Origin of the sequence: Aromatoleum anaerobium, assembly GCF_012910705.2 — a bacterium.
Taxonomy (GTDB): Bacteria; Pseudomonadota; Gammaproteobacteria; order Burkholderiales; family Rhodocyclaceae; genus Aromatoleum; species Aromatoleum anaerobium.
In genome coordinates this window covers 225241-281621 of sequence record NZ_WTVG02000038.1, presented here as the reverse complement: position 1 = coordinate 281621, position 56381 = coordinate 225241, and the positions used below count along the sequence as shown (strand labels likewise).

General features: G+C 67.3%; 53 protein-coding genes (2 of these 53 only partly in view). 38 read left to right on the top strand and 15 right to left on the bottom strand.

The window, feature by feature from the left end; translation table 11 throughout:
• Positions 1-521: the 5' portion of a YdcF family protein gene (locus GO606_RS10260; RefSeq protein ID WP_246979475.1), read on the bottom strand. 253 nt of this gene lie to the left of the window's left edge; 521 of the gene's 774 nt are visible here — the first part of the coding sequence; it begins with the start codon at positions 519-521; its stop codon lies off the left edge, out of view.
• A 132-nt stretch (positions 522-653) separates the two neighbouring features.
• Here GO606_RS10260 and GO606_RS10255 point away from each other — a divergent pair, with 132 nt between their 5' ends.
• The 12 genes from GO606_RS10255 to GO606_RS10200 all read left to right on the top strand — a co-directional run bounded on the left by GO606_RS10255 (position 654) and on the right by GO606_RS10200 (position 11149).
• Positions 654-1184 carry a DUF2802 domain-containing protein gene (locus GO606_RS10255; protein WP_169120398.1) on the top strand — a complete coding sequence of 177 codons (531 nt, stop codon included), beginning with the start codon at positions 654-656 and terminating at the stop codon, positions 1182-1184.
• Positions 1185-1281: 97 nt separating this feature from the next.
• Complete coding sequence (locus GO606_RS10250) at positions 1282-1662, top strand: RidA family protein (protein WP_169120400.1); 381 nt, start codon at positions 1282-1284, stop codon at positions 1660-1662.
• A 44-nt stretch (positions 1663-1706) separates the two neighbouring features.
• Positions 1707-3743 carry an ATP-dependent DNA helicase RecG gene (gene recG / locus GO606_RS10245; RefSeq protein ID WP_211166821.1) on the top strand — a complete coding sequence of 679 codons (2037 nt, stop codon included), beginning with the start codon at positions 1707-1709 and terminating at the stop codon, positions 3741-3743.
• Between the two features lie 122 nt (positions 3744-3865).
• Entirely contained in the window at positions 3866-4423 is a 558-nt protein-coding gene (locus GO606_RS10240) for a chorismate--pyruvate lyase family protein (RefSeq protein ID WP_169120402.1), read from the top strand.
• Positions 4420-5307 carry a 4-hydroxybenzoate octaprenyltransferase gene (gene ubiA, locus GO606_RS10235; protein ID WP_211166820.1) on the top strand — a complete coding sequence of 296 codons (888 nt, stop codon included), beginning with the start codon at positions 4420-4422 and terminating at the stop codon, positions 5305-5307. Before GO606_RS10240 ends, ubiA begins: the two co-directional genes overlap by 4 nt.
• A 73-nt stretch (positions 5308-5380) precedes the next feature.
• On the top strand, positions 5381-5632 hold the full coding sequence (locus GO606_RS10230) for a hypothetical protein (protein ID WP_169120404.1): 252 nt from the start codon (positions 5381-5383) through the stop codon (positions 5630-5632).
• Between the two features lie 139 nt (positions 5633-5771).
• The gene (gene pyrF / locus GO606_RS10225) at positions 5772-6587 is read left to right on the top strand and encodes an orotidine-5'-phosphate decarboxylase (protein ID WP_169120406.1); all 816 of its coding nucleotides are present in this window, start codon (positions 5772-5774) and stop codon (positions 6585-6587) included.
• 151 nt (positions 6588-6738) lie between these two features.
• On the top strand, positions 6739-8262 hold the full coding sequence (locus GO606_RS10220; protein ID WP_246979474.1) for an Ig domain-containing protein: 1524 nt from the start codon (positions 6739-6741) through the stop codon (positions 8260-8262).
• Between the two features lie 160 nt (positions 8263-8422).
• Complete coding sequence (locus GO606_RS10215) at positions 8423-8668, top strand: type II toxin-antitoxin system Phd/YefM family antitoxin (protein ID WP_169120667.1); 246 nt, start codon at positions 8423-8425, stop codon at positions 8666-8668.
• Positions 8665-9051, top strand: coding sequence for a type II toxin-antitoxin system VapC family toxin (locus GO606_RS10210; RefSeq protein ID WP_169120668.1), 387 nt, complete (start codon positions 8665-8667; stop codon positions 9049-9051). The genes GO606_RS10215 and GO606_RS10210 overlap by 4 nt, the downstream gene beginning before the upstream one ends.
• Before the next feature lie 101 nt (positions 9052-9152).
• Positions 9153-10643 carry a 4-hydroxy-3-polyprenylbenzoate decarboxylase gene (ubiD, locus tag GO606_RS10205; RefSeq protein WP_169120670.1) on the top strand — a complete coding sequence of 497 codons (1491 nt, stop codon included), beginning with the start codon at positions 9153-9155 and terminating at the stop codon, positions 10641-10643.
• An 83-nt stretch (positions 10644-10726) separates the two neighbouring features.
• Complete coding sequence (locus tag GO606_RS10200) at positions 10727-11149, top strand: DUF4870 family protein (RefSeq protein ID WP_169120672.1); 423 nt, start codon at positions 10727-10729, stop codon at positions 11147-11149.
• 38 nt (positions 11150-11187) lie between these two features.
• On the opposite strand, the gene dacB is transcribed toward GO606_RS10200, so the two are convergent.
• Positions 11188-12474, bottom strand: coding sequence for a D-alanyl-D-alanine carboxypeptidase/D-alanyl-D-alanine endopeptidase (dacB, locus tag GO606_RS10195; protein WP_343316194.1), 1287 nt, complete (start codon positions 12472-12474; stop codon positions 11188-11190).
• A gap of 292 nt (positions 12475-12766) precedes the next feature.
• On the opposite strand from dacB, the gene rfbB reads away from it, so the two are divergent.
• From rfbB to GO606_RS10170, 5 genes are read left to right on the top strand one after another with little or no spacing between them, the layout of a single operon-like run.
• The gene (gene rfbB / locus GO606_RS10190; RefSeq protein ID WP_169117354.1) at positions 12767-13825 is read left to right on the top strand and encodes a dTDP-glucose 4,6-dehydratase; all 1059 of its coding nucleotides are present in this window, start codon (positions 12767-12769) and stop codon (positions 13823-13825) included.
• 21 nt (positions 13826-13846) lie between these two features.
• The gene (gene rfbA, locus GO606_RS10185; protein WP_169117355.1) at positions 13847-14731 is read left to right on the top strand and encodes a glucose-1-phosphate thymidylyltransferase RfbA; all 885 of its coding nucleotides are present in this window, start codon (positions 13847-13849) and stop codon (positions 14729-14731) included.
• On the top strand, positions 14731-15273 hold the full coding sequence (gene rfbC / locus GO606_RS10180) for a dTDP-4-dehydrorhamnose 3,5-epimerase (protein ID WP_169117356.1): 543 nt from the start codon (positions 14731-14733) through the stop codon (positions 15271-15273). Before rfbA ends, rfbC begins: the two co-directional genes overlap by 1 nt.
• On the top strand, positions 15270-16220 hold the full coding sequence (gene rfbD, locus GO606_RS10175; RefSeq protein WP_169117357.1) for a dTDP-4-dehydrorhamnose reductase: 951 nt from the start codon (positions 15270-15272) through the stop codon (positions 16218-16220). Before rfbC ends, rfbD begins: the two co-directional genes overlap by 4 nt.
• Positions 16217-16555 carry a hypothetical protein gene (locus GO606_RS10170; protein ID WP_169117358.1) on the top strand — a complete coding sequence of 113 codons (339 nt, stop codon included), beginning with the start codon at positions 16217-16219 and terminating at the stop codon, positions 16553-16555. The genes rfbD and GO606_RS10170 overlap by 4 nt, the downstream gene beginning before the upstream one ends.
• Here the strand turns inward: GO606_RS10170 and lysA are convergent.
• Positions 16547-17809, bottom strand: coding sequence for a diaminopimelate decarboxylase (gene lysA / locus GO606_RS10165; RefSeq protein WP_169117359.1), 1263 nt, complete (start codon positions 17807-17809; stop codon positions 16547-16549). The two genes, GO606_RS10170 and lysA, sit on opposite strands and share 9 nt — an antisense overlap.
• Complete coding sequence (gene lptM / locus GO606_RS10160) at positions 17806-17976, bottom strand: LPS translocon maturation chaperone LptM (protein WP_169117360.1); 171 nt, start codon at positions 17974-17976, stop codon at positions 17806-17808. The genes lysA and lptM overlap by 4 nt, the downstream gene beginning before the upstream one ends.
• Positions 17977-18022: 46 nt before the next feature.
• On the opposite strand from lptM, the gene cyaY reads away from it, so the two are divergent.
• Entirely contained in the window at positions 18023-18346 is a 324-nt protein-coding gene (gene cyaY, locus GO606_RS10155; protein WP_169117361.1) for an iron donor protein CyaY, read from the top strand.
• Between the two features lie 22 nt (positions 18347-18368).
• Here the strand turns inward: cyaY and GO606_RS10150 are convergent, their stop codons facing one another.
• Positions 18369-20738 (bottom strand): penicillin-binding protein 1A, encoded by a 2370-nt coding sequence (locus GO606_RS10150; RefSeq protein ID WP_169117362.1) that lies wholly within the window; start codon positions 20736-20738, stop codon positions 18369-18371.
• Between the two features lie 181 nt (positions 20739-20919).
• Here GO606_RS10150 and GO606_RS10145 point away from each other — a divergent pair, with 181 nt between their 5' ends.
• The 10 genes from GO606_RS10145 (at position 20920) to GO606_RS10100 (ending at position 35105) form a co-directional block, all read left to right on the top strand.
• Positions 20920-21996, top strand: a complete 1077-nt coding sequence (locus GO606_RS10145) for a pilus assembly protein PilM (protein ID WP_169117363.1) — start codon at positions 20920-20922, stop codon at positions 21994-21996.
• Positions 21993-22565, top strand: coding sequence for a PilN domain-containing protein (locus GO606_RS10140; protein ID WP_169117364.1), 573 nt, complete (start codon positions 21993-21995; stop codon positions 22563-22565). The genes GO606_RS10145 and GO606_RS10140 overlap by 4 nt, the downstream gene beginning before the upstream one ends.
• Complete coding sequence (locus tag GO606_RS10135) at positions 22562-23233, top strand: type IV pilus inner membrane component PilO (RefSeq protein ID WP_169117365.1); 672 nt, start codon at positions 22562-22564, stop codon at positions 23231-23233. Before GO606_RS10140 ends, GO606_RS10135 begins: the two co-directional genes overlap by 4 nt.
• 7 nt (positions 23234-23240) lie before the next feature.
• Positions 23241-23756, top strand: coding sequence for a pilus assembly protein PilP (locus tag GO606_RS10130; RefSeq protein WP_169117366.1), 516 nt, complete (start codon positions 23241-23243; stop codon positions 23754-23756).
• Positions 23753-25927 carry a type IV pilus secretin PilQ gene (locus GO606_RS10125; protein WP_211166515.1) on the top strand — a complete coding sequence of 725 codons (2175 nt, stop codon included), beginning with the start codon at positions 23753-23755 and terminating at the stop codon, positions 25925-25927. The genes GO606_RS10130 and GO606_RS10125 overlap by 4 nt, the downstream gene beginning before the upstream one ends.
• Positions 25928-26007: 80 nt before the next feature.
• A complete protein-coding gene (locus GO606_RS10120; RefSeq protein WP_343316251.1) occupies positions 26008-26514 on the top strand; it encodes a shikimate kinase in 507 nt (168 codons plus the stop codon).
• Positions 26502-27584, top strand: a complete 1083-nt coding sequence (gene aroB / locus GO606_RS10115; protein WP_169117368.1) for a 3-dehydroquinate synthase — start codon at positions 26502-26504, stop codon at positions 27582-27584. Before GO606_RS10120 ends, aroB begins: the two co-directional genes overlap by 13 nt.
• On the top strand, positions 27581-28705 hold the full coding sequence (locus GO606_RS10110; RefSeq protein ID WP_169117369.1) for a deoxyguanosinetriphosphate triphosphohydrolase: 1125 nt from the start codon (positions 27581-27583) through the stop codon (positions 28703-28705). Before aroB ends, GO606_RS10110 begins: the two co-directional genes overlap by 4 nt.
• 247 nt (positions 28706-28952) lie before the next feature.
• The gene (locus GO606_RS10105; protein WP_169117370.1) at positions 28953-33638 is read left to right on the top strand and encodes a glutamate synthase-related protein; all 4686 of its coding nucleotides are present in this window, start codon (positions 28953-28955) and stop codon (positions 33636-33638) included.
• 3 nt (positions 33639-33641) lie between these two features.
• A complete protein-coding gene (locus GO606_RS10100) occupies positions 33642-35105 on the top strand; it encodes a glutamate synthase subunit beta (RefSeq protein ID WP_169117371.1) in 1464 nt (487 codons plus the stop codon).
• 209 nt (positions 35106-35314) lie between these two features.
• On the opposite strand, the gene GO606_RS10095 is transcribed toward GO606_RS10100, so the two are convergent.
• Both GO606_RS10095 and GO606_RS10090 read right to left on the bottom strand, forming a co-directional pair.
• Entirely contained in the window at positions 35315-36499 is a 1185-nt protein-coding gene (locus GO606_RS10095) for an acetate/propionate family kinase (RefSeq protein WP_169117372.1), read from the bottom strand.
• Complete coding sequence (locus GO606_RS10090; RefSeq protein WP_169117373.1) at positions 36496-37908, bottom strand: bifunctional enoyl-CoA hydratase/phosphate acetyltransferase; 1413 nt, start codon at positions 37906-37908, stop codon at positions 36496-36498. Before GO606_RS10090 ends, GO606_RS10095 begins: the two co-directional genes overlap by 4 nt.
• Before the next feature lie 195 nt (positions 37909-38103).
• Between GO606_RS10090 and glmU the strand changes: the two genes are divergently transcribed.
• From glmU to GO606_RS10055, 7 genes are all read left to right on the top strand, one after another.
• The gene (glmU, locus tag GO606_RS10085; RefSeq protein WP_169117374.1) at positions 38104-39471 is read left to right on the top strand and encodes a bifunctional UDP-N-acetylglucosamine diphosphorylase/glucosamine-1-phosphate N-acetyltransferase GlmU; all 1368 of its coding nucleotides are present in this window, start codon (positions 38104-38106) and stop codon (positions 39469-39471) included.
• 2 nt (positions 39472-39473) lie between these two features.
• The gene (gene glmS, locus GO606_RS10080; RefSeq protein ID WP_169117375.1) at positions 39474-41300 is read left to right on the top strand and encodes a glutamine--fructose-6-phosphate transaminase (isomerizing); all 1827 of its coding nucleotides are present in this window, start codon (positions 39474-39476) and stop codon (positions 41298-41300) included.
• Between the two features lie 186 nt (positions 41301-41486).
• Positions 41487-42128, top strand: a complete 642-nt coding sequence (locus GO606_RS10075) for a PRC-barrel domain-containing protein (protein WP_169117376.1) — start codon at positions 41487-41489, stop codon at positions 42126-42128.
• A 73-nt stretch (positions 42129-42201) separates the two neighbouring features.
• Positions 42202-42420: a hypothetical protein gene (locus tag GO606_RS10070; RefSeq protein ID WP_169117377.1), complete on the top strand. Its 219-nt coding sequence runs from the start codon at positions 42202-42204 to the stop codon at positions 42418-42420.
• A gap of 188 nt (positions 42421-42608) precedes the next feature.
• The gene (locus GO606_RS10065; protein WP_169117378.1) at positions 42609-43406 is read left to right on the top strand and encodes an MlaA family lipoprotein; all 798 of its coding nucleotides are present in this window, start codon (positions 42609-42611) and stop codon (positions 43404-43406) included.
• Between the two features lie 59 nt (positions 43407-43465).
• On the top strand, positions 43466-44092 hold the full coding sequence (locus GO606_RS10060; RefSeq protein WP_169117379.1) for an MlaC/ttg2D family ABC transporter substrate-binding protein: 627 nt from the start codon (positions 43466-43468) through the stop codon (positions 44090-44092).
• 118 nt (positions 44093-44210) lie between these two features.
• Entirely contained in the window at positions 44211-44534 is a 324-nt protein-coding gene (locus tag GO606_RS10055) for a hypothetical protein (RefSeq protein ID WP_169117380.1), read from the top strand.
• Between the two features lie 130 nt (positions 44535-44664).
• Here GO606_RS10055 and GO606_RS10050 read toward each other — a convergent pair whose 3' ends face one another.
• A complete protein-coding gene (locus GO606_RS10050) occupies positions 44665-45552 on the bottom strand; it encodes a LysR family transcriptional regulator (protein ID WP_169117381.1) in 888 nt (295 codons plus the stop codon).
• A 104-nt stretch (positions 45553-45656) separates the two neighbouring features.
• On the opposite strand from GO606_RS10050, the gene GO606_RS10045 reads away from it, so the two are divergent.
• Complete coding sequence (locus tag GO606_RS10045) at positions 45657-45962, top strand: HPF/RaiA family ribosome-associated protein (RefSeq protein ID WP_169117382.1); 306 nt, start codon at positions 45657-45659, stop codon at positions 45960-45962.
• A gap of 76 nt (positions 45963-46038) precedes the next feature.
• Positions 46039-46896: a Tim44 domain-containing protein gene (locus GO606_RS10040; RefSeq protein ID WP_169117383.1), complete on the top strand. Its 858-nt coding sequence runs from the start codon at positions 46039-46041 to the stop codon at positions 46894-46896.
• 55 nt (positions 46897-46951) lie between these two features.
• Here the strand turns inward: GO606_RS10040 and GO606_RS10035 are convergent, their stop codons facing one another.
• From GO606_RS10035 to GO606_RS10025, 3 genes are all read right to left on the bottom strand, one after another.
• Positions 46952-47506 carry a hypothetical protein gene (locus tag GO606_RS10035; RefSeq protein ID WP_246979473.1) on the bottom strand — a complete coding sequence of 185 codons (555 nt, stop codon included), beginning with the start codon at positions 47504-47506 and terminating at the stop codon, positions 46952-46954.
• Positions 47507-47672: 166 nt separating this feature from the next.
• On the bottom strand, positions 47673-49856 hold the full coding sequence (locus GO606_RS10030; RefSeq protein ID WP_169117384.1) for an acetate--CoA ligase family protein: 2184 nt from the start codon (positions 49854-49856) through the stop codon (positions 47673-47675).
• Between the two features lies 1 nt (position 49857).
• Complete coding sequence (locus tag GO606_RS10025; RefSeq protein ID WP_169117385.1) at positions 49858-50649, bottom strand: enoyl-CoA hydratase/isomerase family protein; 792 nt, start codon at positions 50647-50649, stop codon at positions 49858-49860.
• 274 nt (positions 50650-50923) lie between these two features.
• Between GO606_RS10025 and ycaO the strand changes: the two genes are divergently transcribed.
• Entirely contained in the window at positions 50924-52690 is a 1767-nt protein-coding gene (ycaO, locus tag GO606_RS10020; protein WP_169117386.1) for a 30S ribosomal protein S12 methylthiotransferase accessory factor YcaO, read from the top strand.
• Position 52691: 1 nt separating this feature from the next.
• Here the strand turns inward: ycaO and GO606_RS10015 are convergent, their stop codons facing one another.
• From GO606_RS10015 to GO606_RS10000, 4 genes are all read right to left on the bottom strand, one after another.
• Entirely contained in the window at positions 52692-53795 is a 1104-nt protein-coding gene (locus tag GO606_RS10015; protein WP_169117387.1) for a dihydrolipoamide acetyltransferase family protein, read from the bottom strand.
• Positions 53792-54772, bottom strand: a complete 981-nt coding sequence (locus GO606_RS10010) for an alpha-ketoacid dehydrogenase subunit beta (RefSeq protein WP_169117388.1) — start codon at positions 54770-54772, stop codon at positions 53792-53794. The genes GO606_RS10015 and GO606_RS10010 overlap by 4 nt, the downstream gene beginning before the upstream one ends.
• Complete coding sequence (pdhA, locus tag GO606_RS10005; protein WP_169117389.1) at positions 54765-55853, bottom strand: pyruvate dehydrogenase (acetyl-transferring) E1 component subunit alpha; 1089 nt, start codon at positions 55851-55853, stop codon at positions 54765-54767. The genes GO606_RS10010 and pdhA overlap by 8 nt, the downstream gene beginning before the upstream one ends.
• Before the next feature lie 218 nt (positions 55854-56071).
• Positions 56072-56381 carry the 3' portion of a response regulator gene (locus GO606_RS10000; RefSeq protein ID WP_169117390.1) on the bottom strand. The gene runs 374 nt beyond the window's last position, so the window shows 310 of its 684 coding nt (coding positions 375-684); its start codon lies beyond the right edge, outside the window; it ends in the stop codon at positions 56072-56074.

Genomic DNA, 56381 nt, shown 5'->3' with positions numbered 1-56381 from the left:
AATTCCGCGTTCTGCCCGGTGTCGAGCGAGCTCGCCTCGACCCAGCGCGGGGTGATGCCGAAGTCCGTTTCGAGCGAGGCCTTCATCAGCTCGCCTTCCGGGCGCTCGCCGATCGGCGCTCCGCCGCTGACGAGCACCGGCAGCCGCAGTCCGTGCGCGAGGCGCGCGCCGTAGCGCAGCCGTTCGAGCGTCAGCCGGTTCACGGTTTCGCCGCCGTATTCGGGCGCGTGGCGCCGCTTGCCGCCGCCGACGATGACGATCGCCTCGGCGCGGCGGGCGGGTGTCGCCGTCAGGGGGTCGGTCTCCAGCCCGTCGAGCATCCAGCCGACGGTGACGGGCAAGACGAGCAGCAGCGCTATGGCGAGCCCCGTCCACGCGACTGCCAGGCCGGCGCGGCGCCAGCGCTGGACGAGCAGCAGGCCGAGTGCGATGAGCAGTAGCGGGGCGAGCGGCGGCAGCATGAAGGCCGAAACGAGTTTCTTCAGCCAGAAGAGCAGCATCAGAGCGAGGTCGAAAGTCATATGAGTCAGCAGTTGCGTCGTTGCAGGGGGGGTGAGGCGGGTATTATCCGCGACAATCCACGCGTCATGTTCCCCGCCCGCGCCATGCCGGAGCGCCGTCGGCCGTCTGCACGGGCGGCGAGGTAGTCCGCGATGGGCATTAGCGAAATCCTGTGGTCCGCAGCTGCGCTGCTGGCCGTCTACGTCGCAATCCGGCTGTACCAGGCGCTGCAAAGGCGCTTGCGCCGTCCACGTGGCGCCCGGCGCCCTCCGGCTTCAGGCGCCGGCGCGTCGGGCGATGAGGAGGTATTCGTCTTCGAGCGGCCGCCGCCGTCGCCGCGACGCGACGGTTTCCAGGTCGAGCTGGAGGTGCAGCAGCTGCGCCGGGACGTCGCCCAGTTGCGCGCCGAACTCGCCGAGCAGCGCCGGGAGCTCGCCAGCCTGACTGCCCGGCTGCAGGTGCAGCAGGAGCAGGAGCAGGAGCAGTTCGACGGCGGCGTCGCCAAAGCAGGCGCATCGCCTGAATACGACGAGGCGCTGGTGTTTGCGCGACGCGGACTCGACGTCGAGGCGATCGCCGAACGCTGCGGCATCACGGTTGCCGAAGCGGCGCTGGTGCGCGCTCTCGCGCAGGGCGAAAAAGGTGAAAAGGGCGAAAAAGGCAACGAACGGAAGCGTCCGTGAACACCGCAAAGCTGCTCAGGATATGGCCTCCGGCCGGTCTGGCTTACAATCGCCTCATTGTGAGTCGCCCGGCACCCACTACTCAAGGATTCCGCCCATGAGCCGCAGCATCGTTTCGACCCCCAACGCCCCCGCCGCGATCGGCACCTATTCGCAGGCCGTCAGGACCGGCAGCACCGTCTACTGCTCCGGCCAGATCGGCCTCGACCCGGCGACGATGCAGATGGTCGAGGGCTTCGAGGCGCAGACCGTGCGCGTGTTCGAGAACCTCAAGGCGGTCGCCGAAGCGGCCGGCGGCTCGCTCGCCGACGCGACGCGGCTGACGATCTACCTCACCGACCTCGCGAACTTCGCCAAGGTGAACGAAGTGATGGCGCGCTACTTCGCCGAACCGTACCCGGCCCGGGCCGCGGTCGGGGTGAAGGAATTGCCGAAAGGCGCGCTCGTCGAGGCCGACGCGATACTGGTGCTTGGCTGATCCGCGAAGGTCCGTCCCCTCCTGACGCTGCAACGCGACCGGCGCTGGCCGGATGGGCCGGCGTCGGTCCGCAACTGGCGGGCCGGCTCGCCAAACTCGATCTGCGCCGGCCGCAGGACCTGGTGCTGCATCTGCCGCTGCGCTACGAGGACGAGACCCGGGTGACGCCGATCGCCGCGGCGCGAGGCGGCACCGCGGTGCAGATCGAAGGCGAGGTCGTATCGAGCGAGATCGTGCTGCGCCCGCGCCGCCAGCTCGTCGCCCGCGTTCGCGATGCGTCCGGGATGCTCGTCGCGCGCTGGCTCAATTTCTACCCGTCGCAGCAGAAGCAGCTCGCCGCCGGCCGCCGCGTGCGCCTGTTCGGTGAAGTGCGCGGCGGTTTCTTCGGCGACGAGATGGTGCACCCGCGGCTGCATGCCGTCGATGACGGCGAGCCGCTGCCGCAGGCGCTGACGCCGATTTATCCGACCACCGCCGGGCTCGCGCAGTCGGCGCTGCGCAAGCTCGCCGCCCGCGCGCTGCACGCCGTCCCGCTCGACGAATACCTGCCCGACGCGGTGCTCGCCGGGCTCGGGCTGCCGAATTTCGCCGACGCAGTGCGCACGCTGCACCACCCGCCGCCGGACATCGACGCGGCCGCGCTCGAAGATCGCGACCACCCGGCGTGGCGGCGCATCAAGTTCGAGGAGCTGCTGGTCCAGCAGCTGTCGCTGCGCCGCGCGTACAACGCCCGCCGCACGCATCGCGCGCCGGCCCTGCAGGCCACCGGGCGCCTCTGCGAGGCGCTGCTCGCCCGGCTGCCGTTCCGTCTCACCGGCGCGCAGGCTCGCGCGGTCGCCGCGATCGCGCACGATCTGGCCATGCCGCACCCGATGCAGCGCCTGCTGCAGGGCGACGTCGGCAGCGGCAAGACGATCGTCGCCGCGCTGGCGATGCTGCAGGCGGCCGAGAACGGGTTCCAGGCGGTGCTGATGGCGCCGACCGAGATCCTCGCCGAACAGCACTGGAAAAAGCTCGCCGCGTGGCTCGAGCCGCTCGGCGTCGACATCGCGTGGCTGTCGGGCGGCCGCCGCAGACGCGAACGCGACGCCGAGCTCGCGCGCCTCGCAAGCGGCGAAGTGCTGCTCGCGGTCGGCACCCACGCGCTGATCGAGGACCCGGTGCTGCTGCCGCGGCTGGGCCTCGCGATCGTCGACGAGCAGCACCGCTTCGGCGTGCGCCAGCGACTCGCGCTGCGCGACAAGGGCGCCGGCGGCAGCCATCCGCACATGCTGATGATGTCGGCGACGCCGATTCCGCGCACGCTGGCGATGAGCTACTACGCCGATCTCGACGTCACCGTGCTCGACGAGCTGCCGCCGGGGCGCACGCCGATCCTCACCAAGCTCGTGTCCGACCTGCGCCGCGACCAGGTCGTCGCCCGCGTGCGCGACGCGTGTCTGGCCGGGCGCCAGGCGTACTGGGTGTGCCCGCTGATCGAGGAATCGGAGGCGCTGCAGCTGAAGACCGCGCTCGAGACGTTCGACACCCTCACCACCGCGCTGCCGGAGCTGCGGATCGGCCTCGTCCATGGGCGCCTCAAGAGCGAAGAAAAATCCGCGACGATGGCCGCGTTCGCTGCGGGCGAGCTGCACCTGCTGGTCGCGACGACGGTCATCGAAGTCGGCGTCGATGTGCCGAACGCGAGCCTGATGGTCATCGAGCACGCCGAGCGCTTCGGCCTCGCGCAGCTGCACCAGCTGCGCGGCCGCGTCGGGCGCGGCACCGCCGAGTCCGTGTGCATCCTGCTGTTCGCGCAGCCGCTGTCGGAAAACGGCCGCGCGCGCCTGAAGGTGATCTATGAACACAGCGACGGCTTCGCGATCGCACGCGAGGATCTGCACATCCGTGGCCCCGGCGAATTCGTCGGTGCCCGCCAGAGCGGCACGCCGCTGCTGCGCTACGCCGACCTCGAACGCGACGCGGAGCTGCTCGGGCCGGCACGCTCGCTCGCCGAACATCTGCTCGACGAAGCGCCGCAGACAGCCGCGCGCGTGATGGAGCGCTGGCTCGGCGGCCGCGAGGGGCTGCTGCGGGCCTGAGGTGCCAGCCGGCCGCCCTGTCCCGCCGCCGCCGCCAAGTCCCGCGACGTCCCGCGATTGGGCCGGCCTGCCGTTCCCGGTATCATGCGTAGCCCCGCGGCGTCCTGCCGGCGTCCTTTTCCATGCGCATCCGACCTCACTCCGAAACCTGGCTCGAACGCCCGCCGCGCGCCCGGATGCTCCCGCAGCTGCGCCCCTGGCTCACCGATCCAGGTTCGCTGACCGCGCGCATCCGCAGTCGCTGCAGCCTGTTTTCGGTCGAGGTGCTCGCCCAGCGCCTCGCCGTCCCGCACCCGGACGAGGCCGCGCTGCTCGGGCTGCGCCGCGGCGAACTCGCGTGGCTGCGCGAAGTGCTGCTTGTCGCCGACGGCGTCCCGGTGGTGTTCGCGCGCAGCATCCTGCCGCGGCACAACCTGCGCGGAGCATGGATCCTGTTCCAGGGGCTCGGCTCCCGTCCGCTCGGCGCCGCGCTGTTCGCCGACCCGCGCATCCGCCGCCAGCCGTTGGCCTGCACCTGTCTCGACCGCCGGGACGCGCGCTATCATCGCGCTTCGGCCGCCGTCGCGCCGCGCCGCCTGCCGCCCGCGCTGTGGGCGCGCCGGTCGCTGTTCGGCCTGCGCGGCCGCACGCTGCTGGTCAGCGAAGTGTTCCTGCCCACGATTCTGGAGTTGCCGACATGATGATTGCCCCCGCCACGCTGTCCGGCCGGCTGCCGCTGTACCTGCGCCTGATGCGCCTCGACAAGCCGATCGGCATCCTGCTGCTGATGTGGCCGACGCTGTGGGCGTTGTGGCTCGCCGCCGATGGGGTTCCGCCGCTGCACGTGGTCGCGATCTTCGTCCTCGGCACGGCGCTGATGCGCTCGGCCGGCTGCGTCATCAACGACTACGCCGATCGCGACTTCGACGGCCACGTCGAGCGCACGCGGACGCGGCCACTGGCGACCGGCGCGGTGACGATCCGCGAGGCGCTGCTGCTCGCCGCCGGGCTGTCGCTGGTGTCGTTCATACTGATCCTGCCGCTCGATCCGCTGGTGCGGTGGCTGTCGCTGCCGGCGCTGTTCCTCGCCGCGAGCTACCCCTACACGAAGCGTTTCCTCGCGATCCCGCAAGCCTACCTGGGCATCGCGTTCGGTTTCGGCATCCCGATGGGGTTCGCCGCAGTGCAGGGTGAAGTGCCGGCGCTCGCCTGGCTCCTGCTGCTCGCGAACATCTTCTGGGCGGTCGCGTACGACACCGAATACGCGATGGTCGACCGTCCCGATGACCTGAAGATCGGCATCAAGACTTCCGCAATCACGTTCGGCCGCTTCGACGTCGCCGCAGTGATGCTGTGCTACACGGTCGCGTTCGGCCTGATCGCCGCGGTCGGCGTCGCCGCGGGACGCGGCGCGTGGTTCTTCGGCGGGATCGCGGTCGCAGCGGGGATCGCGATCTACCACTACACGCTGATCCGCCACCGCGACCGGGCGCGCTGTTTCAGGGCTTTCCTGCACAACAACTGGGTCGGTGCGGCGCTGTTCGTCGCCCTCGTCATCGACTACGTTGCGTTTCCCGCGGCCTGATCTAGGGTGAACCGACCGCGATCACACGGTCGAATGACGGCGCGGCCTGCCGCGCGGATCCCCAAGGAGACCCATGATGAAAAAGAGCCTGGTTGCAGGCCTGTTGGCGATGGCGCTGTCCGGCGGCGCGTTCGCGTTCCACTGTCCCGCCGAGATGAAAAAAATCGACGAGGCGCTGGCGAAAAATCCGATGCTCGCTGCCGAACAGATGACCGAAGTGAAGCAGCTGCGCGCCGAAGGCGAAACCCTGCACAAGGCCGGCAAGCATCAGGAAGCACTCGACTCGCTCGAAAAAGCGAAGAAAATCCTGAAGATCGAAACCTGATCGGGCCGGCTCGCGTGCCGAACGGGGCCGCGTTGCGCGGTCCCGAGCGTCTCGATGGTGGCCCGATACGATGCGTCGGCCGTGCGCGCGGTGTGCCGGAGCGGCTTATCATTCGGCCCGGACCATTCTGGACGCATCCATGCATTTCATGACCGCCCTCCGGGCCGCCTGGCGCACGCGCAACAGCCTGCTGTGCGTCGGCCTCGACCCCGACCCGACGCGCTTCCCCGCGCACCTGCACGGGCAGCCGGACGCCATCTTCCGCTTCTGCAGCGCGATCGTCGATGCGACCGCCGATCTCGTCTGCTGCTTCAAGCCGCAGATCGCGTACTTCGCCGCGCAGCGCGCCGAGGACCAGCTCGAAGCGCTGATCGCGCACATCCACGCGCGCCATCCCGGCACCCCGGTGATCCTCGACGCGAAGCGCGGCGACATCGGCAGCACCGCCGGGCAATACGCCGTCGAAGCGTTCGAGCGCTTCGGCGCCGACGCGATCACAGTCAATCCGTACATGGGTCGCGACTCGGTCGAGCCCTGGCTCGACTACGCCGACAAGGGCGTGATCCTGCTGTGCCGCACGTCGAACCCCGGCGGCAGCGATCTGCAGTTCCTCGACGTCGGCGGCGGCGAGCGCCTTTTCGAGCGCGTCGCCCGCCTCGTAGCCCGCGAGTGGAATGCCAGTGGCAACTGCAGCCTGGTCGTCGGCGCGACCTTCCCGGACGAGATCGCGCGCGTGCGCGAACTCGTCGGCGACATGCCGCTGCTGGTGCCCGGCATCGGCGCGCAGGGCGGCGACATCGCCGCGACGGTGCAGGCCGGGCGCAGCGCGGACGGCACGGGGCTGATGATCAACTCGTCGCGCGCGATCCTGTACGCCGGCACGGATGACGACTTCGCCGCCGCCGCCCGCCGCGCCGCCCTCGACACGCGAAACGCCATCAACCGCCATCGCTGACCCCCGCCCCCGGTCCGCATCACCGCGCATGCCTTGATGCAGCTGCCATCGCGGTTGCAAATGTGGGTAATATGCGGTCCAATTTCGGCCGATTCACGGTTTGTTACAGGTCGGCCGCGCGCAATTTCTCGAAGGGGGCTCAGTGCGTTCAATGGCAAGGGATATTCAGGGGTCTGGCGCTCGGCGTCACGGCGTCGCTGCTGGTTGCGTGTGGTGGCGGCGGAGGTGGGGAGGCGGCGGCGGTGGTGCGGGCAACGTCACCCCGACTAACGAATATCAGATCTCGCTGCGCGCCGACCATACTTCGCTGCCGCTGAACATCGCCGGCGTCGGACCGGGCATCGGTGTGGACGCGCCTTATACAACGACCCTGTACGTGTCGGCACGCCGGGCTGGCACGAACGACCCGATTCCAGGTGGCGAAAACATCTTCTCCTGCAACGTCGTGCCGCAGGGCCTCGAGCAGGGTGCTCTGTACTACCTCGATGGGGATCCCGATCACGAGACCGAAGTCGATATCGATGGCACGACGATCAAGGTTCCGAAGGCGTTCCGCTCGGTGACGCTCGGCTCGAACGCCGGCGCAGCGAGCTTCCATTTCCACGCCGGCAACACCGCGGGCACGGCGACGATCACTTGCGCAGTCACCGACCCGCAAAGCAACAAGGACGTGACGACGCAGCTGCAGATCAACGTCGGCCAGGCGACCGGCAAGGCCTCGCAGATCCGCGTCAACCGGAGCGCGCCCGGATTCCTGTTCGCGCAGAACACGAACGGCACGACGCAACTGATTGTGCAGGCGCAGGTGCTCGACGAGGCCGGACAGCGCGTGCCCAACCCGACCGCCGGCACGCACAACCTGTACGCGAGCATCGTCGAGACCCCGGGGCTCGCCGACAACGACGCGCTGCTGCGTGCGGGCGGCGCGAGCGGCAAGTGGGTGTTGTCGAGTTCGACGAACGGCCAGGCGCAATTCACACTCGTCAGCGGCGTTGCCACCGGCAGTCTGCTGGTCGAGATCATGACCGACCGCTTCGACAACAACGTCGATAACGGCATTACCGAGCCGGTCCGGAATCTCTTCACGGTTCCTGTGGTTCTTTCGGTCGGACAGGAGGCGCTGGCTGTTTCCACCGCAACCGACTTGCCGAGTGCAGAAGAAGAAAAATCTTACGCGACCATCCTGACGGCGACCGGAGGCGTGCCGCCGTACAAGTGGGAGCGCGTCAGCGGCAGCACGCTACCGGGCGGGCTGACGCTGTCATCCGATGGGGTGATCACTGGAACACCGTTCGTCGATGGCACTTTCCGCTTCGCACTGAAAGTGACCGATTCGGCCACGCTTCCACAGACGGCAATGAAGGAGTTCTCGATCACGATCACGCCGGCGCCAGTGCCAGAACCGGTCGTTACGGCGCCACAGGTTGTAACATCTGCGCTGCCGGCTGGTACCGCGAATCAGTCGTACCTGGCGCTGCTGGCTGCGTCGGGCGGCAAGACGCCCTACACCTGGAGCGCGATGTCGACCCCCTTTGCCGGTGGCCTGACCGTGACCGCGGACGGCGTGATCAGTGGCACCACCGGTACGGCGGAGACCTATCCGGTTGCTTTCACGGTCAAGGACGCCGACGGACTGGTCGCCAGCCGCATGATCAGCATCACGATCAGCAACTGATCGATCCGATACGGCATGCGCTCCCGACGCATGCCGCTTCAACGAAACCCCGCTCTTCGAAAGAAGGTGGGGTTTCAGTTCTTGGGAGCGATGCCGTCTGAAGTTGCGGGGCGTCGGTACGGCAGGTAGACTAACTGACGTTGGTTTAGCGGAGATCCCCATGCGCACCGTCAACATTCACGAAGCAAAAACCCATCTGTCGCGCCTCGTCGAGCAGGCCGCGAACGGTGAGCCGTTCGTTATCGCGCGGGCCGGCAAGCCGCTGGTGCGGGTGGTCGCGATCGATGCGCCGGAGGCTTCGGCGATGCGGCGGCGCGGTTTCCTCGCGGGCGAGATCGACGTGCCCGCGGATTTCGACACGATGGGTAGCGCCGAGATCGAAGCTCTTTTCGGCGGCAGCGCGTGAATCTGCTGCTGGACACCCCCGTCCTGCTGTGGGCTGCCGGCGCACCGGAGCGGCTTTCGCGCGAGGCATGCGAGTTGATCGACGATCCGCGCAATGCGCTGTGGTTCAGCGCTGCGAGCTTGTGGGAAATCGCGATCAAGTGCGGCCTCGGGCGCGAGGATTTTCGCGTCGACCCGTTCCGGCTGCGCAAAGGCTTGCTCGACAACGGCTATCGCGAGCTGGTCATTTCCGGCGAGCACGCGCTCGGCATCGGGCGCCTGCCGCCGATCCACAAGGATCCTTTCGACCGCCTGCTGGTGGCCCAAGCCATTGTCGAGGGTTTCACGTTGCTGACGGCGGACGAGAAAGTCGCGCAATACCCGGAACGGGTGAAGCGGATTTGACCGCCTGTTACCGCATGGCCGAAACGCATCCCGCAGATTCCGCGATCGAGGGGCATTCGATGCAAGCTACGCAGGCCGGACAGCAGGCAGGGAGTTTTCCATTGAAATACCAAGACCTCCGCGACTTCATCGCCCAACTCGAAGAGCGCGGCGAGCTGAAACGCATCACCGTTCCCGTCGACACGCATCTCGAAATGACCGAGATCGCCGACCGCGTGTTGCGTGCCGGCGGGCCGGCGCTGCTGTTCGAGCAGCCGGTGACGCGCGGCGTGGCGCAGGCGATGCCGGTGCTCGCGAATCTCTTCGGCACGCCGCAGCGCGTCGCGCTCGGCATGGGCGAGGAGCTCGCGGACGGCGACTGGCAGACGCCGCTGCGCGAAGTCGGCAGGCTGCTCGCGTTCCTCAAGGAGCCCGAGCCGCCGAAAGGGTTCCGCGACGCGTGGGAGAAGCTGCCGGTGTTCCGCCAGGTGCTGAACATGGCGCCGAAGGAGGTGCGTTCGGCGCCCTGCCAGGAAGTGGTGTGGGAAGGTGCGGACGTCGATCTGGCGCGGCTGCCGATCCAGCATTGCTGGCCGGGCGACGTCGCGCCGCTGATCACGTGGGGCCTTGTCGTGACGCGCGGGCCGGGCAAGAAGCGCCAGAACCTCGGCATCTACCGCCAGCAGGTGCTCGGGCGCGATCGGGTGATCATGCGCTGGCTCGCGCATCGCGGCGGCGCGCTGGATTTTCGCGACCATCAACAGGCGCATCCGGGCGAAGCGTTCCCGGTCGCGGTCGTGCTCGGCTGCGACCCGGCGACGATCCTCGGCGCGGTGACGCCGGTGCCGGATTCGCTGTCGGAATACCAGTTCGCCGGGCTGTTGCGCGGCGCGAAGACCGAACTGGTCAAGTGCATAGGCTCCGACCTGCAGGTGCCGGCGTCGGCCGAGATCGTGCTCGAAGGCGTGATCCACCCGGACGACACCGCGGCGGAAGGGCCGTACGGCGACCATACCGGCTATTACAACGAGGTCTCCGAGTTCCCGGTGTTCACGATCGAACGCATCACGATGCGCCGCAACCCGATCTACCATTCGACCTACACCGGCAAGCCGCCCGACGAGCCGGCGATGCTCGGCCTCGCACTGAACGAAGTGTTCGTGCCGCTGTTGCAGAAACAGTATCCGGAGATCGTCGATTTCTACCTGCCGCCCGAAGGCTGCTCGTACCGGCTCGCGGTGGTCAGCATCAGGAAGCAATACCCCGGCCACGCGAAGCGCGTGATGTTCGGCATCTGGAGCTTCCTGCGCCAGTTCATGTATACGAAGTTCATCATCGTTGTCGATGACGACGTCGCGATCCGCGACTGGAAGGAAGTGATCTGGGCGCTGACGACGCGCGTCGACGCGACGCGCGACACCGTGCTCGTCGACAACACGCCGATCGACTATCTCGATTTCGCGAGCCCGGTCGCGAGCCTCGGCAGCAAGATGGGGCTCGACGCGACGAACAAGTGGCCGGGCGAGACGACACGCGAATGGGGTCGGCCGATCGTCATGGACGACGCGGTGAAGGCGCGCGTCGATGCGATGTGGGACGAGCTCGGCCTGTAGCGGACAAATCCGGCGCCTGCGCGAACGGACCGCGCCGTCCGCAGTCGCATCCTCGATGCGCTTCCACAGCAAAGGAGTTCCGCATGACCCAGTATTCGCCCGACGGTGGCCCGCTCCGCAGCGCCGATCTCGGCAACCTCGTTACGCTGACGCACCTGATCTACGCGCTGCACGCGTTCGCGGTGGTCACCGGAGTTGTCGGCAGCGCGACGATCATCGGCAGCTTCGTTGCCAGCGTGCCGTCGATCGTCGCCGTGGTGCTGAACTATCTCAAGCGCGGCGCCGTCCGCGGCACCTGGCTGGAAAGCCATTTCCGCTGGCAGATCCGCACGTTCTGGTTCGCGGCGCTGTGGATCGTCGCGGGCCTGCTGCTGGCGTTCACGATCATCGGCATCCCGCTCGCGCTGGCGCTCGTCGCCCTCGCCGGGCTGTGGGTCATCTACCGCGTCGCGCGCGGGTGGTGGAGCCTTCTGCATCGCGGCATGATGCCGATGCCGCCGGGGTGACAGCATGAGGCCATGAAGCGGCGGCCCGGAGGCGAGGCTCAGCGCGCGTCCCACATCCATTCGAGCAGCGCGTCCTGCGCCGCCTGGCTGCTGCCTGCTGCGGCATCGTTAACGAGCATCGCGACGACATGGCGACGGCCGTTCCGGTCCAGCACGTAGCCGGCCATTGCGCGCACGCCGTTGATCGAGCCGGTCTTGACATGCGCGTGGCCGCGCGCCGGGCTGTCGTGGAGCCGGCCGCGCGCGGTGCCGTCGAGGCCGGCGACCGGCAGCGCGGCGATGAATTCCGGCATGTACGGCCGGCGCCACGCGGCGAGCAGCATTTCACCGAGGGTTCGGGCGCTGACGCTTTCGCTGCGCGACAGGCCGGAGCCGTTCTCGACGAGCAGCCCGGCCGTGCTGATGCCCGCCGCGTCGAGCAGCGCCCGCGTGAGCGCGGCACCCGTGGCGACCATGTCGGGCGATGCCGCGTCGGTGGCGCCGAGGGTCGCGAGCAGCTCGCGCGCGATCACGTTGCTCGACCATTTGTTCATCTCGCGCACGACGTTCGCGAGCGGCGGCGAGCTGCCGGTCAGCAGCAATGTGGCCTCGACGGGCATTGTGCCCGGCCGCGCGACGCCTTCGACTTTGCCGCCGAGTTCCGCCCACAGCGCGGCGACGGCGGCGATGCCGAAGCGTTCCGGCGGCAGCGGCGCCGTCGCCCAGTCGCGCTGGCCGCAGCTCGCCGGCAGGCGGCCGAGCAGCACCAGCCGTGGACCGCCCGGCGCGGCTTCGAGCGCCGCGTCGAGGTCGCGGTGCCACACCCCGCACTCGCCCGCTGCGATGACGATGCGGTTGTCGATGTCGAGCCCTTTCAGCGGCGGACTGGCCGCGACCGTGACGCGCTCGCCCGGCGTGCCTGCGGGCAGCAGCGTCAAGTTCAGCGTGTTGAAATTCACCAGCAGGCCGTGCGCGCCGCTGTTGTACGGGCGCAGCGCGCGATCGTCGAACGCCGCCGGGTCGTGCTGCGGCAGCCGCAGCGCCGAGCCGTCGAGCACGAGATCGCCGCGGATCGTCTCGATGCCGAGCGCGCGGATCTTGCGCAGCAGCGTCCACAGCCGCTCGGCGCTCAGCAGCGGGTCCGCGCCGCCGATCAGGTAAAGGTCCCCTTCGAGCACGCCGGCGCGGACCGGCCCGGTCGCCGCGACGCGAGTCGTCCACACGTGCGCCGGGCCGAAGCGCTCGAACGCGGCGAACGCGGTGACGAGCTTCATCACGGACGCCGGATTCATCGGCCGCTCGGCGTTCACGCGCAGTTGCGGTTCGCCGTCGTCGACGGCCTGCACCCACAGCGCGACGGCCGATTGCGGAATGCGCGGCCGCGAGGGCCTGTGCGACCGGCTCCGGCAGCGTGGAAGCAGGGAGGGGTGGGCAGGGCGATCCAGCCGGCGAGGAACAGCGCGCAAAGCGTGCGCAACAATGCGACTGTCATCGATAAAACGTCCGATCGCAGTGCTTTGACGCCCGGCCCGGCGCGTGCCGCTTGTCGGCAGGATACAATTCGGCCTCCTGATCGTTCGCGGGCCGGACATTCTACGCTGGCCGCGCGGACGACGATTCCGTCCATAGGGGAGTTCCATGATCCTGGTAACGGGCGGCGCCGGCTTCATCGGTGCCAACTTCGTGCTCGACTGGCTGGGCCAGAGCGGCGAACCGGTCGTCAATCTCGATGCGCTGACCTACGCCGGCAACCGCGAGAACCTCGCTTCGCTGGCGGGCGATGCACGCCACGTGTTCGTCCACGGCGACATCTGCGACCGCGCGCTGCTCGACCGCCTGCTGGCCGAACATCGCCCGCGCGCGATCGTGCATTTCGCCGCCGAGAGCCACGTCGACCGCTCGATCCACGGGCCGGCCGCGTTCGTGCGCACCAACGTCGAAGGCACGTTCACGCTGCTCGAAGCGGCGCGCGCGTACTGGTTGGGGCTCGACAGCGACGCGAAAGCGGCGTTCCGCTTCCTGCACGTGTCGACCGATGAAGTGTACGGCTCGCTCGGCCCCGCCGACCCGGCGTTCACCGAGACGAAAGGCTTCGAGCCGAACAGCCCGTATTCCGCGAGCAAGGCCGCCTCCGACCACCTCGTGCGCGCCTGGCACCACACCTACGGCCTGCCGGTGGTGACGACGAACTGCTCGAACAACTACGGTCCGTACCAGTTCCCCGAGAAGCTGATCCCGCTGATGATCGCCAATGCGCTCGCCGGCAAGCCGTTGCCGGTCTATGGCGACGGGCAGAACGTGCGCGACTGGCTGTACGTCGGCGACCATTGCGCGGCGATCCGCGAAGTGCTCGCGCGCGGGCGCGCAGGCGAGACTTACAACGTCGGCGGCTGGAACGAGAAGCCCAATCTCGACATCGTGCATACGGTGTGCACGCTGCTCGACGAGCTGCGCCCCGACCCGGCCGGCCCGCATGCGCGTCTGATCACCTATGTCGCGGATCGGCCCGGACACGACCGGCGCTACGCGATCGACGCGCGCAAGATCGAGCGCGAACTCGGCTGGCGGCCCGTCGAGACGTTCGAGTCGGGCATCCGCAAGACCATCGCGTGGTACCTCGATCACCAGGACTGGGTCGCGCACGTGCAGAGCGGCGCCTACCGCGAGTGGGTCGACCGCAACTATGGCCAACGATAGAAATAGGAAGGATTTGACGCGATGAGCGCACGCAAAGGCATCATCCTCGCCGGCGGTTCCGGCACCCGGCTGCATCCGGCCACCCTCGCGGTATCCAAGCAGCTGCTCCCGGTCTATGACAAGCCGATGATCTATTACCCGCTCAGCACACTGATGCTGGCCGGCATCCGCGACATCCTGATCATCTCGACGCCGCAGGACACGCCGCGTTTCGAGCAGCTGCTCGGCGACGGCAAGCGCTGGGGGCTGAGCCTGCGGTACGCGGTGCAGCCGAGTCCGGACGGGCTCGCGCAGGCCTTCCTGATCGGCGAGGAATTCCTCGCCGGCGGCCGCTCGGCGCTGGTGCTCGGCGACAACCTGTTCTATGGCCATGAGTTCTCCGACTCGCTGCGGCAAGCCGGCCAGCGGGCGCAGGGTGCGACGGTGTTCGCGTATCCGGTGCATGATCCGGAGCGCTACGGCGTCGTCGAATTCGACGCCGACGGCCGGGCCGTGAGCCTCGAGGAGAAGCCGGCGCGGCCGAAGAGCCGTTACGCGGTGACGGGCCTGTACTTCTACGACGAGCGCGTCGTCGACATCGCCCGCTCGCTCAGGCCCAGCGCGCGCGGCGAACTCGAGATCACCGACGTCAATCGCGAGTATCTCGAGGCCGGCGCGCTCGACGTCGAGGTCATGGGGCGGGGTCATGCGTGGCTCGACACCGGCACCCACGAGAGCCTGCTCGAGGCGAGCCTGTTCATCCAGACGATCGAGAAGCGCCAGGGGCTGAAGATCGCGTGTCCGGAGGAAATCGCGTGGCGCGCGGGCTGGATCGATGCCGACCAGCTTCAGGCGCTCGCCCGGCCGCTGGCGAAGAACGGCTACGGCCAGTATCTGCAGCGGCTCCTCGACGAGCGGGTGTTCTGATGAAGGCAACGCCCACTTCGATTCCCGACGTGCTGATGATCGAGCCGAAAGTGTTCGGCGATGCGCGCGGCTTCTTCTTCGAGAGTTTCAACGCGCGGGCTTTTCGCGACGCGACCGGGCTCGACGAGACCTTCGTGCAGGACAACCATTCGCGCTCGGCGCGCGGCGTGTTGCGCGGCCTGCACTACCAGATCCGCCAGCCGCAGGGCAAGCTCGTGCGGGTCGTGCGCGGCGCGGTGTTCGACGTCGCGGTCGACCTGCGCCGGGCGTCGCCGAGCTTCGGGCGCTGGGCAGGCGTCGAGCTGTCCGAGGACAACCACCGCCAGCTGTGGATTCCGCCCGGTTTCGCGCACGGCTTCGTCGTGCTGTCGGAATCGGCCGATTTTCTCTACAAGACCACCGACTATTACGCGCCGGAGCACGAGCGCTGCTTGCTGTGGAACGACCCGGCGGTCGGCATCGACTGGCCGCTCGACGCCCCGCTGCTGTCGGGGAAGGACCGCGAAGGCAAGCCGCTCGCCGCGTGCGAGGTGTTCGAATGAAGCTGCTGGTGACCGGCGCGAACGGCCAGGTCGGCTGGGAACTTGCGCGCAGCCTGATGCCGCTCGGCGATGTGATCGCGCTCGACCGCAGCCGCTGCGATCTGTCCCGGCCGGCTGCGCTCGCAGCGCTGATTGGGGAGCTCGCGCCGGACGTCATCGTCAACGCCGCGGCCTACACCGCCGTCGACCGCGCCGAAAGCGACGAGACGGCGGCGACGCTGATCAACGGCGCCGCGCCGGGCGAACTGGCCCGCGTCGCGAAGCGTAGCGGTGCACTGCTGGTGCATTACTCGACCGACTACGTGTTCGACGGCACAAAGCCCGCGCCGTACGGCGAGGACGACCCGGTCGCGCCGATCAACGCCTACGGCCGCAGCAAACTCGCGGGCGAGCTCGCAATTCGCGAAAGCGGTTGTGACCACCTGATCTTCCGTACGACCTGGGTGTTCGCGGCGCGCGGCGGCAATTTCGTGCGCACGATGCTGCGCCTGGGGGCCGAGCGCGACAGCCTGCAGGTCGTCGCGGATCAAATCGGCGCACCGACCTGGGCGCGCAACATTGCCGATGCGACGGCGCTTGCGGTCGCCCGGGCGCAGGCGGAGCGGCAGCAGCACAGTTTCTCGTCGGGAGTGTTCAATCTCGCGTCCCGCGGAGAGACCAGCTGGCACGGTTTTGCCGAGACAATCTTCGCCGCCGCGCGAGCGCAACTGCCCGGCATCGGCCTGAAAGTCGCCGCGGTGACGCCGATTCCCTCGTCCGCCTATCCGACGCCGGCCGCGCGGCCGGCCAATTCACGCCTCTCCCCGGGCAAGCTGCAGGCGCGCTTCGGCATCGTCATGCCGCGATGGGACGATGCGCTCGCGCGCTGCCTCGATGATCTCGCGGGCGGTGAGCGGCGGGGAGGCGCGCGCGGTGACGGAAGCGTCACCGGGAGGACGGCGCGATGAGCGGCTTCGAGCACTTTGCGCGCGATGCGATCGAGCTCGAGCGCGAGATCCTGAAGCGCGGCATCCTGCTCGGGCTCGACTGGGCGGACGCGGCGGCGATGCGGCAGCTCGCGCGCGAGGCGCTCGACGGCGGCGCCGAGCATACCACCGCGCTGTTGCACGATCCGGACCCGCAGCACAAGGCGAGGGGAGAGCTGTTCGCGTTCGCGGTCCTGATGCTGCGCACGATGACGGAGAGCGCCGAAACGGGCCTGCACACGCACGGCGGGCCGGCCTGGAAAGCGTTCGGCCGGGCGCTGATCGAAGAGTCCCGGCGCGGCCCCCTTTCAGGGTAGCGGCGACTCCAGCGCGTAGAGCGACTCCACCGTTTCGCGCTGGCGCACGAGGTGCATGCGGGCGCCATCGACGATGACTTCGGCGGCGCGCGGGCGCGTGTTGTAGTTAGAACTCATCGCCATGCCGTATGCGCCGGCCGACAGCAGCGCGACCAGGTCGCCGGCCGCGACGGCCAACGGGCGGTCGTGCGCGAGGAAATCGCCGCTCTCGCAGATCGGCCCGACGATCTCGTAATTGCATTCCGGCACGTCGCGCGGCGCCACCGCGACCGCTTCGTGATAGGCGTCGTAGAGGGCGGGGCGCGCGAGGTCGTTCATCGCCGCGTCGACGATCGCGAAATTCCGCTCGGCGCCCGGCTTCAGGTATTCGACGCGGGTCAGCAGCAGGCCGGCGTTGCCGATCAGCGAGCGGCCCGGTTCGAAACAGAGCTCCTCGCTGCGGCCGTCGAGCAGGCGCAGCAGCGGGGCGAGATAGGCGGCCACCGACGGCGGCGCCTCGTCGCGGTAACGAATGCCGAGGCCTCCGCCGAGATCGATGTGGTCGAGGTGGATCCCTTCCGCTGCGAGCTCATCGACGAGTCCCAGCACTTTTTCGGCCGCTTCGGCGATCGGCCCGGAGTCCAGGAGTTGCGACCCGATGTGGCAGGCGATGCCGCTGATCCGGACATTCGCCATCCCCGCGGCACGGCGGTACAGCGCGAGCGCGGTGTCGAACGCGACACCGAACTTGTTGTTCTTCAGTCCGGTGGAAATGTAGGGGTGAGTCTTGGGGTCGACGTCCGGGTTCACGCGCAGCGCGATCGGCGCCCGCGTGCCGAGCTCGCCCGCGAGCATGTCGAGCCGCTCCAGCTCGGCCTCGGATTCGACGTTGAAGCAGCGGATGCCGGCCGCGAGCGCCTCGCGCATCTCGCCTGCGCTCTTGCCGACGCCGGAAAACACCACTTTGCCCGGGTCGCCGCCCGCCGCCAGCACGCGCGACAACTCGCCGCCCGAAACGATGTCGAACCCGGCGCCGAGTTTTGCGAACATTGCGAGCACGCCGAGGTTGGAGTTCGCCTTGACGGCGTAGCACACCAGCGCGCGGCGTCCGGCGAGCGCGTGACGGTACGCGTCGAAAGCCTGCTCGAGCGCCTGGCGCGAATAGACGTAGGTCGGCGTGCCGAAGCGCTCGGCGATCGCCGCGAGCGGAACGTCTTCGATCTGCAGCCCGTCGGGGCCGGGGCGCAGCGTGGGGATCGGAAAGTCGGAATTCATTTCGAGTCGCTCGGGGCGGAAGAGGCTTTGCTATGATCGGCGTCGATCGCGGGCGCCGCCTGCGGCGGGGCGACCGGAATCTCGGGCAGGTACAGCGGCCCCTTGATGCCGCATCCGGACAGGAACAGCGTGCTGCCCAGCACGGCCGCAATGAGAGTCGCTCGCATGGTGTCGCCGATCGGAAAAACGGGAATCCTAACAGAAGGAGAGATCATGGAAGAGTCCGCATTCAACGCCCTTGCCGATGCGGAACTCGCGCGCATCGAAGCCGCCCTCGAAAGCTGCGGCGCCGACATCGACATCGAACCGAAGCCTGGTGGCGTGCTGGAGATCGAATTCGAGAACGGCACGAAGATGATCATCAACCGCCACACGGCGGCGCGCGAGATCTGGGTCGCGGCGAAGTCGGGTGGCTTCCACTTCCGCCCCGACGGCGGTCGCTGGCTGGCGACACGCGACGGGGCGGAACTGTACGCGATGCTGTCCGAGCTGGTCCGGCAGCAGTCCGGAGCCGCCGTCAGCCTTTCGGCCGGCTGAGGCTGAACAAGGCCTGGGCCGATCAGCGCTTCACCGGCGTCGGCGTGCGTTCGACGACCGGCGCGGGGGCGGTGTAGGTAGCCTGGGCCGGCGGCGCCAGCGGCACGGCCTCGTCGGGCGCTTCGGCCGGCGGGAAGAGCCCGACGGGCAGCGTCGGAACCTCCAGCGGCTGCGACGGCAGGTTCTCGCGGTAGATGTACTCTTCGCGGCCGCTGCCGGCCAAGTGGATCGCGAGCAGTCCGTCGGGCTGCGCGAGGGCCTTTTCCGGGACTCCCTTGAGCGCCGTCCGCATGTAGTTCACCCATATCGGCAGGGCGGCGGAACCGCCGGTTTCGCCTCGGCCGAGATTGCGCGGCTGGTCGTAGCCCATCCAGCTTACGGCGACGAGGTCGGGGTTGTAGCCGGTGAACCACGCATCGACGTAATCGTTCGTGGTGCCGGTCTTGCCGGCGAGATCGCCGCGCTTGAGCGCCAGGGCGCGGGTGCCGGTGCCGCGCCGGATCACGTCCTGCAGCATCGAATTCATCAGCCACGCATTGCGCGGGTCGATGACGCGCGGGGCGCTTTCGCCGGCGACCGGAGGATCGACTTTCGCCACCACGCGGCCGTCGCCGTCGATGATCTCCTTCACGATGTACGGATCGATGCGGTAACCGCCATTGGCGAACACCGCATAGGCTCCCGCCATTTCCCAGGGCGTCACGCTGCCTGCGCCCAGGGCCATGGTGAGGTACGGCGGATGGTGTTCCGCGTCGAAGCCGAAGCGCGTGACGTAGTCCTGCGCATAGCGCGGCGTGATCGACTGCAGCAGGCGGATCGAGACCATGTTCTTCGAGCGCGCCAGGCCGTCGCGCAGCGTCATCGGTCCGTCATACTTGCCGTCGTAGTTCCGCGGTTCCCAGTCCTTGCTGCCGGTGACGCCGGCGGGGAAGAAGAGCGGCGCGTCGTCTTCGACGCTGCTCGGCGAAAAACCCCGCTCCAGCGCGGCCGAATAGATGAACGGCTTGAAGCTCGAGCCCGGCTGGCGCAATGCCTGCGTCACGTGATTGAACTTGCTGTGGCCGAAGTCGAAGCCGCCGATCAGCGCCCGAACCGCGCCGGTGTTCGCGTCGAGCGACACCAGCGCCGCCTGGACTTCGGGCACCTGCAGGATTTCCCAGCCTTTCTCGCCGTTGTCGCGGATGCGAACGACGGCGCCCGGGCGGATCCGCCTGCTCTGGGGCGCGCGCTGGTTGAGCATCGGCGCCGCGAAACTCAGTCCGCTGCCGCTGATCGTGATCGTTTCGCTGTGGTGATAGACGCGGACGCGCTTCGGCGAAGCCTCGAGAACCAGCGCCGGGAGCAGGTCGTCGTACTCCTCGAACTCCGACAGCAACTCGTCGAGGCGCTCCTCGTCGCCGGCTGCGACCCCGGTGAGATCGACGAAGCCTTCAGGGCCGCGGTAGCCGCGGCGGCGGTCGTAATCGAGCACGCCCTGGCGCACCGCGCGATGCGCCGCGACCTGGTCCTCGTGCATCACCGTCGTGATGATGCGGATGCCGGCGTGGTAGGCCTCATCGCCGAACTGCTCGACGGCGATCTGCCGGGCCATCTCCGCCACGTAATCGCCGCGCATCGGGTTCGTTGCGGAGCGCGCAGTCGTGATCTGCAGCGGAGTGTCGCGGGCTTTTTCGTAGGTTTCGTTGTCGATGTAGCCGGCTTCGACCATGCGGCGCAGCACATACTGCTGGCGCAGCGTCGCGCGGCGCAGGTTCGCGATCGGGTTGTACGCGGAAGGGGCCTTCGGCAGCCCGGCGAGCATCGCCGACTCGGGAAGCGTGAGCTCCTGCAGCGACTTGCCGAAGTACGTCCTGGACGCGGTCGAGAAGCCGTAGGCCCGCTGCCCGAGGTAGATCTGGTTGATGTACAACTCGAGAATCTGGTCCTTGGCCAGGCTGCGTTCGATCTTCAGCGCGAGCAGGATTTCGTACAGCTTGCGGTTGTAGGTCTTTTCGCGCGAAAGGAAGAAGTTGCGCGCGACCTGCATCGTGATCGTCGAAGCGCCCTGTCCGCGCCCGCCCGATACCACGTTCGCCAGCGCTGCCCGGCCGATGCCGATCACGTCAATCCCCGGATGCTCGTAGAAGCGCTCGTCCTCCGCCGCGAGGATCGCCTGCTTGAGTCGCATCGGGACGGCCTCGATCCGCACGACCGCGCGCCGTTCCTCGCCGAATTCGCCGAGGAGGTGGCCGTCCGCCGTGTATACTCTGAGCGGAATTTTGGGGCGGTAATCGGTCAGCGCCCGCAGCGACGGGAGGTTTGGCCAGACCAGTGCAGACATCGCTCCCAGGGTTGCAACGCCGAGGATGACCAAAACGATCAGCGCGGCAACGGGGTAGAAAACCCAACGCATCGAAAGTCCAGATTAGGGTGTGGGGAAACGATTATACGATCGCCCGCCTACGCGCCGGTTCCGGCTGCCCTTGCGCCACCTTCCGGGTTACACTTCTTTACACCTTTCACCCTTGTTGCTAGCATCCTGGAATCTGTTCGACGATCGTACGTAACGTGAAGAAATTCAAGGCTTTTTCCTTGTGATCGACCTATCCCTGTTTCGTCCTAAGGTACGCCAGTTGGCTGGGCTCGATATCTCATCTTCATCAGTGAAGATGGTCGAGCTGTCGGGGGGCGAGAAGGAAGGCTACCGGATCGAGCGCTACGCGATCGAATCGCTGCCCCGCGACGCGGTCGTCGACGGCAACATCAACAGCATCGATGGCGTCAGCGAGTCGATCCGCCGCGCGCTGCGCCGCATGGGCTCGGGCGTCAGGCTGGTCGCGGTCGCGCTGCCCGCGTCCGCGGTGATCACGAAGAAAATGATTCTGCCGGCCGGGCTGCGGGACCAGGAAATGGAGATCCATGTCGAGTCCGAGGCGAACCAGTACATCCCCTTCGCGCTCGACGAAGTCAATCTCGATTTCCAGACGGTCGGCCCCTCGCCGGCCAGTCCGGACGAAGTCGAGGTGTTGATCGCCGCGTCGCGCAAGGAAAAAGTCGAGGATCGCGTCGCGGTCGTCGAGGCGTCGGGCCTCAAGGCGGTGGTCGTGGACGTCGAATCCTTTGCCGCCGAAGCGGCTTTCGAGCTCGTCGCCCGGCAGTTGCCCGGAGGCGCGGCGAATCTGATCGTCGCAGTCGTCGACATCGGCGCCAACGTCATGAATGTCACGGTGCTGCGCAACGGCCAGCAGATCTATTTCCGCGAGCAGGCGTTCGGCGGCAATCAGCTCACGCAGGAGATTGCCAGGCAGTACGGCATGAGCCCGGATGACGCCGAAGCCGCGAAACGCGCCGGCGGGCTGCCGGAAGATTACGAGCGCGACCTGCTGCGCCCGTTCATGGACAGCCTCGCGCTCGAAGTCTCGCGCGCGCTGCAATTCTTCTTCACATCGACCCAGTACAATCAGGTCGACCAGATCGTGCTGGCGGGCGGCTGTGCCGTCATTCCGGGGCTGCCGGAGGTCGTGAGCGGCAGAACACAGGTCGATACCAGCGTCGCCAATCCCTTCGCCGCCATGTCGTTGTCGCCGCACGTGAGGCCCAGGAATCTGCTTGCCGATGCCCCGTCGCTGATGGTCGCATGCGGTCTGGCGCTTCGGAGATTCGATCCATGATTCGAATCAATCTGCTGCCGCACCGCGAGTTGAAGCGCCGCGAGCGGCGCCAGCAGTTCTACGTCTTCTCGGCCCTGATGGTGGCCGCCGGCCTGGCAATCGGTCTGCTGGTGCATGTCGTGATGGTCGACCGTGTCGAGCGCCAGGAACAAAGGAACGCCTTCTTCAGCGCGGAAATCAAGAAGCTCGATGCCGAAATCGCCGAGATCAAGCGCCTGCGCGAGCAGATCGACGCGCTCGTGGCGCGCAAGCAGGTAATCGAGTCGCTCCAGGGCACGCGCGCCCAGTCCGTGCACCTGCTGAACGAACTCGCCGTGCAAATGCCGGAGGGCGTGTATCTGAAGTCGATCAAGCAGAACGGGCCGAAGATCGCGCTGCTGGGGTATGCACAGTCGAACTCGCGTGTCTCGCACCTGATGCGCAATCTCGACGGGTCGCCGTTTCTCGAGCAGCCGGGGCTGGTCGAAGTGAAATCGGCCACGCTGAACAACCGTCGCGTCAGCGAGTTCGCGCTCAACATCGGCATCGAAAGCCCGTCGACCGAAGAAGACAAGGGGGCGAAGCGGTGAAACTCGACAGCCTGCGTCAGATCGACTTCGAACGCCTGGCCCAGGATTTCAAGGGGCTCGACCCGAACGATCCCGGCGCCTGGCCGCTCGCGCCGTGTGTCGCGGTCTTCGTCGCGCTGCTGGTCGCGACGGTCGCGGCGGCATGGTGGTTCGACTGGCGCGACCAGGCCGCGCTGCTCGAGACGCGTGAAGCCGAGGAGGCCGAGCTGCGGCAGAGCTGGATCTCGAAGAAGAAGCTGGCCGTCAATCTCGACGCCTACAAGCTTCAGCTCGAGGAAACCGATCGCCAGTTCGGCGCGCTCCTCAAGCAGCTGCCGAACCGCGCGGAAATGGACTCGCTGCTGTCCGACATCAACCAGGCAGGGCTCGGGCGCGGGCTGCAGTTCGAACTGTTCAAGCCCGGCGCCGAGGTGGTCAAGGACTTCTACGCCGAGATGCCGATCGAAGTCCGCATCGTCGGCGCCTATCACGACCTGGGCGCGTTCGCGGAGGACGTGGCGAGCATGCCCCGCATCGTGACGCTGAACAATATCGCCATCGAGGGGCAGAAGGACGGAACGCTCAAGCTCGACGCCAGGGCCACGACCTACCGCTACCTGGACGAGGAGGAACTCGCCCGGCAGCGGCAGCAGGCCAAGGCCGCCGAGAGCGCCAAGGGACGCAAGTGAGAAGCCTATGAAGCGCCTTCTGATTCTCGCCAGCGCGGCGGCACTCGCGGCCTGTTCGAGCGGCCAGGAAGACATCCGGAGCTGGATGACGGAGCAGGAAAAAGGGATGCGCGGCTCGGTCAAGCCGCTTCCCGAAGTCAGGCCCTTTTCCGTCGTCGAATATGCCGTAGCCGACAAGACGTCGCCGTTTGCCCCGGAACGGCTCGAGCCCGAAACGAAAAGCGGGCTGAGCGGCGGGCCGGACCTGAACCGGCGCCGTGAACCGCTGGAGGCGTTTCCGCTTGAATCGCTCGAACTCGTGGGCGTGATGAGGCAGGGCGAGAGGGTGCACGCGCTGGTCCGGGTCGACAAGAGCCTCTACCAGGTCAGGGTCGGCAACTACATGGGACAGAACTTCGGTGTGGTGAGCGGCATTTCCGATGCCGAACTCACCCTGAAAGAACTCGTTGAAGACTTGGATGGCGACTGGGTGGAACGCACCAGCAAGTTGCTGTTGCAGGAGCGCCCGGAGGCGAAACAATGAAAAGCAAGAGCATGATGGCGCTGTTTTACGCAGTGATGGCGCTGGTGGGGGTTGTCCCGATGGCGCTCGCCCAGGCGCCGGCAGCCGTGGCCGAGATGTCGAACCGGATCGAGGACATGGAGGTTTCCCAACAGGGCGGCAGCGTCTATGTCCGGCTCACGCTCAAGGAACCGCCGGCAAGCCCGCCGCCGAGTTTCAGCGTCGCCACCCCGCCGCGCATCGCATTCGACTTCCGCGGCACCGCGAACGGACTCGGACGCACGCAGCAGGACATCGGCCAGGGGGAACTGCGCAGCGCGAACATCGTCCAGGCGGGCGATCGCACGCGGCTCGTGCTCAACCTGACCCGTGCGACGCCGTACGAGGCGCGCGTCGAGGGGCGCAACGTCATCATCACGCTTTCGCCGATCGCGCCCGATGCGGTGGCCTCGACGCCGGTGTCGCAGGCGCTCGCGAACTTCGCGGCGCCGAAAGCGCAGGATGCCGCAGCTGAAACCAAGAGCATCAGGGATATCACTTTCCGCCGCGGCAAGGACGGCGAGGCACGCATCGTCGTGCAGCTGTCGAGTCCGGACACGGGCATCGACATCCGCCGGCAAGGCGAAAACCTCGTCGTCGAGTTCCTCAGGACGTCGCTGCCCGAACATCTGCGGCGGCGCTCGGACGTCATCGACTTCGCGACTCCGGTCACATCGATGACGGCCCAGCCGCAAGGCGACAACGTCAGGCTGCTGGTTGCGCCCACCGGGTCGTGGGAACACAACGCGTACCAGAGCGACACCCAGTTCGTCCTCGAAGTGCGGCGCGTCGTCGAAGACCCGAACAAGCTGGTCCAGGGCAGCCGTGGCCAGTACAGCGGCGAGAAGCTGTCGCTGAATTTCCAGAACATCGACGTCCGGTCGGTGCTGCAGGTCATCGCGGACTTCACGAACTTCAACATCATCACCAGCGACTCCGTCCAGGGCAACCTCACGCTGCGCCTGAAGGACGTGCCGTGGGACCAGGCGCTCGACATCATCCTGCAGGCGAAGGGCCTGGACATGCGCAAGACGGGCAACGTGATCTGGATCGCGCCCAGCGAAGAGCTCGCGATGCGCGAGAAGCTGCAGCTCGAGGCGCAGGCCCAGATCGGCGACCTCGAGCCGGTCCAGACCGAGAGCTTCCAGATCAATTACCACAAGGCGAAGGAGATCTTCGATTTCCTGAAGAGCAAGGACCAGACGATGCTGTCCAAGCGCGGCAGTGTCGTGATGGACGAGCGCAGCAACAAGCTGTTCGTCACCGACGTCGTGTCGCGCCTCGACGCCATCCGGCGGCTGGTCGGAGAAATCGACCTGCTGCCGCGCCAGGTCATGATCGAGGCGCGGATCGTCGAGGCGAACAAGGACTTCGCGCGCGACCTCGGCGTGCGCCTCGGGGTCGGCGGCGTCGGCGGCAGGACCGTCGGCTTCGACGCGAACGGCAGGCCGATCCGGCGGGCGACAGTCGGCGGTGGCCTCGAAGGCACGGCCGCGAACGCCGGGCAGGTCGTCGGCACCGGGACGTTCGAAGCGGCGAGTCCGGTGACGGCAGTGCCGGGCGGCCTGAACGTGAACCTCGCCGCGCCCGACGGATCGGGCGTCCTGTCGGCAGTGTTGTGGAACAACGCCGCGACCCGTTTCCTCAATCTCGAACTGTCGGCCCTCGAGTCGGACGGGCGCGGCAGGGTCATTTCGAGCCCGCGCGTGCTGACCGCGAACCAGGTCGAAGCGGCGATCGAGCAGGGCACTGAAATTCCGTATCAGGAGGCCACCAGTTCGGGGGCCACCAGCGTCAAGTTCAAGAAGGCGGTGCTTTCCCTGAAGGTCAAACCCCAGATCACGCCGGACGGGCGGGTTCAGCTTTTCGTTCTGGTCCACAAGGACCGGCCGGTTTTCGATTCGCGCTTTCCCGTCCCCTCGGTCGACACGAAGAACATTCAAACCGAAGTGCTCGTCGAGAATGGCGGAACTGTCGTCATCGGCGGCATCTATGAGGAAGAGGAAGGCGATTCGGTGGCGCGCATCCCGCTGCTCGGCGAAGTCCCGGTCGTCGGTGCGCTGTTCCGCAACACGAAGAAGATCTCGAATCGCTCCGAGTTGCTGATCTTCATCACGCCGCGGATAGTTGCGGACTCACTGACGCTGCGTTAGGCTCGCGTGCTCGTCACTGGGCGCGGGCCCGATCCCGCAACGTACCGGATGCTGGTTTGGTGTTAGTCGTTCTCGTGGGCATGATGGGTGCCGGAAAGACCACCGTGGGACGCGAGTATGCGAGGCGGCATCAGATGCGCTTTGTGGACTGCGACCACGAAATCGAGGCTCGCACCGGCGTGAAGGTCCCGACCATCTTCGAAATCGAGGGAGAAGCGGGTTTCCGGCGCCGCGAGAGCCAGCTCCTCGACGAGCTCACCCATGAGACGGGGCTGGTCCTGGCGACCGGCGGCGGAGTCGTGCTCGACCCTGCGAACCGTGCCGTCCTGACGGCGCGCGGCATCGTCGTATACCTGAACGTGCCGACGCAGGTGCTGTGGGAACGCACGCGCAACGACCGCAACCGGCCGCTGCTGCAGGTGTCGAACCCGCGCGAGCGCATCGAGAGCCTGTTTCGCGAACGGGATCCGCTGTATCGTGCGGTCGCCGACATCATCGTCGACGGCGGTCGCGGCAATCCCGGCGGTATGGTCAGGCAGATCGAGAAGGCAATCCAGAATTTCCACAAGAAAACATGCGAACACTGAACGTCGCCCTCGGTGAGCGTGCCTACCCGATCCATATCGGACGGGGTGTGCTCGACGACGCCGGCCTGATCCGCCCCTTCCTCAGGACTGCGCGGGTCGCGATCGTCACGAACGACGTCGTCGGCCCCCTTTACCTCGCGCGGTTGCAGCGCGCGCTCGAGGCGGACGGCGTCAGGGTCGACACCGTCATCCTTCCCGATGGCGAGTCGCACAAGAACTGGCAGACGCTCAATCTCGTCTTCGACATGCTGCTGGCGACGCGCTGCGAGCGCTCGACGACCCTGATCGCGCTGGGCGGGGGCGTGGTCGGCGACATGGCCGGATTCGCCGCCGCGACCTATCAGCGCGGCATGCCGTTCATCCAGGTGCCGACGACGCTGCTGTCGCAGGTCGATTCGTCGGTCGGCGGCAAGACCGCGATCAACCACCCGCTCGGCAAGAACATGATCGGGGCTTTCTACCAGCCCCGCGTCGTGCTCGCCGACACCGCGACGCTCGACACGCTGCCGGACCGCGAGCTGAAGGCCGGCCTCGCCGAAGTGATCAAGTACGGGCTGATCCGCGACCCGTCGCTGTTCGACTGGCTCGAAGCGCACATCGAGCGCGTGCTCGCGCGCGAACCCGAAGCGCTCGCGTTCGCGATCGAGCGTTCGTGCGCGAACAAGGCCGAAGTCGTCGCGGCGGACGAAACCGAACAGGGCGAGCGCGCGCTGCTCAATCTCGGTCACACGTTCGGCCATGCGATCGAGACCGGCATGGGGTACGGCAACTGGCTGCACGGTGAAGCCGTCGCCGCCGGCACGATGATGGCCGCGGAGCTGTCGCGCAGGCTGGGCTGGCTGACGGCTGCCGAGGTCGTGCGTATCGAAGCGCTGCACGTGCGCGCCGGGCTGCCGGTGGCTGGGCCGCGGCTGCCGGTCGCAACCTACCTCGAGCTGATGGCGAACGACAAGAAAGTCGAGGAGGGGCGCCTGCGCCTGATCCTGTTGCGCTCGATCGGCAAGGCCGTGATCCATGCAGGCGCGGCGCCGGACGTGATCGGCGCGTCGATCGAGGCGCGCTGCGCGTGATCGCCCTCGCGCCCTACGCCGTCAGCGAGGGCAATTCGCGCGGGCGCGCCCACGCCGAGCCGTCGCCGGGCATACGCAGCGAGTTCCAGCGCGACCGCGACCGGATCGTCCATTGCACGGCTTTTCGCCGGCTGGAATACAAGACGCAGGTGTTCGTCAATCACGAGGGCGACCTGTTCCGCACGCGGCTCACGCACAGCATCGAAGTCGCGCAGATCACGCGCAGCATCGCGCGCGTGCTGGCGCTCAACGAGGACCTCGCCGAAGCCATCGCCCTCGCGCACGACCTCGGACATACCCCGTTCGGCCATGCCGGCCAGGACGCGCTCAACGCGTGCATGAAGGCACACGGCGGGTTTGAACACAATCTCCAGTCGCTGCGCACCGTCGATCTGCTCGAGGAACACTACGCGGCGTTCGACGGGCTCAACCTCACCTACGAAACGCGCGAAGGCATCCTCAAGCACTGTTCACAGGCCAACGCCGCGCAGCTCGGCGAGCTCGGGCGGCGCTTCATCGAAGGCACCCAGCCCTCGCTCGAAGCGCAGCTGGCGAACCTCGCCGACGAGATCGCGTACAACAACCACGACGTCGATGACGGCCTGCGTTCGGGCCTGATCTCGCTCGCCGACCTCGACTCGGTCGGGATCTTCGCGACCCGCAGGCGGGAAGTCGAAGCGCAGTGGCCGGGGCTCGCCGGGCGCAAGCTGATCCACGAGACCATCCGCCGCATGATCAACGCGATGGCGCTCGACCTGATCGACAAGACCCGCTCGAACATCGCCGCCGCCGGCATCGTCACCCTTGCCGACGTGCACCGGGCGCCGCGCCTCGTCGCGTACTCCGACGCGCTGTTGCCGCAGCTTCGGGAACTGAAGGCCTTTCTCCGCGACAAGCTCTATCTGCACTACCAGGTGCTGCGGATGACCGACAAGGCGCGGCGCATCGTGCGCGACCTGTTCGACGCATTCATGAGCGACGTCCGGCTGCTGCCACCGCAGTACCAGCTCCGCGCCCGGGCCGACCAGCCGCGCGCGATCGCCGACTACATCGCCGGCATGACGGACCGCTACGCGATCAAGGAGCATCGCCGGCTCTTCGCTGTAGGCGAAATTCATTGAATCATCATAGTCTTACCGCAGCGCAAAAAACTCTTGAATCACGAGTTTCACGCAGGTATATTCTTCAGTCCGCCTGAATGGTACGTAGCGGCCGTGTGCGTGCGCACTGGCTGAACAGAGCCGGTGTGCGCGTGCACCCGGCTTTTTTTGACGTCTGCACAGTTTTGGTGCGTTTTTTGCGTGCGGCACCCGTCGCCGATGAACGCCGGTTTTGTCCGGCAAACGTGTCGTGTCGAGGAACAACGAGATGGATCTCCCCCAAAAGCAGGGTCTGTACGACCCGGCCAATGAACATGACGCCTGCGGCGTGGGTTTCATTGCCCACATCAAGGGCAACAAGAGCCATGAAATCATCACCCAGGGGCTCGAGATCCTCAAGAATCTCGATCACCGGGGCGCGGTAGGCGCCGACGAGCTGCAGGGCGACGGCGCGGGCATCCTCATCCAGATCCCCGATGCGCTGTACCGCGAGGACATGGCGCAGCAGGGCGTGACGCTGCCGCCCGCCGGCGAGTACGGCATCGGCATGGTGTTCCTGCCGAAAGAACAGGCTTCGCGCCTCGCGTGCGAGGAAGAGATCCGCCGCGCGGTACGCGCCGAAGGCCAGGTCGTCCTCGGCTGGCGCGACGTGCCGGTCAATCGCGATATGCCGATGTCGCCGACCGTGAAGGCCAAGGAGCCGGTGATGCGGCAGGTCTTCATCGGCCGAGGTCCGGACATCACCGTCACCGACGCCCTCGAACGCAAGCTCTACGTCATCCGCCGCCGCGCCGCGAACGCGGTCAATGCGCTGCACCTCAAGCACGGCAAGGAGTTCTACGTCGTCTCGATGTCGGCGCGGACGATCAACTACAAGGGGCTGCTGCTCGCGACCCAGGTCGGCGAATACTACGACGACCTGGCCGATCCGCGCGCCGTCTCCGCGCTGGCGCTGGTGCACCAGCGCTTCTCGACGAACACGTTCCCGAAGTGGAACCTCGCACACCCGTTCCGCTACATCGCGCACAACGGCGAAATCAACACCCTGCGCGGCAACTACAACTGGATGCGCGCGCGCGAGAAAGGCGTGTCCTCGCCGCTGCTCGGCGCCGATCTCGAGAAGATCTGGCCGCTGATCTACCCCGGCCAGTCCGACTCGGCGTCGTTCGACAACGCGCTCGAACTGCTCGTGATGGGCGGCTACTCGCTCGCCCACGCGATGATGATGATGATCCCGGAAGCGTGGGAGTCGCATACGCTGATGGACGAGCGGCGTCGCGCGTTCTATGAATACCACGCGGCGATGATGGAGCCGTGGGACGGCCCCGCCGCGGTCGCCTTCACCGACGGCCGCCAGATCGGCGCCACGCTCGACCGCAACGGCCTGCGTCCGGCGCGCTACCTCGTCACCGACGACGATTTCGTCGTCATGGCGTCCGAATCCGGCGTGCTGCCGATCCCGGACAGCAAGATCGTCAAGAAATGGCGCCTGCAGCCGGGCAAGATGTTCATGATCGACCTGGAGCAGGGCCGCATCATCGACGACCGCGAGCTCAAGGAGTCGCTGGCGACGGCGAAGCCCTACCGCGAGTGGATCCAGCGCATCAACATCAAGTTCGACGACTTGCAGGCGCCCGCCGACGCCGGCGCGCCGCAGTGCCCCGCATCGGTGCTCGACCGCCAGCAGGCGTTCGGCTACACGCAGGAGGACATCAAGTTCATCCTCGAGCCGATGGGCAAGACCGGCGAAGAGGCGACGGGCTCGATGGGCAACGATTCGCCGCTCGCGGTGCTGTCGGCGAAGGAAAAGACGCTCTACAGCTACTTCCGCCAGCTCTTCGCGCAGGTCACGAACCCGCCGATCGATCCGATCCGCGAGCAGCTCGTGATGTCGCTCGTGTCCTTCATCGGGCCGCGGCCGAATCTGCTCGAGATCAACGAGATCAACCCGCCGTACCGCCTCGAAGTCACGCAGCCGGTGCTCGACTTCGCCGACATGGCGAAGATCCGCAACATCGCCGCGTACGCCGACAGCCGCTTCCGCTCGACCGAGCTCGACGTGTGCTACCCGGTCGCGTGGGGCAAGGACGGCGTCGAGGCGCGGCTCGCCACGCTGTGCGCCGAAGCTGAAGACGCGGTGCTGCAAGGCTTCAACATCCTGATCGTGTCCGACCGCAAGATCGACGCGCAGACCGCGGCGATCCCGGCGCTGCTCGCGACGTCCGCGATCCACCAGCATCTGGTGACGAAAGGCCTGCGCACGCGTGCCGGCCTCGTCGTCGAGACCGGCACAGCGCGCGAAGTCCATCACTTCGCGGTGCTCGCCGGTTACGGTGCCGAGGCGGTGCATCCGTACCTCGCGTTGGAGACGCTGCAGCAGCTCGCCGCTCAGCAGCCGAACCCGGCCGAGGCGGGCGAAAAGGCGATCAAGCATTTCGTCAAGGCGATCGGCAAGGGCCTGATGAAAGTGATGTCGAAGATGGGCATCTCGACCTACATGTCCTACACCGGCGCGCAGATCTTCGAGGCGGTCGGCCTGCAGCAGGCGCTGTGCGACAAGTACTTCACCGGCACGAAGAGCCAGGTCGAAGGCATCGGCGTGTTCGAGGTCATGGAAGAGGCGCTGCGCCTGCACAAGCGGGCTTTCGGCGATGACCCGGTGCTCGTTGGCATGCTCGACGCCGGCGGCGATTACGCCTACCGCGTGCGCGGCGACGACCATATGTGGACGCCCGACGCGATCGCGAAGCTGCAGCATGCGACGCGTTCCGGCAAGACCGACACCTACAAGGAATACGCAAAGCTGATCAACGACCAGACCCGGCGCCACATGACGCTGCGCGGCCTGTTCGAGATCAAGCCCGCGGCGGCCCCGGTCCCGCTCGACGAGGTCGAGCCGGCGAAGGAGATCGTCAAGCGCTTCGCCACCGGCGCGATGTCGCTCGGTTCGATCTCGACCGAGGCGCACACGACGCTGGCGGTGGCAATGAACCGCATCGGCGGCAAGTCGAACACCGGCGAAGGCGGCGAGGACCCGATGCGCTTCAAGCCGGTCGCGCAGGCGATGCGCATGTCGCAGCTCATCGGCGAAAGCCGCGTCGCGCGCGACCTCGACCTGCACGCCGGGGACAGCCTGCGCTCGGCGATCAAGCAGGTCGCCTCCGGGCGTTTCGGCGTCACCGCGGAATACCTCGTCAACGCCGACCAGATCCAGATCAAGATGGCGCAGGGCGCCAAGCCCGGCGAGGGCGGCCAGCTGCCCGGCCACAAGGTCAGCGAGTACATCGGCTTCCTGCGCCATTCGGTGCCGGGGGTCGGGCTGATCTCGCCGCCGCCGCACCATGACATCTACTCGATCGAGGACCTGGCGCAGCTGATCCACGACCTGAAGAACGCCAATCCGGCCGCGTCGATCTCGGTCAAGCTGGTGTCCGAAATCGGCGTCGGCACCGTCGCCGCCGGTGTCGCGAAAGCGAAAGCCGACCACGTCGTGATCGCCGGCCACGACGGCGGCACGGGCGCCTCTCCGTGGAGTTCGATCAAGCACGCCGGCTCGCCGTGGGAACTCGGCCTTGCCGAGACGCAGCAGACGCTGGTGCTCAACCGCCTGCGCGGGCGCATCCGCGTGCAGGTCGACGGCCAGATGAAGACCGGGCGCGACGTCGTCGTAGGCGCCTTGCTCGGCGCCGACGAGTTCGGCTTCGCGACCGCGCCGCTGGTCGTCGAAGGCTGCATCATGATGCGCAAGTGTCACCTGAACACCTGTCCGGTCGGCGTCGCGACGCAGGATCCGGAACTGCGGAAGCGCTTCACCGGCCAGCCCGAACACGTCGTCAATTACTTCTTCTTCGTCGCCGAGGAAGTGCGCGAGCTGATGGCCGAACTCGGGATCCGCAGGTTCGACGAGCTGATCGGCCGCGTCGACCTGCTCGACATGAAGAAAGGCATCGAGCACTGGAAGGCGCGCGGCCTCGACTACAGCCGCATCTTCCATCGCCCGGACGTGCCGGCGAGCGTGTCGCGCCGCCAAGTCGAGACGCAGGACCACGGTCTCGAAAAGGCGCTCGACAACCACCTCGTCGAGCTTGCCCGGCCGGCGCTGGAGCGCGGCGAGAAGGTGCGCATCGAGCTGCCGGTGCGCAACATCAACCGCACCGTCGGCGCGATGCTGTCGGGCCGCGTCGCGGCGAAGTACGGCCACGCCGGCCTGCCGGACGACACCGTGCATGTCACGCTGACCGGCACGGCGGGCCAGAGCTTCGCCGCTTTCCTTGCGCGCGGCGTGACGCTCGAACTCGTCGGCGAAGGCAACGACTACGTCGGCAAGGGGCTGTCGGGCGGGCGCGTCATCGTGCGTCCGCAGGCGTCGTTCCGCGGCGCCTCGACCGAGAACATCATCATCGGCAACACCGTGCTGTACGGCGCGATCGAAGGCGAGGCGTATTTCTCCGGCGTCGGCGGCGAACGTTTCGCGGTGCGCAACTCGGGCGCGACCGCGGTCGTCGAGGGCGTCGGCGACCACGGCTGCGAATACATGACCGGCGGCACGGTCGTCGTGCTCGGGCCCACCGGGCGCAACTTCGCTGCCGGCATGTCGGGCGGCGTCGCGTATGTGCTCGACGAGGACGGGACCTTCGAGCAGCGCTGCAACATGGCGCAGGTCGCGCTGGAGCCGCTGCCGGAGGATTTCGAAGCGCGCAAGGGCTCGGAGTCCGGTGACGACCTCGAAACGCACGGCCGCGTCGACATCGACCATCTCGAGATGGGCGACGAACTGATCCTGAAGGGCCTGATCGAGCGTCATGTGCGCTACACCGGCAGCGCGCATGCGCGCGAGATCATCGAAAACTGGACCGCCTGGCGCTGCAAGTTCGTCAAGGTGATGCCGCATGAATATCGTCGGGCGCTGGCCGAGATGGCCGCGCAGAAGCAGAAGCAACTGGAGGCCGCATAAAAAATGGGGAAGCCCACCGGATTTCTGGAGTACCAGCGTCTTTCCGAGGCCTACGAGCCGGTTGCGGAGCGGGTGAAGAAGTACAAAGAGTTCGTCATGCGCCTGAGCGACGAACAGGCGGCGGTGCAGGGCGCACGCTGCATGGATTGCGGCATCCCGTTCTGCAACACCGGCTGTCCGGTGAACAACATCATTCCGGACTGGAATGATCTCGTTTATCGCAACCAGTGGCGTCAGGCGATCGAAGTGCTGCACTCGACGAACAACTTCCCGGAATTCACCGGGCGCATCTGCCCGGCGCCGTGCGAAGCCGCCTGCACGCTGAACATCAACGCCGACCCGGTCGGTATCAAGTCGATCGAGCACGCGATCATCGACAAGGCGTGGGAAGAGGGCTGGGTGCAGCCGCGTCCGCCGAAGTCGAAGACCGGCAAGAAGATCGCGGTCGTCGGCTCCGGCCCGGCCGGCCTCGCCGCTGCGCAGCAGCTCGCGCGCGTCGGGCATGATGTCATGGTGTTCGAGAAGAACGACCGCATCGGCGGCCTGCTGCGCTACGGCATTCCCGACTTCAAGATGGAGAAGTCGCTGATCGACCGGCGCGTCGAGCAGATGCAGGCCGAGGGCGTGGCTTTCCGTACCGGCGTCGTCATCGGCTCGGCGGACCTGCCCGCCGGCATCGCCAGTGACGCGAAGGAAGTCGTCAGTGCCGAGGCGATGAAAAAGGAATTCGACGCGGTGATTCTCGCCGCCGGATCCGAAGTGCCGCGCGACCTGCCGGTCCCCGGGCGCGAACTCGACGGCGTGCATTTCGCGCTGGAATTCCTGATCCCGCAGAACAAGGCGGTCGCCGGCGGCGCGCCGAACCCGATCTCGGCAACCGGCAAGCACGTCGTCGTCATCGGTGGCGGCGATACCGGCTCCGACTGCGTCGGCACGTCGAACCGCCACGGGGCGGCGAGCGTGACGCAGTTCGAATTGATGCCGATGCCGCCGGAGCAGGAAAACAAGGCGCTGACGTGGCCGTACTGGCCGATCAAGTTCCGCACCTCGTCGTCGCACGAGGAAGGCTGCGAGCGCGACTTCGCGGTCGCGACGAAAGCTTTCTTCGGCAAGAATGGCAAGGTCGAAGGCCTCAAGGCGGTCCGCCTCGAATGGAAGGACGGCCGGATGGTGGAAGTGCCGGGCTCGGAATTCGACGTCAGGGCGGACCTGGTGTTCTTCGCGATGGGTTTCACGAACCCGGTGGGCAGCCTGCTCGAAGCGTTCGGCGTCGACCGGGACGGCCGCGGCAACGCGAAGGCGACGACCGACGGCGAAGGCTGCTATGCGACGACGTCGCCGAAAGTGTTCGCCGCGGGCGATGTGCGCCGCGGGCAGTCGCTGGTGGTGTGGGCGATCCGCGAGGGTCGTCAATGCGCCCGCGAAGTCGACCAGTTCCTCATGGGGCAGAGCGTCCTTCCACGCTGAACGACGCGGACCGCCCACGGGCGGGGAGTGGACGAATGCGGGCCGACCGGCCCGCAGGGCGCGAGGGCCGTCAATGCGCGCGCGAAGTCGACCAGTTCCTGATGGGCGAGAGCGTGCTGCCGCGCTGAGGCGAGCGGCGCACGTGCGGTGATGAAAGGGGCGATCTGCGGGTCGCCCCTGTCGTTTGTGTAGCTGGCGGCCGGCGGCGCCTACAGTTTCAGCACTTCGGCCGTGTAGCGCGCGATCATCCGTTCCTCGTTCGTCGGTATGACTGCGACCGCGACGCGGCTGTCCGCGGCGTCGATGCGGGTGGCGTGGGCGGCGTTCGCCTGCGCATCGATTTTCACGCCGAGCCACGCCGATAGTTCCGCGACCTGCGTGCGCACCGGTGCGGCGTGTTCGCCGATGCCGCCGGTGAATACCAGCGCGTCGAGCCCGCCCGCCGCGGCTGCGAGCGAGCCGATCTCGCGCGCGATGCGATAGCAGAACAGGTCGACCGCTTCTTTCGCTTCGCGCGCCGGCGACGCCAGCAGCGTGCGCATGTCCTGGCTGATGCCGGACACGCCGAGCAGCCCGGATTCCTTGTACAGCAGGTTCGTCAGCGCCTTCGCGTCCATGTGCTGCTGTTCCATCAGGTACAGCAGCACGCCCGGATCGATACTGCCGGTGCGCGTGCCCATCATCAGGCCGTCGACGGCGGTGAAACCCATCGTCGAGGCGATGCTCCTGCCGTCGCGCAGCGCGCACATCGACGCACCGTTGCCCAGATGCGCAATCAACACCGCGCCGCTCGCGCGGGCGCCGATGACGTCGGGCAGCTGCCGAGCGACGTAGTCGTACGACAGGCCGTGGAAGCCGTAGCGCTTGACGCCGCGAGCGGTGATCGCTCGCGGCAGCGCGAACGCCTGCGCGAGCGCGGGTTGCGTGCGATGGAAAGCGGTGTCGAAGCAGCCGACCTGCGGAATGCCGGGCAACAGCACGGCCACTGCGCGCACGGCGCGCAGGTTGTGCGGCTGGTGCAACGGCGCGAGCGGCACGAAGCTGTCGAGGTCGCGCAGCACGAACTCGTTCAGCCGCACCGGCGCGCTGTGGAGTTCGCCGCCATGCACGATGCGGTGCCCCGCTGCGACGATGTCGAGCGTCGGGTTGTGCGCAGCGAGCCAGGAAAACAAGTGGTTGAGGGCGTCGCGATGTTGCTCGGCCTGTCCCCCGGCGGTATGCACCGGTTCGCGGTAGTGAAGGCCCGCGGCGTCCTGCGCGGACAGCATCGGCGTCGCGCCGATTCCCTCGATCTGCCCCGACAGCGCAGGCTTGGCGGCCAGTTCCGGTTCGGTCGCGTACAACGCGAACTTGACGCTGCTCGAGCCCGCGTTGATGACCAGGATCGCTTTCATGCGAGTCTCGCCTCGCGCTTCTTGTGCGCCATCAGTTGCACGATCGCGCACGACGCGGTGCGCGTCTCGGCGGTGTCGGCGCGGCTGGTCAGCACGATCGGCACGCGCGCGCCGAGCACGACGCCCGCCATCAGCGCGTTGGCGAGATATTCGAGCTGTTTCGCGACCATGTTGCCGGATTCGAGGTCGGGCACGACGAGGATGTCGGCGTTGCCGGCGACCAGCGAGTGGATGCCCTTGGTCTTGGCCGCGACGAGCGAGATCGCGTTGTCGAAGGCGAGCGGCCCGTCGAGCAGGCCGCCCCGGATCTGGCCGCGGTCGGCCATCTTGCACAGCGCCGCGGCGTCGATCGTCGAGCGCAGCTTCGAGGTCACCGTCTCGACCGCCGACAGGATCGCGACCTTCGGCTCGGCGAGCCCGAGAACGTGCGCGAGGTCGATCGCGTTCTGGACGATGTCGGCCTTGTCTTCGAGGGTCGGCTCGATGTTGATCGCCGCATCGGTGATCAGGAGCGGGTGCGGGTAAGTCGGCACGTCGGCGATGAAGACGTGGCTGACGCGGCGCGCAGTGCGCAATCCATCGACTTTCGACAGCACCGCGCTCATCAACTCGTCGGTGTGCAGCGAGCCTTTCATCAGCGCTTCGACGACGCCGTCGCGCGCAAGCCGGACGGCCGCTTCGGCGGCGGCGTGGCTGTGCGGGACATTGACGATGCGAAAACCTTTCAGATCCAGCCCTTCCTGTTCCGCGACGGCGCGGATCTTCGCCTCGGGGCCGACCAGCACCGGCACCACGAGTCCTGCCGCGGCGGCCTGCAGCGGGCCGCGCAGCGACTCCGCGTCGCACGGATGAGCCACCGCGATCGGGATCGGCGCGCGGCCGGCGGTGATCGACAACAGGTGGCCATAGCGCAGTTCGCGGTCGGAAATCGTCACTTCCGGCAGCATGATCCGCGGCCGCCTGACCTTTTCGGTTGGCGCCTGGACTTCGGCGACGCCGTCGATGACTTTCAGTCCGTCCTGGTTGAGCGCGAGGCAGTCGAAGACGATGTGGTGGTTGTGCTCGAACTTCTCGCGGCAGGTCACGGTGATCGTCAGCGTGTCGCCGATCGTGATCGGGCGCGAGAAATTCAGCCCCTGCGAAACATAGACGGTGCCGGGACCGGGGAACTCGGTGCCGAGGATGGTCGAGATCAGCGTGCTGCCCCACATGCTGTGGCCGACGATTTCGCGGAACTGGCTGGAGCGCGCGTATTCGGTATCGACGTGGGTCGGATTGACGTCGCCGGACATGATCGCGAACAGATGGATGTCATCCGGGCGCAGCGTGCGCACCAGCTCCGCGCGATCGCCTACCTGGATCTCGTCGAAGACGCGGTTCTGGATGAACTGGGGGGCGGCTTGCGTCATGATCGGTGCTGTCCTCTTGGCGGTGCAAAAGCGGAATTCTAGCGGGCGCGTTCAGGCGTCATGCGACATTCGCGATTATTGTTGGTGCGGTGCGGCAAAAATGCCGCATGCGGTATCCGCAACGCAGATGGTAGCCGGGCCGGGCGGGGCTGCGTGATAGAATCCGCGCGGTTTTTGACGCTTACCGGAGTGTTCATGGAAGTCGTGATTCTCGCCGCGGGGCAGGGCAAGCGAATGCGATCGGCATTGCCCAAGGTGCTGCAGCCGATTGCCGGCCGGCCGATGCTGGAGCATGTGATTGCCGCAGCGCAAACGCTGGAGGCCCGCCGCATCTGCGTCGTCCATGGCCACGGCGGCGAAGCGGTGCGGACGCGGCTGCAGCACGCCGGCGTGCAGTGGGCGCTGCAGGAGCCGCAGCTGGGCACCGGCCACGCGGTGCTGCAGGCCTTGCCGCATCTGACCGACGGCGACATGGCGCTGGTGCTGTATGGCGACGTGCCGCTGATCGGCGTGCCGACGCTGCGCCGGCTCGAAGCCACCGCGGGCGGCGAGCGCCTCGCGCTGCTGACGGTCGAACTCCCCGATCCGGCCGGCTACGGCCGCATCCTGCGCGATGCCGCGGGGCGCGTCGTGCGCATCGTTGAGGAAAAGGACGCGAGCGCCGACGAGCGCCGCGTGCGCGAGGTCAACACCGGCATCCTCGTCGCTCCGGTCGCGCGTCTGCGCGGCTGGCTCGAGCGGCTCGGCAACGACAATGCGCAGCGCGAGTACTACCTCACCGACATCATCGGCATGGCGGTCGCCGAAGGCGTCGAGGTCACCACCGTGCAGCCGGATGCGGTGTGGGAGACGCTCGGCGTCAACAGCAAGCCGCAGCTCGCCGAACTCGAACGCATCCACCAGCGCAACATCGCGACGCGGCTGATGGAGGACGGCGTCACGCTGTTCGACCCGGCGCGCATCGACGTGCGCGGCGAGATCAAATGCGGCCGCGACGTCGAGATCGACGTCAATTGCGTGTTCGAAGGCCGCGTCGAGCTCGCCGACGACGTGAAGATCGGCGCGAACTGCGTGATCCGCAACGCCCGCATCGGCGCAGGCTCCCGTCTCGCGCCGTTCTCGCACGTCGAGGACACCGTGACCGGGCGCGACTGCGCCATCGGGCCGTATGCGCGCACGCGCCCGGGCACGACGCTCGGCGACGGCGTTCATCTGGGCAACTTCGTCGAGGTCAAGAACAGCGCGATCGCGGACGACTCCAAGGCCAACCACCTTGCCTACATCGGCGACGCCGACATCGGCCGGCGCGTCAATGTCGGCGCGGGCACGATCACCTGCAACTACGATGGTGCGAACAAGTACCGCACGACGATCGAGGACGACGTCTTCATCGGCTCCGACACCCAGCTCGTCGCACCGGTGCGGGTCGGCCGCGGCGCGACGCTCGGGGCCGGGACGACCCTGACGAAGGATGCGCCCGAAGACCAGCTCACGGTGTCGCGCGCGAAACAGATCAGCATTCCCGGCTGGAAGCGGCCGGTCAAAAAACGGGCGGAAAAATAACCATGTGCGGCATCGTCACGGCAATCGCGACCGGCAACGTCGTCCCGGTCCTCCTCGAAGGCCTGCGCAAGCTCGAATACCGCGGCTACGACTCGGCCGGCCTCGCGGTGCTCGGCGACGGGCTGAAGCGCCTGCGTTCGACCGGCCGCGTCGCCGAACTGGCCGCGCTCGCCGGGTCGAACGAACTCCGGGCCACCGTCGGCATCGCCCACACGCGCTGGGCGACGCACGGCGTGCCGTCGGAGCGCAACGCGCATCCGCACATTTCCGGCGGGCTCGCGGTCGTGCATAACGGCATCATCGAGAACTTCGAGGCGATCAAGGAGATGCTCGAGGCGCGCGGCTACCATTTCGAATCCGAGACCGACACCGAAGCGATTGCCCATCTGGTCCACGCCAAGCTCGAATCGGGCGCGGACCTCTTCGAAGCGGTGCGTCTGGCGACGAACGAGCTCGTCGGCGCCTACGCGATCGGCGTCATCGCCGAAGCCGAGCCCGAGCGCGTCATCGTCGCCCGACGCGGCTCGCCGCTGCTGCTCGGCGTCGGTGAGAGCGGCATGTACGCCGCATCCGACACCGCGGCGCTGCTGCAAGTGACGCGCAACGTGATCTATCTCGAGGACGGCGACCTCGCCGAGCTGCGCGTCGGTGCTTATCGCATCGTCCGGCCCGACGGCACGCCGGTCGAGCGCGACGTGCACGTGTCGAGCCTGTCGGCCGACGCGGTCGAGCTCGGCCCGTACCGCCACTACATGCAGAAGGAAATCTTCGAGCAGCCGCAGGCGCTCGCGAACACGCTCGAGATCATCGCCGGCGGCGGTTCGATCAGCCCGCAGTTGTTCGGCAGCCAGGCCGCGGAGGTGTTTGGCGGCGTGCGCCGTGTGCTGGTGCTCGCGTGCGGCACGAGCTACCACGCCGGCCTCGTCGCGCGCTACTGGCTGGAGTCGGTCGCGAAGGTGCCGTGCACCGTCGAGATCGCGAGCGAATACCGCTACCGCGAATCGGTGCCGGACCCCGACACGCTGGTCGTCGTCATCTCGCAGTCCGGCGAGACCGCCGATACGCTGGCCGCGCTGAAGCACGCGAGGAGCCTCGGCATGACGCGCACGCTGGCGATCTGCAACGTGCCGGAGTCGGCGATCGTGCGCGAAGCCTGCTTGCGCTTCATCACCCGCGCCGGACCGGAGATCGGCGTCGCGTCGACGAAAGCGTTCACGACCCAGCTCGCTGCGCTCGCGCTGTTGACGCTCGCGCTCGCGAAGCTCGCCGGCCGCCTGCCCGAAGCCGAGGAGGCGCGCTACCTCATCGCGCTGCGCCACCTGCCGGTCGCAGTGCAGAAAGTGCTCGAACTCGAACCGCAGATCGAAGCCTGGGCGCAGCGCTTCGCGGCCAAGCATCACGCGCTGTTCCTCGGCCGCGGCCGCCACTGGCCGATCGCGATGGAAGGCGCGCTGAAGCTCAAGGAAATCTCGTACATCCACGCCGAAGCCTACGCCGCCGGCGAGCTCAAGCACGGCCCGCTCGCGCTCGTCGACCGCGACATGCCGGTCATCGCGATCGCGCCGGCCGACGAGCTGCTCGAAAAGCTGAAATCAAACCTGCAGGAAGTGCGCGCCCGCGGCGGCGAACTCTACGTCTTCGCCGACGCCGGCAGCGAGATCGCCGAATCCGCAGGCGTGCACATCCTGCCGATGCCCGAACACTACGGCATGCTGTCGCCGGTGCTGCACGTCGTGTCGCTGCAGCTGCTGTCGTACCACGCGGCGCTCGTCAAGGGCACGGACGTGGATAAACCGCGAAACCTCGCGAAGTCGGTGACGGTGGAGTGAGGGCTTCGAACGGGCGCTGTTCTGACCAGTTGAAGTCGAAAACCCGGCATTGAAGCTGAAACCGCTCCGCCGCGTTGCGGAGGCGGGAGCGGTTTTTGCAACGCTCGCCTCGGACCGGCGCCGAGCCCTGCGTAACCTGCGCAGGGTGGACCGGTCGGATCAAGAACCTTGACAGAGGAGAGTGACATGAACCCGATCTATCGCAAGTCGCTGATAGCCAGTGCGATTGCCGTATTCGTCGCCTCGCCCGTATGGGCGGAAGGCGATAAAACTTACAAGTCCTCCGAATCAGGGACGTCGCAGCAGATGCACCAGTCGGACAAGACCGGCGCGGCAGCCGGAACCGGAAGTACCGCCGCGGCCACCCAGCTGCAGAACATGACGCCGCGTGAGCTGGAAGGCAAGGATGTCGTCAGCCAGGCCGGCAAAGAGATCGGCTCCGTGAAGGAAGTGGTGCGCAGCCGTGACGAACGGAACATCCAGGTAGTAATTTCTGCCGGTGGCGTGATGGGGATGGGCGACAAGGAGGTCGCGGTGCCGCTCGATCAACTCAGTTACCGGGACGGCAAGCTGCACATCAGCGCCACCGAGGAGGAGCTGAAGGCGAAGCCCGAGTACCAATCGGAGCAGTATGTCGAGCTCGAACCGACAGACCGTCCGATCAGCGAATTTTCGGCGTTCGAAACGGACGAGTCGAAGTCACGCAGCGTGACACCGTCCTCGCCGGCCACCACCACGCCGGGCGCCGGCGACACCATGCGCAGCCCGTCGACTCCGGATGCGACGCGGGAGGACACCTCTCCGACCGATCGCGGGACGACCCGTTAAGCACAGGCATCGAGATCCGGATTCAGCGCACGCCGGTGCAGAGCCACGCCCGGCTTGCTCTTGAACCCGAGTCGTGACTTTCAGCAACGCAACGGCGGCCGGGCTTCTGTCCGGCCGCCGTTTTTGCGTCGGCGTTGCCGAGGACGGGCGGCGCCGTCGAACCACAAGGCAGGTGTTGGACTTCAGTTGGGTGTTTCCCGAGGCGGTCGACGGGCCGGCCGGGCGGCTTGCGGCCGGCCGCGACGACCGATGCCCGGTTCAGCTCACCAAACTCCCGCTGGCGCCGGGCTGAACGTTCAGCACTGAACGCTTAACGTTCAGAATTGAACGTCCGCATCATCCGTGCACTATCGTGCATCTCCTGGCTTTCCTACGCAATATATTGCTAATCAACGGCTTGCACGTTCTGGCATGTATCTGGCTGTGAGAAACCCGGCACCTTCCCCTTTGAAGTGATGAACGGAACAAGAAGAGATCAGCATGAGAGCATTCCACTCGCGGTCCCGGGCGTTTGCGCTGCTCATCGCCTGTGCGGTCCTGATCGCGGGCGGATGTGCGAGCGTGCCGCGCAACCCGGAGGATCCGCTCGAGCGCTACAACCAGGCGGTGTTCAGCTTCAACGAGCGGGTCGACAAGGCGGTGGCCCGGCCGCTCGCGACCGTCTACGACACGTTCGCGCCCACCCCCGTGCAGACCGGCGTGGGCAATTTCTTCGGCAATCTCGCGGATATCTGGATCGGCTTCAACAACATTCTCCAGGGCAAGGTCGGCGCCGGCTTGTCCGACTGGGCGCGTTTCCTCGTGAACTCGACGTTCGGAATTTTCGGACTGCTGGATGTCGCGTCCGAGCTGGAGCTGCAGAAGAACGACGAGGATTTCGGCCAGACGCTCGCCGTGTGGGGAGTGGGCGAAGGGCCGTATTTCATCGTGCCGTTTTTCGGCCCGAGCACATTGCGCGACGCGGCGGCGCTTCCGCTCGATGGCGCAGGCGATCCGGTGTGGCGGATGGCCCACGTCCCGACGCGCAACACGCTGGCCGGCCTGCGCATTGCCGACAAACGCGCGCGCCTGCTCGGGTTCGAGAAGACGCTCGACGAAGGCACGCTGGACAAATACACCTTTACCCGCAATTTCCATCTGCAGCAGCGCCGCGCCAAGGTGCACGACGGCAAGCCGCCGATGGAATACGAGGATTTCGAACCCGACGAGGAGGCATCGCTCGTGCCTGCCGCGACGCAACCCGCAAGTGACGAGCGCTCGGCTGCCGGGCGGCTCTGATTGACCCGCATGTCCGGAACGATTCCGCTCCCGGCCCTGCTCACGATGAGGTAATAAACATGAAATCGACTTTCTTGGCGCTGTACATCTCGGTTCTCTCGTTCCTGCCGAGCGGCGTTTCGGCCGGCGGGCCGGCTCCCGACCAGTTGATCGACAAGCTCTCCGGCGATGTGCTGGAAATCCTCCAGACCAACGAGTCGCTTCGCGCGGGCGAAACGACGCAGGTCGTCGGGCTCGTCGAACAGGTGGTGCTGCCGCACTTCAACTTCCGGCGAATGACGATGCTGGCAGTCGGGCGCGACTGGCGCGATGCGTCGCCCGAGCAGCAGAAGCGGCTGATGGACGCGTTCTACAACATGCTGGTGCGGACCTATTCGAATGCGCTGACGCAGTATCGCGACCAGACCGTCGAGGTTCGCCCGCTGCGCGCGAGTCCGTCGGACAAGATCGTCAAGGTCCAGACCGAGATCCGCCAGCCGGGAGGGCAGCCGGTGACCGTCGACTACGTCCTCGAGCAGCGCGCCGACGGCTGGAAGATCTTCGACATCGTCGTCACCGGCGTCAGTCTCGTGACGAATTATCGCGGGACGTTCTCGCAGCAGATACGCCTCGGCGGGATCGACGGCCTGATCCGCTCGCTCGAGGCCAAGGGGCAGGAGTTCACGCCACGGCCCGGGCAGTCCTGACCGCAGGTCGAGCGGGGGCCGCGGCATGCAGTGAGGAAACCTCCGCGTTCCCGGGCCCGTGCATTGCTACCAGTTCAACAGGCGACGTTTCCCGTCGCCCCTGTGCATGGAGAAAATCATGGAACAGAAGAACCAGCGTGGTCAGAACCAGGGCGAGCAGCAACAGCAGGACATCCAGAAGCAGCAGCCCGGCCAGGGCCAGGGCGGCCAGGGCGGTCAAAAGCAGCAGGAGCAAAGCCAGGGGACCCAGAAGCAGCCCGGCCAGGGCCAAGGCGGTCAGGGCGGTCAGCAACAGCACGAGCAGGGCCTGGGTACTCAGCGGCAACCCGGCCAAGGACAAGGCGGGCAGGGTGGCCACAGGCAGGAAGAGCAAAGCCAGGGCACCCAAAGGCAGCCCGGTCAAGGTCAAGGGCAGGGTGGTTCGAGCCGCGGCAACACCTGAACCCGGATGCAGTAGTCGCTGCGAGGCCGCGGTTGCGGCCTCGCTGTTGCGTCGCTGCCGCCGAACCGCCGGTGACGATTCCGATTCCGGGGGAAGCGGAATTGGAAGCGAACGTCTCAGGAATCGGATGTCAGACCCGCTCGGCGGGAAGCAGCAGTTTGCGCACCACCGGGTGTTCGACCTTGCGGTGCGCGAGGATTGCATAGAAATGTTCGACGACGTCCGGGCAGCGCCCGAGCAGCGTGAGTCCGCGTGCCCGCGGCAGTTCGTCGAACGACCATTCGGGTGCCGGGAAAGCGCCCAGCCCGCTTTCGCCGAAGGTGGCGAGGAGCGCGCTGTCCTCGAATTCTCCGACGATCTTCGGACGGATTGCATGCCGCGCGAGCCAGTCGTCGAGTCGCGCGCGGACCGCGGAGTGGGTCGTCGGCAGCAGCAGCGGCAAATGCGCGAGGCAGGCCGGGAAGTCGCCTTCGCGACCGTCGAGCAGCGTCGCCGGCGCATACCACGCGAGCGAAGCTTTTCCGAGGCGATGGCTGAACACCCTGAGGTTCGGATTCGTCGGTGCCGGGCGGTCGGCGAGCACGACGTCGAGCCGGTGACGGGCGAGGTCGGCGAGCAGATCGTCGAAGCTGCTTTCGTGACACAGCAGCCGCAGGCCGGGAGTCTGCACCGCCGGCTGCAGCAGGTGCCGTACCGCGAGCTTCGGCAGGCTGTCGGCGATGCCGACGCTGAGCCGGATGCCGGGCTCCGCGGCCGCTTCCCGCACCGCCTCCGGCAGCGCTTCGGCGAGCTGGAAAATCTGCTCGGCGTAGCGCACGGCGGTCGTGCCGGCTTCGGTGAGCTCGACGCCGCGGCCCGCGGAGCGGAAAAGAGCGTGTCCGAGCGAATGCTCGAGCTCCCGCACCTGCGTGCTGACGGTCTGAATCGCCATGTCGAGGCGCTCCGCGGCGCGCGCGATCCCGCCTTCCTTCGATGCGACCCAGAAATAGTAGAGATGGCGAAAGTTGATGGGATGCATCGTTGACTTCCTTTTTTACGAAGTGAAGCTACGCCAAATTAAGCTTCAAAGGAAGTTGGATGTGAACTATCGTCGTCCGGTCATCACCCAACTGGAGGATTGCGATGGAGGTGCAAATCGAATCCGGCCGCGCTGCCGGCATGCGGTTGAGGAACGCGATCGAGGCCCGGCTGCGCTTTGCGTTGCGCCGCCTGTCCTGGCTAGTTCCTCATGCGACCGTGCGCCTGTCCGACCTGGAGCGGGAGGCCGGAAGCCCGGACAAGCGCTGCGAGGTCAGGCTGAAGGTGGTCGGCACGCGGGATGTCGTGGTCAGCGCGATCGCGCGCGACTGGCTGCAGTCGATCGATGACGCATTGAAAGGCGCGGCGCGACGGCTCGAGCGGCAATACCGGCGCACGTACGCCGCATGACGGGCGATCGATCCGCCGCGAACGCGGATCGCGCCCTGCAGTTTTCCCGAATTCCACCCACAGGAGTGCCTGCTACATGAAACGCTTTTTCTTCACCCTTTTCGCCCTTGTGCTGAGCGTGGGCGTGACGCTGCCCGACGCCGAGGCAAAACGTCTCGGCAGCGGGAAATCCTTCGGCACCCAGCGTGATGCGACGACGCAGGCTCCGGCCGCGCCGATGGCCCGTAGCGCCGACACGGCCCCGAATGCCGCCGCGGCGGCGGGGCAGGCCGCGAAGAAGAACAGCTGGATGGGTCCGCTGGCCGGCCTTGCCGCAGGCCTCGGTCTCGCGGCGCTCGCTTCGCATCTGGGCATGGGCGAAGGACTTGCGAACATCCTGATGATCGCGCTGCTGGCGATGGCCGCCTTCGCCGTCTTCCGTCTCGTGATGCGCAAACGCTCGACAGCGCCGGCGATGCAGTACGCCGGAGCGGGGGCGGGCGGCGGCACGGTCGCGATGCCCGCCCAGGCTTCAGGGGCACCGGCTGTGGCGGCGGCTGCGCATTCCGGCGCCGGCATGCTTCCGGCGGGTTTCGATGCGGAGGCCTTCGTGCGTCAGGCGAAGCTCAACTTCGTGCGGCTGCAGGCGGCGAACGACGCGCGCAACCTCGACGACCTGCGCGAGTTCGTCACGCCCGAGATGTTTGCGGAACTGCAAATGCAGATCCAGGAGCGCGGCGACGCCGTCCAGCGCACCGAAGTGGTCGACCTGCATGCCGACGTCATCGGCTACGCCGAGGAGGCGCAGCGTCACCTCGTCAGCGTGCGTTTCCACGGCCTGATCCGCGAAGAAGCGGGGGCGGCGCCGGCCGAGTTCGACGAACGGTGGCATCTCGCGAAAGCCCTCGACGGCAGCCGCGGCTGGGTCGTCGCCGGCATCCAGCAGTCGCATTGACAGGACTCGGGCGCGCGAGCGAGTTCCCTCTGCAGGCCGTGCAGGACGAAACTCTTCAAGCCTTGCGTTTGCGCGACGCGAAAGGACGGCGCCATTGACCGGGGCGCTTGTCCGGACGCTTGTCGTCGTCCACGGTCTTGGGTTTCGGCACCAGCATGTTCTTGCCCGCGCCTTGTCCGGCGCTGCGGTGCGCGAGGATCGCTTGCGCCAGTTGCTCCCCGGTGAGCACGATCGGGGCGTGTTTCCCCGCGGGCTCGTACGCCGAGAGCTTTTCCCGCACGCTGAAGATGCGTTCTGCCGTTTCGGCTTTTCTCGGCTGGCCGGCCATGATCTTCTGCGCGTCCGGCGTCAGCGTGAAGCGGCCGTCCACCTCATTGATCAGGCCGTGTGTCGAGAGGCGGTGAAAAGCGTCGCCCAGTTTCGTTTCGGAAGGAATGGAGCCCTGGATCAGATCGGCCGCGGCCATGATTTCGGCGAGTTCGGCCGGCCGTCGTTTCGAAGACAGGGCCAGGGCGAGCAAGAGGAGCGCATCAACATCGTGGACGGGGTGCATCGAATAACCTTTGAAAACCTGCGGAAGAAAAACTGTCCGGCGCAGGGCGCCGAACATGTACGGGGGGCGAACAGGCCGGCAGTGCGATGGGCCCCCTCCGGAGGGTGGGAGTGTAAGGGCTTGCGCCGCAATACCAAGCTCCGGCTCGCGATTTGGCGTCGGTCCTCGTCACGCCCGGGGTTTGCGGCGCAGCGCCGCGCCTCGGTGAAGGCCGCCCGCGTCGTCAGGCATCGTCCTTCGGGTTCAGCACGGCCTGGTTGACGATCACGCGTGCGTCGACGATCGCGTAGCCGTCCTCGTAGAGGATCACCGGGTTGAGATCGAGCTCGGCGAGTTGCGGATACGCGGCGACGATGCTCGACACTTTCAGCAGCAGGTCGACGAGCGCTTCCTTGTCGACGGCCGCTTCGCCGCGCGCGCCCTCGAGGATCCGGCGCGCCCGGATCTGATCGACCATCGAGCGGGCGGCATAACGCGACAGCGGAATCGCGCGGAAAGCGACGTCTTCGAGGATCTCGACGAAGATGCCGCCGAGGCCGAACATCAGCACCGGGCCGAAGATCGGGTCGCGGCTGACGCCGATGATGACTTCGATACCCTTGCGCGCCATCGGCGTGACGAGCACGCCCTTGATGTCGGCGGCGGGTTTGTACGCATGGCAGGAGCCGATGATCTGGTCGAAGGCTTCGCGCAAGGCCGCCTTGCCGCGCAGGTTCAGCCTGACGCCGCCGGCGTCAGACTTGTGCAGGATGTCCTTCGACACGACTTTCATCACGAGCGGCCGGTCGCCGAAGCGGGCGGCGACGTCGTCGAGCTCGTCGACAGCGTGGACCAGCGCTTCGGCCGGCACGGCGACGCCGTGCGCCCGCAACAGCGTCTTGGCTTCGAACTCGAACAGGTCGCGGGCCTCCGCCTGGGCGGCGGCGAAGATCGCCAGTGTCGCGTCGTTCGGCATCATTGCCGGCAGCGGCGCCTGGTTTGCGGCATCCCTGAGATACACGCCGCGTTCGCCGAGCGCCGCGAGGACGCGCACCGCGTATTCGATCGACGTGTACACCGGCAGGCCGGCTTCGTGCAGGCGGCGCAGCGCTGGCGGTTTGACCGGCGTGTACAGGCTATACACGACGACCGGCTTGTCGATCCGGCGCGCGAGCTCGATCATCGACTCGGCGCCGCGCATTTCGCCGCCGAGCAGGTCCTCCGCGAAACGGATGTGGTAGCCGCCGAACATGCCGACGAGGAACACCGCGTCGACGTTGTCGTCGTCGGCGACGATCGCCATGCACTCCGCGAGCAGCGCAGGGTTGGCGTCGCTGCTGCCGGCCACGTCCACCGGGTTCACCAGCGAAGCCTGCGGCAGCAGGATCGCGCCGAGGCGCTTTTTCGTCGCCTCGCCCAGTTCCGCGAGCTCCAGCCCTGCTTCGACGAGGCGGTCGGAGGCGATCGTCGCCTGGCCGCCGCCGTCCGAGACCACCGCCACGCGCTTGCCCGGCGCCTGCTGCAACAGGCCCAGCCCTTCGGCGACCGGCAGGATCTCGTTCGAATGCTGCACGACGCTGACGCCGACCTGGCGCAGCAGGTCGACGGTCATCGCGTAGCTGCCGGCGAGCGCGCCGGTATGGGAACTCGCCGCCTTCTTGCCCTGCTCGGTCGCGCCCGATTTGTACACGACGACGGGCTTGACGGCAGTGATCTCGCGCGCGTTGTGCAGGAAGCGCTGGCCGTCGCGGAAGCCTTCGACATAGAAGGTCGCGACCCGCGTGTCGGGATCCTCGCCGAGGTAGCGCAGATAGTCGTTGAAGCCGATATCGGTCTGGTTGCCCGGGCCGACATAGGTGCTGAAACCGACATGACCGTTGTGCTCGGCTTCGAGCACCAGCGACAGCAGCATGTTGCCGGACTGCGAGATGAAGCCGATGTTGCCCGGCTTGACGTTCGCCAGTGCGAGCAGATTGACCTTCTTGTGCAGGTTGAACATGCCCGAGGTGTTGGGCCCGATGATGCGCACGCCGCCTTCGCGTGCCGCGGCCAGCACCTGCTGTTCGAGCCGCGCGCCGGCCGGGCCGGTCTCGCGGAAACCGCTCGCGAGGATGGCCGCGCCCTTAACGCCTTTCCGGCCGCAATCGGCGACGAGGCCCGGCACTGTCGCCGCCGGCGTGCAGATCAGCGCGAGGTCGACCGGGCCGGGGATGTCGTCGAGCGTCGCGTAGGTCCTGACGCCGAGCACATTGTCCACTTTCGGGTTGATCGGGTAGATCGCGCCCGGGTAGCCATCCTTGATCAGCCCGACCATCGCCTTGTAGCCGCGCTTGGTGGGGTCGGTCGAGGCGCCGATGATCGCGATCGAGCCGGGGGCGAGGAAATCGTGCAGCGGGCTGGTTCTGGGCAACGGCGGGGCGAGCTCCATGTCATTCTCCCCGGAAAACCGGCGCGCGCTTTTCGGCGAAGGCGTCCACGCCCTCCTGCCAGTCGCGCGTCGTGCCGACGAACATCATCCCTTCGAGTTCGGCGGTCAAGGCGGCGTCCAGCGTGCGCTCGGCCGCCATGTTCAGCTGCTCCTTCGCGAGCTGCATCGAGAACGGCGCTTTGCCCGCGAGCCGGTGCGCGAAGTCGCGCGCGGCGTCGAGGAAGCCTTCGTCGGGCAGCGCGCGGTTCGCGAGCCCGATGCGCACGGCTTCCGCACCGCCGATGCGCTCGCCGAGGAATACCAGCTCGCGCGCTTTCGCCAGCCCGACCAGGCGCGGCAGCAGGTAGGTGACGCCGCCGCCGAGGAAGTTGCCGATCGAGATTTCCGGCAGGCCGATCTGCGCGCTTTCGGCCATCAGCACGAAGTCCGAAGCGATCGCCATCTCGGCTCCGGCGCCGAGCGCGAAGCCGTTGACCGCGGCGATCACCGGCTTGCCGAGCTGCAGCAGCCGCCTGCACACTTTCTGCTCGCCCTGCAGGTACTGGCGGCGCTCGAACGGCGTGCGGCCCGCCTGGTGTTCCTTGAGGTCGGCGCCGACGCAGAACGCGCGGCCTTCGCCGGTGAGCAGCACGACGCGCGCCTCCCGGTCGGCTTCGGCGCGGCTCAGCGCCGCGTTGAGTTCGTCATACAGCTGCCGGGTCACGGCGTTGAGCCGCTGCGGGCGGTTCAGCCGGATTTCGGCGATGCCGTCCTTCATGTCGTAGAGGATCGTCTCGTTCGTCTCGTAATTCATGCTTGTCCCTCATGCAGGTTGGGGGCTCGAAGCGCCGGTTGGGCGCAGCGCGTCCCGCTCGGTCGCCGCGGCGATTATCGGCCCTTGCCGGCAGGCGCCAAAAACGGACGGCGGGCGGCCCGGATCGGCTTTTCATTGTAGAGCGTCGCCAGGCACGCCAGAATGCGGGGCCTTCGCCCTCCGCGACGCCGGGCCCGCTCCCGCCGCAATCTCTTCCGGGCGGCGCACGCGGCTTTTCTTCTCCTTGTCACGCAGCCCTCAGCAGGACGTACCCATGCAATCAGAAAGCTTCATCGCGGGCAAGGATGCCTCGCTCGAATCCTCGATCGGCACGATGCAGGCCCGGCTCGAAGCCGCCGGTTTCCACATCGAGGAGCGCTCGTGGCTCAACCCGGTCGATGGCGTCTGGTCGGTGCATGTGCGCGACCGCGACTGCCCGCTGATGTTCACGAACGGCAAGGGCGCCTCGAAACTCGCGGCGCTCGCCAGTGCGCTCGGCGAGTATTTCGAGCGCCTGTCGTGCAACTACTTCTGGAACCACTACTACCTCGGCGAACAGTATGCCGAACGCGCCCTGGCCGAAGGAGGGCGCGGTTTCGTGCATTACCCGCAGGAGCGGTGGTTCGAGCACGGCGCCGACGGCCAATGGCCGGCAGCGCTGCTGACGCCGGCGCTGCAGAAGTTCTACAACCCGAACGGCAGCATCCACGCGGCTGCGCTCGTCGACTTCAATTCCGGCAACGCCGAGCGCGGCATCTGCGCGATTCCGTACGTGCGCCTGCGCGACGATGCGGTCGTCCATTTCCCGGTCAACATCATCGGCAACCTCTACGTCAGCAACGGCATGTCCGCGGGCAACACGCCGGCCGAGGCGCGCACGCAGGCGCTGTCGGAAATCTTCGAGCGCCACATCAAGTTCCGCATCATCAGCGAAGGGCTGTGCCTGCCCGACGTGCCGGAGGAAGTCATCGCGCGCTATCCGCGCATCGCCGCCGGCATTGCCGGGCTGCGCGCGGCCGGCTTCGGCATTCTCGTCAAGGACGCCTCGCTCGGCGGGCAATACCCGGTGATGAACGTCACGCTGCTGCATCCGCACGACCAGGGCTGCTTCTCGAGCTTCGGCGCCCACCCGCGCTTCGAGATCGCGCTCGAGCGGGCGCTCACCGAACTGCTGCAGGGGCGCGCGCTCGACGCGCTCGGCGGCTTCCCCGAGCCCGGCTTCGACCTCGACGAAATCGCCAGCGCGCCGAACATCGAGATCCACTTCGTCGATTCGAGCGGCATCATCAGCTGGAACTTCCTCGGCACGCAGCCGGATTTCGCGTTCCACGACTGGAACTTCGGCACCACGACCGCCGAGGACTACGCGTGGCTCGTCGACCGTCTGCACGCCGACGGGCGCGACATCTACGTCGCCGATTTCACGCATCTCGGCGTTTACGCCTGCCGGATTCTCGTCCCCGGCATGTCGGAGATCTACCCGATCGACGAGCTGGAGTTCGAGAACAACAGCGTCGCCAACGACATCCGCGAAGCGATCCTGCACCTGCCCGAGCTCGACGACGATGAATGCGGCGACCTCCTCGACACGCTCAACGACAGCGGTCTCGCCGACGAGCGCCTGGTCGCGGCGCTGATCGGGCTGGCGCCGGGCGACGACGCGTTCTGGCAGGATCTGCGCGTCGGCGAGCTGAAGACGCTGCTGGCGCTCGCGGTCGGCGACGAGGACGCGATCGCCGAAGGCTGTGAGTGGATCCGCCATTTCGGCCAGATCGACGCCACGCGGCGCCGCGTCTACCGTTGCGTCGAGTGCCTGCTCAAGCTCGACGAGGACAGCAGCGACAGCGACGGCGGGCGTTACGCGTCCGCGCTGCACAGCCTCTATGGCGCCGACACGCTGCGCCAGGCCAACGCGCTGCTCGACGGCGAACTGCGCTTTTTCGGCCAGCCCGCGCTCGGGCTGAACCTCGACGGCAGCGACATGCACCAGCGCCTGCTTGCCGCTTACGGCAAGCTGCACGGCAACGCGCCGGCGTCCTGATTCACTCCGGCAGCGCGAGGTCCGCGATCACCGCGGCGAGGAACCGCGCCGCTTCGCCGCCGGTCACGACACGGTGGTCGAACGTGAGGCTCAGCGGCAGCACGCGGCGCACGGCCGGTGCGCCGTCGATCGCGAGCACCTGCTGGTGCACGCGGCCGGCGCCGAGGATTGCGACGGTCGGCGGCATGACGATCGGCGCCGCGTATTTGCCGGCGATCATGCCGAAGTTCGACAGCGTGATGGTGTTGCCGCGCAGCTCGTCGGCCGGGATCTTGCGCGCGATGACGTCGGCGCGCATCCGGTCCAGGCCGCGGCGCAGGTCGTTGGCGTCGCGGTTCGCGACGTCGCGCAACACCGGCACGAACAGCCCTTCCGCGAGGTCGATCGCGATGCCGACGTCGATCTTCGCGAGCACGCGGCGTCCCATGGTGTGGCTCTCGTACCACGCGTTGAGCGCCGGCTCGGCGCGGCAGCCCGCGACCAGTGCGCGCACGAGGCGGATCGTGACGTCGCTGTCCGGCAGCCACGCGTCGATGTCCGCGTCATCGACGACTGTCGCTCCCGCCACTTCGCTCTGCGCGAGCGTCATGTTGCGGGCCATCGCGCGCCGCACGCCGCGCAGGATCTCCGGCGGTCCGACATCCGCGAGGATCTTCGCGACGCGCTGCACGTCCGCCGTCGTGATCAGGCCGTCCGGCCCGGACGGGGTGACCATCGCCAGCTCGACGTTGAGCTGGCGCGCGAGGGCGCGCACCGCCGGCGTCGCCTTGATCGCCGCCGCGCCGCCGCCGACGGGTGCCGGCGCTTCCTGCGCGAGCTGGTGGCCGACCTGCACTTCACCGACCACGGTGCCGGCGTCGCTGTCTTCGGCGGTGCCGGCAAAGCCGACCAGCGGCGCGCCGACATGCACGATCTGTCCCGGCTGTCCGAACAGCTTCTCGATGCGGCCCGAATGCGGCGAAGGAATCTCGACGATCGCCTTGGCCGTCTCCACCGACAGCAGCGGCCGGTCGGCCTCGATCTCGTCGCCGGCCGCAACGTGCCATTCGACGATCTCCGCTTCCTGCAGGCCTTCGCCCAAGTCGGGCAGTTTGAAGATCTTCATGCGCCCTCCAGCGTCTTGTGGACTGCCGCGACGATGCGTTCGACACTCGGCAGGTACTGGTATTCGAGGCGCGCCAGCGGCACGACCGTGTCGTATCCGGTGACGCGTCGCACCGGCGCGAGCAAGGTGTAGAGGCCTTCTTCGGCGAGGTTGGCAGCGATTTCAGCGCCGAAACCGGCCGTGCGCGCGGCTTCGTGGACGATCACGCAGCGCCCGGTGCGACCCACCGATTCGAGTATCGTCGCCATGTCGAGCGGCTTGAGCGTCGCCACGTCGATGACCTCGGCCATGATCCCCTGCTGCGCCAGCGCGTCAGCTGCGGCCTGCGTCTCATGCACCATCGCGCCCCAGCTGACCAGCGTCACGTCGCTGCCCGAGCGCAGCGTGAAGCACACGTCGAGCGGCAGCGCTTCGCCGTCGTCGGCAACTTCCTGCTTGAACAGGCGGTACAGCCGCGTCGGTTCGAGAAAGATCACTGGATCGGGGTCGCGTATCGCCGCCAGCAGCAGGCCGTAGGCGCGCGACGGCGACGACGGGATCACGACGCGCAGCCCGGGCACGTGGGCAAACAGCGCTTCCGGGCTTTCCGAGTGGTGTTCGGGCGCGTGGATGCCGGCGCCGCACGGCGAGCGCAGCACCAGCGGGCACGACAGCCTGCCGCGCGTGCGGTTTCGCAGGCGCGACGCGTGGTTGATGAGGTGATCGAGCGTCGGGTAGATGAAGCCCGAGAACTGGATCTCCGCCACCGGCTTGAGCCCCATCGCGGCCATGCCGATGGCGGTGCCGGCGATCGCGGTTTCGGCCAGCGGCGTATCGACCACGCGCGCGGCGCCGAAGCGCTGCAGCAGCCCCGCGGTGGCGCGGAAGACGCCGCCGTTGACGCCGATGTCTTCCCCGAGCAGCACGACCGCCGGATCCTGCGCCAGTTCGTACGCCAGCGCGTGGTTGATCGCTTCGACCAGATTGAGTTCAGCCATGGCCGCCTCCCTCGTGCGGTGCGAACCGCAGTGCCATGTCGCGCTGTTCGTGCAGCGCCGTCGGCAGCGTGCGGTACAGGTGATCGAACATGGCTTCGGGGGTCGGCGGCGGCGTCGCGAGATACGTCTCGACCGCCGCATTGACCGCTTCGGTGCATTCCCGGACGAGTTGTTCTTCCCGCTGCGGATCCCACGCGTTGAGCCGCACGAGGTGGTTGCGCAGGCGCACGACCGGTTCGAACGTCCAGTGCTCCTGCACCACTGCCGGGTCGCGGTAACGGCTCGCATCATCGGCGGTGGTGTGGTCACCGAGGCGGTAGCTGAGCGCCTCGATCAGGCTCGGGCCGCCGCCGCTGCGCGCTTTCTCGATCGCCTGCCGCGCCGCGTGGTGCACGGCGACGATGTCGTTGCCGTCCACCTGGCAGCCTTCGATCCCGGCCGCGATCGCCTTTTGCGCCAGCGTCTGCGCGGCGGTCTGCATGCTGCGCGGAACGGAGATCGCCCACTGGTTGTTGTTGACGATCACGACCAGCGGCGCTTTCCACACCGCGCCGAAGTTCAGCGCTTCGTAGAAGTCGCCTTTCGATGTGCCGCCGTCGCCGAGAAAGCACACCGCGACGCGCGCTTCCCCGCGCAACTGGAACGCATAGGCCGCGCCAGCCGCGTGGCAGACCTGCGTCGCGATCGGCACGCAGATCGGAAAATCGTCGCGCGGCCCGGCGAAATCGCTGCCGCGCTCGTCGCCGCCCCAGTAGAGCAGGCTTTCGGCCATCGTGACGCCGCGCATCAGCTGCGCCGCGTGGTCGCGGTACGACGGCACCAGCACGTCCTCGGCGCGCATCGCGGCTGCGACGCCGATGCCGATCGCTTCCTGGCCGAGCGCCGACGCGAACGTGCCAAGCTTGCCGGTGCGCTGCAGCGCGATCGCCTTGGTGTCGAAAGTGCGCGTCAGGACCATCGCGCGGTACAGGGGAATCAGTTTTTCCGGATCGAGCGCGAAATCCGGCAAGGGCTGGGTCGCTTCGCCCCGCGGATCGAGGAAGCGCGTGTAGTCGACCTGGAACCGACCGATGGTAGTCATCGCAAGCTCCTTGTTTCCTGTCAGTCTAGACCACCGCACGCGGGATGCAGACTGACTGACGCTCTAACTGCATCGGAATATTCCGGCTCCCGCCACGGATCGGTGTCTTTGCTTGACCGGCGGAAACGGCAATGACACGTCGCTGCGGTATCCGGCTTATGGACACCGCGGTCCATCCCGCCGTTCCCGAATGTGCGCGGCCGCGCCGAGGGCGGAACTTACTGGTCGGCCGCGCCGAGCCCGTGTTCCTTGGCGTACACGTAAAGTTCGAGCCGGCCGTGCAGTTCGAGCTTGTGGTAGATCACGGTGAGGTGGTTGCGCAGCGTGTGTTCGCTGATGCCGAGGCCTTCTGCGATGATCAGGCTTTTTGCGCCCCGATGCCGGACCACCGCGGCGATCACTTCATGTTCCTTCGGCGTCAGGCTGGCGATCCTGACGCTGTGCTCGTCGTCGGCCGGGCGGGCGCCGGTCAGTATGTCCATGATGTCGCCGATCAGCGCGCGGTTGACCCAGACGTCGCCCTCGTGG

Excerpts from the sequence above, each read along its gene's own strand:
- GO606_RS10255 (WP_169120398.1), top strand. The coding sequence starts at position 654 with ATGGGCATTAGCGAAATCCTGTGGTCCGCAGCTGCGCTGCTGGCCGTC.
- GO606_RS10250 (WP_169120400.1), top strand. The coding sequence starts at position 1,282 with ATGAGCCGCAGCATCGTTTCGACCCCCAACGCCCCCGCCGCGATCGGC.
- GO606_RS10240 (WP_169120402.1), top strand. The coding sequence starts at position 3,866 with ATGCGCATCCGACCTCACTCCGAAACCTGGCTCGAACGCCCGCCGCGC.
- ubiA (WP_211166820.1), top strand. The coding sequence starts at position 4,420 with ATGATGATTGCCCCCGCCACGCTGTCCGGCCGGCTGCCGCTGTACCTG.
- GO606_RS10230 (WP_169120404.1), top strand. The coding sequence starts at position 5,381 with ATGATGAAAAAGAGCCTGGTTGCAGGCCTGTTGGCGATGGCGCTGTCC.
- pyrF (WP_169120406.1), top strand. The coding sequence starts at position 5,772 with ATGCATTTCATGACCGCCCTCCGGGCCGCCTGGCGCACGCGCAACAGC.
- GO606_RS10220 (WP_246979474.1), top strand. The coding sequence starts at position 6,739 with ATGGCAAGGGATATTCAGGGGTCTGGCGCTCGGCGTCACGGCGTCGCT.
- GO606_RS10215 (WP_169120667.1), top strand. The coding sequence starts at position 8,423 with ATGCGCACCGTCAACATTCACGAAGCAAAAACCCATCTGTCGCGCCTC.
- GO606_RS10200 (WP_169120672.1), top strand. The coding sequence starts at position 10,727 with ATGACCCAGTATTCGCCCGACGGTGGCCCGCTCCGCAGCGCCGATCTC.
- rfbB (WP_169117354.1), top strand. The coding sequence starts at position 12,767 with ATGATCCTGGTAACGGGCGGCGCCGGCTTCATCGGTGCCAACTTCGTG.
- rfbA (WP_169117355.1), top strand. The coding sequence starts at position 13,847 with ATGAGCGCACGCAAAGGCATCATCCTCGCCGGCGGTTCCGGCACCCGG.
- rfbC (WP_169117356.1), top strand. The coding sequence starts at position 14,731 with ATGAAGGCAACGCCCACTTCGATTCCCGACGTGCTGATGATCGAGCCG.
- rfbD (WP_169117357.1), top strand. The coding sequence starts at position 15,270 with ATGAAGCTGCTGGTGACCGGCGCGAACGGCCAGGTCGGCTGGGAACTT.
- GO606_RS10170 (WP_169117358.1), top strand. The coding sequence starts at position 16,217 with ATGAGCGGCTTCGAGCACTTTGCGCGCGATGCGATCGAGCTCGAGCGC.
- lysA (WP_169117359.1), bottom strand. The coding sequence starts at position 17,809 with ATGAATTCCGACTTTCCGATCCCCACGCTGCGCCCCGGCCCCGACGGG.
- lptM (WP_169117360.1), bottom strand. The coding sequence starts at position 17,976 with ATGCGAGCGACTCTCATTGCGGCCGTGCTGGGCAGCACGCTGTTCCTG.
- cyaY (WP_169117361.1), top strand. The coding sequence starts at position 18,023 with ATGGAAGAGTCCGCATTCAACGCCCTTGCCGATGCGGAACTCGCGCGC.
- GO606_RS10150 (WP_169117362.1), bottom strand. The coding sequence starts at position 20,738 with ATGCGTTGGGTTTTCTACCCCGTTGCCGCGCTGATCGTTTTGGTCATC.
- GO606_RS10140 (WP_169117364.1), top strand. The coding sequence starts at position 21,993 with ATGATTCGAATCAATCTGCTGCCGCACCGCGAGTTGAAGCGCCGCGAG.
- GO606_RS10130 (WP_169117366.1), top strand. The coding sequence starts at position 23,241 with ATGAAGCGCCTTCTGATTCTCGCCAGCGCGGCGGCACTCGCGGCCTGT.
- GO606_RS10125 (WP_211166515.1), top strand. The coding sequence starts at position 23,753 with ATGAAAAGCAAGAGCATGATGGCGCTGTTTTACGCAGTGATGGCGCTG.
- GO606_RS10120 (WP_343316251.1), top strand. The coding sequence starts at position 26,008 with ATGATGGGTGCCGGAAAGACCACCGTGGGACGCGAGTATGCGAGGCGG.
- aroB (WP_169117368.1), top strand. The coding sequence starts at position 26,502 with ATGCGAACACTGAACGTCGCCCTCGGTGAGCGTGCCTACCCGATCCAT.
- GO606_RS10105 (WP_169117370.1), top strand. The coding sequence starts at position 28,953 with ATGGATCTCCCCCAAAAGCAGGGTCTGTACGACCCGGCCAATGAACAT.
- GO606_RS10100 (WP_169117371.1), top strand. The coding sequence starts at position 33,642 with ATGGGGAAGCCCACCGGATTTCTGGAGTACCAGCGTCTTTCCGAGGCC.
- GO606_RS10095 (WP_169117372.1), bottom strand. The coding sequence starts at position 36,499 with ATGAAAGCGATCCTGGTCATCAACGCGGGCTCGAGCAGCGTCAAGTTC.
- GO606_RS10090 (WP_169117373.1), bottom strand. The coding sequence starts at position 37,908 with ATGACGCAAGCCGCCCCCCAGTTCATCCAGAACCGCGTCTTCGACGAG.
- glmU (WP_169117374.1), top strand. The coding sequence starts at position 38,104 with ATGGAAGTCGTGATTCTCGCCGCGGGGCAGGGCAAGCGAATGCGATCG.
- glmS (WP_169117375.1), top strand. The coding sequence starts at position 39,474 with ATGTGCGGCATCGTCACGGCAATCGCGACCGGCAACGTCGTCCCGGTC.
- GO606_RS10075 (WP_169117376.1), top strand. The coding sequence starts at position 41,487 with ATGAACCCGATCTATCGCAAGTCGCTGATAGCCAGTGCGATTGCCGTA.
- GO606_RS10065 (WP_169117378.1), top strand. The coding sequence starts at position 42,609 with ATGAGAGCATTCCACTCGCGGTCCCGGGCGTTTGCGCTGCTCATCGCC.
- GO606_RS10060 (WP_169117379.1), top strand. The coding sequence starts at position 43,466 with ATGAAATCGACTTTCTTGGCGCTGTACATCTCGGTTCTCTCGTTCCTG.
- GO606_RS10055 (WP_169117380.1), top strand. The coding sequence starts at position 44,211 with ATGGAACAGAAGAACCAGCGTGGTCAGAACCAGGGCGAGCAGCAACAG.
- GO606_RS10050 (WP_169117381.1), bottom strand. The coding sequence starts at position 45,552 with ATGCATCCCATCAACTTTCGCCATCTCTACTATTTCTGGGTCGCATCG.
- GO606_RS10045 (WP_169117382.1), top strand. The coding sequence starts at position 45,657 with ATGGAGGTGCAAATCGAATCCGGCCGCGCTGCCGGCATGCGGTTGAGG.
- GO606_RS10040 (WP_169117383.1), top strand. The coding sequence starts at position 46,039 with ATGAAACGCTTTTTCTTCACCCTTTTCGCCCTTGTGCTGAGCGTGGGC.
- GO606_RS10035 (WP_246979473.1), bottom strand. The coding sequence starts at position 47,506 with ATGTTCGGCGCCCTGCGCCGGACAGTTTTTCTTCCGCAGGTTTTCAAA.
- GO606_RS10030 (WP_169117384.1), bottom strand. The coding sequence starts at position 49,856 with ATGGAGCTCGCCCCGCCGTTGCCCAGAACCAGCCCGCTGCACGATTTC.
- GO606_RS10025 (WP_169117385.1), bottom strand. The coding sequence starts at position 50,649 with ATGAATTACGAGACGAACGAGACGATCCTCTACGACATGAAGGACGGC.
- ycaO (WP_169117386.1), top strand. The coding sequence starts at position 50,924 with ATGCAATCAGAAAGCTTCATCGCGGGCAAGGATGCCTCGCTCGAATCC.
- GO606_RS10015 (WP_169117387.1), bottom strand. The coding sequence starts at position 53,795 with ATGAAGATCTTCAAACTGCCCGACTTGGGCGAAGGCCTGCAGGAAGCG.
- GO606_RS10010 (WP_169117388.1), bottom strand. The coding sequence starts at position 54,772 with ATGGCTGAACTCAATCTGGTCGAAGCGATCAACCACGCGCTGGCGTAC.
- pdhA (WP_169117389.1), bottom strand. The coding sequence starts at position 55,853 with ATGACTACCATCGGTCGGTTCCAGGTCGACTACACGCGCTTCCTCGAT.